Origin of the sequence: Alkalihalophilus lindianensis (assembly GCF_032843265.1) — a bacterium.
Classification (GTDB): domain Bacteria; phylum Bacillota; class Bacilli; order Bacillales; family Bacillaceae_D; genus Alkalihalophilus; species Alkalihalophilus lindianensis.
This window is the reverse complement of sequence record NZ_JAWJBA010000005.1, coordinates 1-57,671: the sequence shown is the minus strand read 5'-3', so window position 1 is coordinate 57,671 and position 57,671 is coordinate 1. Positions and strand designations below refer to the sequence as shown.

The window sequence follows — 57,671 nt, the reverse complement described above, 5'->3', positions numbered from 1 at the left end:
AATACCCTTAATCTGACCGATTCTCTCAAGTACGTCTTTCACTTGTTTTTGTTTGTACGTTAGCTGTGCCTCATAGCTCATATGCTGCAGCTGACAGCCTCCGCATTGGTTGTAGATTGGACAGGGTGGTTCAGCGCGATGTGCGCTTTCTTCAATCGTCTCCATGACACGTGCAAAGCCGTATCCTTTTTTCACTTTGACGACCTTCGCTTTAATCTTCTCACCAGGTAGAGCTTTTGGGATAAACAAAGCGTAGCCATCTACTTTCGCTACGCCTGCTCCGTCGTGGGTTAAATCTTCTATTTGTACTTCTATGATTTCATTTTTTTCAATTGGTGCGGGTTGTTTACTCATGTTATAGCCGTCCTTTTCACTTTTGTTTCTGTAGTGATTGTAGCATGGTTTGAAGGGATTACGAAACGGAACTTCACTGTGGAGCTGAATTTCCATATTCTTGATGCATTTGTACGAAATAATTTGATTTGTGTTCGAATTAATGGGAAGGTTGTAACGATTAATTCTTCACTCTGAGCGAAATCGTGCTGTTTGCATTCGAATTACATACATAACACCGCTCAACATCCTTCCCAAACATAAAAAAAGCTGCAGAAATAGCTGCAGCCTTCAAATTTACGCACGCTTCTTCCGATCTTTCGGTGTAAGCATTTGAAAATGTTGATAAAGGTTAACGAATTCAGCTGGTAATGCACCGCCGTGTTCCCCGTCTAAGTTAAGTTGCATATCACTTTCAACATGCACTTTAATCCGGTTCGCTTGGACATACATCACTTTTGGATGAGTGAGATGCTCCCCTCGCATGGCGAGGGTTGTTAAATGTAAGAACTCTGGGAATGAGATCTTTTTAACGACGATAAAATCAAACATTCCATCTTGTAGGGATGCTTTTGGTGCAAGGCGCTCGAAACCACCGACGGAATTTGTATTTGAGACTAAGAACATCATGATTTCACCTTCAAATAGCTTGCCGTCGTATTCGATCTTTACATGAGTTGGCGCGACTTGAGGTAATTTCTCTAGCCCTTTAATGTAATAAGCAAGCTGTCCAACCATTGTCTTCATCTTACTTGGCACTTCATACGTAAGCTCCGTTAACGTACCTCCTGCAGCGATGTTAATAAAGTATTTATCGTTCACTCGTCCAATATCGATCGGTTCAGTATGTCCGTTACATAAGATATCACATGCTTTTTCAATTTCTTTTGGAATGTGTAACGCACGAGCAAAATCATTCGTTGTCCCCGCAGGAATCAATCCAAGCATTGGACGCTTGTCAAGTTCTGCAAGACCGTTTACGACTTCAAATATCGTTCCGTCACCACCAGCCGCTATCACAAGGTCAGCTCCACGCTCTGCAGCGAGCTTGGCAGCTTTTTTGGCACACCCTTCACCTGTTGTAGCATGAGCAGATGTTTCATATCCTGCTTTTTCAAGCCGTTCTAGAACATAGGCAAGATTTTTACGAATCTGTTCACGTCCAGACGTTGGATTGTAGATAAGACGTGCTTTTTTCATTGCGATCCCCTACTTTAATTAAATTGAGTAAAAACCACTTATTGTCAGTTATTTATGAGTGTATTGTAACCTACTTAGAGAGAAAAGGACAATGAATATTGCTTATCTAAAGTGTATGTGAAAATAAGTCGTACATGCTTAGCTCTTTCACTTAATTCTCTCGCCATCATCTCTTCTTAAAAAAATACACCCATCCCACAATAATCAAAAGTCCAACTAAAAGATAACCGTAAATCACTTGATTCACTTCCTCTCATCATGAAAAAACGAGTGGTTAACCTACAAGGTTCTCCACTCGTTTTTGATCCCCTACGTAGGAGAGTACATATTAACGTTTTTTTATTTCTTCTAATAAAATCTTGTTTACCATTTGCGGGTTGGCTTTCCCTCTAGAAGCTTTCATAATTTGACCAACAAGGAAGCCAATCGCACGTTCTTTACCGCTTTTGAAATCATCAATTGATTGCTCGTTGTTATCAAGCACTTCTGAAACCATTTTAAGAAGTTCGCCTTCATCGGAAATTTGAACAAGCCCTTTATCTTTAACGATTTGCTCAGGATCTCCGCCTTTTTCGATCAGATCCTTAAATACTTTCTTGGCAATTTTAGATGAGATCGTCCCTTTTTCAATTAGTTGAATCATTTTGGCAAGGCCCTCTGGCGTTAGTGCTACATCATCAAGCTCTTTTTGCTCAGCATTTAGATACTCATTTACAGAACCCATCAGCCAGTTCGATGCAAGCTTCGCATCCCCACCTTGTTCAACCGTAGCTTCAAAGAAATCAGCCATTTCTTTTGTAATTGTGAGGACTGTTGCATCATATTCTGGTAGTCCTAACTCTTCCACGTAGCGTTTCTTTCTCGTATCAGGAAGCTCTGGGATTTCAGCACGGATTCTATCTTTCCACTCATCATCAATATAGAGTGGGATCAAGTCCGGCTCTGGGAAGTAACGATAATCATCCGACCCTTCTTTTACACGCATTAGAAGCGTCTTGCCGGTCGCTTCGTCAAAGCGACGAGTTTCTTGTTCGATTACTCCGCCTGCAAGCAGAACTTGCTCTTGGCGTTTCACTTCATATTCTAGACCTTTACGTACGAAGTTGAATGAGTTTAAGTTTTTAAGCTCAGCTTTAGTACCGAATTTCTCTTGTCCTACTGGGCGAAGAGAAATATTAGCATCACAACGTAGTGAGCCTTCTTCCATCTTACAATCAGATACATTTGTATATTGAATAATCGATTTAAGCTTCTCTAGATACGCATACGCTTCTTCCGGTGTGCGAATGTCGGGCTCAGATACGATCTCAATTAACGGTGTACCTTGGCGGTTGTAGTCACAAAGGGAATAGCTGCCTGAGTGAGTCAGTTTACCAGCGTCTTCTTCTAAGTGAAGACGAGTGATTCCGATTCGTTTTGTTTTTCCGCCTACTTCGATATCGATATAGCCGTGTTCACCAATCGGCTTATCAAATTGGGAAATTTGATAGGCTTTCGGATTATCTGGGTAGAAGTAGTTTTTACGATCAAATTTTGTATCAGTTGCAACTTCACAGTTAAGAGCCATCGCAGCTTTCATCGCATATTCTACTGCGCGTTTATTTAATACAGGTAACACGCCCGGATAACCTAGGTCAATAACACTTGTATTGGCATTTGGTTCTGAACCGAAGTGGTTCGGACTTGATGAGAATATTTTTGAATCTGTTTTTAACTCGACATGTACTTCAAGGCCAATAATCGTTTCAAAATTCATCTGTCTATTTCACCCCTTACAATGTTGGTTTTTTTGTATGATAGTCCGTTACTTGTTCAAACACATGCGCCACACGATAAATCGTACTCTCATCAAAATGCTTCCCAATAATTTGCAAACCTAATGGTAAGCCGTCTTGGAATCCACAAGGGAGAGAGATTCCTGGTACGCCAGCCAAGTTAACTGGGATCGTGAGAATATCATTTGCATACATCGTTAATGGATCATCTGTTTTCTCACCAATTTTAAAGGCAGGGGTTGGTGTTGTAGGCCCAATAATAACATCATAGTTTTCAAATATTTTCTCGAAGTCTTGTTTGATTAATGTACGAACTTGTTGTGCTTTTTTGTAGTAAGCATCATAATAACCCGAGCTTAAAGCAAATGTTCCAAGCATAATACGACGTTTCACCTCGTTACCGAAACCTTCCGCTCGAGTTTGCTTGTACATATCGATTAAGTTATCTGCATTATCCGAACGGAAACCGTAGCGCACCCCGTCAAAGCGAGAAAGGTTAGCAGATGCTTCTGATGATGACAGTAAGTAGTACGTGGCTAGGGCATATTTAGAGTGAGGCAGCGACACTTCCTCCCACATTGCACCTTGGGCTTCAAGTACTTTTAGAGAATCAAGAACAGACTGCTTAACGTTCTCATCAACGCCTTCTCCTAAATACTCCTTAGGCACAGCAATTTTAAGCCCTTTAATATCTCCTGTAAGAGCTGATAAAAAGTCAGGTACATCAACTGGTGCAGACGTACCATCCATCGGGTCAACACCAGAGATAGCTTGCAGTAAGTATGCATTATCTTCAACATTACGAGTAACAGGACCAATTTGATCAAGAGAAGAGGCAAAAGCAACTAATCCAAAACGTGATACTCGACCATATGTAGGCTTTAAACCAACTACTCCGCAATAAGCTGCTGGTTGGCGGATCGACCCACCCGTATCTGAACCAAGCGTAAATGGTACTTCGCCTGCTGCTACAGCTGCTGCAGAACCACCACTCGATCCACCAGGTACATAGTCAAGATTCCATGGGTTTTTCGTTTCTTTATATGCAGAGTTCTCAGTTGATGATCCCATCGCAAACTCGTCCATGTTCAGTTTACCGATTGTCACAGATTGCGCATCTCTCAACTTATGAACAACGGTAGCGTCATAGATTGGATCAAAGTTTTCTAATATACGGCTTGAGCAAGTTGTGCGTAAGTCCTTTGTAACGATATTATCTTTTACCCCAATTGGCATACCAAATAATAAACCGCGAGATGCATCTGTTCCTAGAGCTTCATCTAACTCAGCAGCATAAGAACGTGCTTTTTCCTCGTCTAAAGATAAAAAGGCCCCTACCTTGTCATCTACTTTGGCAATACGTTTGTAGGACTCATTAACAAGCTCTGAAACTTTCACTTCTTTATTGTGAAGCATCGTATGTAAATCTTTCATTTTGTGGTCAAATAACGACATGAAGCTTGTCCTCCCTGTTAATCCAAGATAGACGGCACTCGAATATGGCCATCTTCATGATCTGGTGCGTTTTTAAGTACTTCTTTGATTGGTAAACCTTCCGCTGGTTTATCTTCGCGCAGAACATTTTTCATATCAAGGACATGAGAAGTTGGCTCCACTCCTGTTGTATCTAGCTCATTTAACTGTTCAGCAAATGTGATGATTGCATCTAGCTGCCCTTGGAACATTTCGGCTTCTTCATCTGTAATAGCAAGTCTTGCTAAGTTAGCAACATGCTTAACTTCATCCGTTGAGATTCGTGACATCTCAATCACCTCCAGTAGTATTACGTGCATGTAGACAATATTCATTATGATACCAAATTACGCTCTTATAGGCAACAAAGCCCAATAGTATCAATACTTCTTTATCACTTTAAAGGAACCCACCAAATTATATTCACATAATAAATAAGAAGGCTGATCCCACGTTCAGATCAGCCTTCTATCATTTCTTTATTTTAATTCTTGATCAACTTGTTCAAATTGAGCTTTAATGTCTGCAGATGGTTCTTTATCGATGATACTAAATATCAACGCTGCAATCCACGCTAAAATGAAACCTGGAATGATTTCATATAAACCTAAGATTGGGAACTGATCAGCACTTAAACCAAACCAGCGATCAAGCTCAGCCCACACAATAACAGTGACACCACCGACAATCATACCAGCAAGCGCACCGTTACGTGTCATACGTTTCCAGAATAAGGATAGTAGTAAAACTGGACCAAATGCTGCACCAAATCCTGCCCATGCATAACCAACTAGCTCAAGTACTGAGCTCTCAGGGTTATATGCTAGTGCAATCGCAACTAAGGCGATCACAACTACCCCGATACGTCCTACCCATACCAACTCAGTTTGTGAAGCGTCTTTACGGATAAATCCTTTATACACATCCTCAGCCAGAGCACTTGATGATACAAGTAGCTGTGAGTCAATTGTAGACATAATTGCTGATAAAATAGCAGCAAGCAAGAATCCTGATACCCAAGGGTTAAAGAGCACTTGAGTAAATAAGATAAACACAGTCTCATGTGCGCCTTCTCCAATCGCAGCACCAGCTGGACCATTTACAGAGAAGTACGCAATCCCGATAAAACCAGTGAAGATGGCTCCAAATAACGCAAGGACCATCCAAGTCATCCCAACAAAACGAGCTTTAGGAATTTCGTCGACTGATTTTACAGCCATAAAACGAGTGATAATATGAGGCTGACCAAAGTAACCAAGACCCCAAGCAAGCAATGAAAGAATCGAGATGATTCCAACACCTGTGAATGCATCAAGATACGATGGATCAATCTCTCCAACAGCGTTCACGGTTTCACCCCAGCCACCCATTTCAGAAATGGCTACAATAGGGACAATGACTAAAGCTAAAAACATTAGAATCCCCTGAAAGAAGTCAGTCCAACTTACAGCTAGGAATCCTCCTAAGAAAGTATATGAAATAATGACAATAGCACCAATCCAAAGTGCTTGTGTATACGTCATTCCAAATGATGATTCAAAAAGCAATGCTCCACCTACAAGTCCTGAAGACGTGTAGAATGCAAAGAATACTAAAATTACAAGTGCAGAAATAATACGAAGCGACTTAGACTTATCATGGAAACGATGTTCTAAGAAGTCCGGTAGAGTAATGGAATCATTCGCAATTTTTGTGTACATACGAAGACGTGCCGCCATGAACTGCCAATTTAAATAAGCACCAATTGCTAAACCAACCGCGAGCCATATTTCACTCATTCCTCCGACATACATAGCGCCCGGTAGACCTAGTAATAGCCAACTACTCATATCTGACGCCCCTGCACTTAATGCGGCAACACTACCGCCAAGACGACGTCCACCTAATACATAATCTGATAAATTACTTGTCATTTTGTATGCTACAAGTCCGATGACGAGCATACCAACTAAATAAACGATAAATGTGACAATCGTAGCTAATTCCAACGTTATCCTCTCCTCCTATTCAGTAACGAAACTAATGAAAACAAAATTAATAATGGCATCGGGATGTACAAAAGCAACCAAGTAGCTGTTGTTAATCCATAGTCCATCCAATCACCTCCATTTCTAAAGATAGATTTATACAATGAATATGCATTACTTATTTTACACTCACGCCCCACTAAGACGGAACATGAAGGCCACATCAACTTTTCCGAAATTAATCATAACACAGTATCCTTATTAGAACATTCAGTTTTTTATTTTTAAAATTTAAATATGTATAAATATGCATAATTTCCGCTTCTGTAATCGCTTTCTCTTCTATATAGTGATATATATTCATGAAAATAAATGATCATTAATTTCTTTATCAGAATAAAGGAACCATAGATTTTCCCATATTCCTACAGAAGCTGTCAATTCTTATTCGTGATTCTTGAGTAGTTTTCCTTTTTTGTAAATGCTTTATGCTAAATAATTTCTTTATTAGGATAAGGTGTAATAGCTAATAAAAAGCATTACATCAAGTCAAAAAGACCATCTTCTTTTAAAGAAGATGGTCTTGCTTGATTATCTTGAACCTTTAATATAAGGCTTTCCGATTGCTTTTGGTCCTTCAGCACGCCCTACAAACCCTGCTAAAGCTAGGATCGTTAGAACATACGGAGCAATCAATAAGAATACTGGTGGCACATCGGATAGCAATGGAATTTGTTGCCCTGTAATACTTAGAGCTTGAGCAAGCCCAAAGAATAAAGCGGCTCCAAGCGCACCAAGCGGATTCCACTTTCCAAAGATTAAGGCAGCAAGTGCCATGAACCCTTGTCCGACAATGGTTGTACCAGAGAAGTTACCTGTTACCGTTAATGCGAAAACAGCCCCACCAAGTCCTGCAAATGCACCACTTAGCATAACGCCAATATAACGCATACGGTTAACATTGATCCCCATAGTATCAGCAGCCATTGGATGCTCACCTACTGAACGAAGGCGAAGTCCAAACGGCGTATAAAATACGATAAAGTAAACAACTACGGCTAATAGGATAGCTACATAAGATGTCACATAAGCACTTGAGAAAAACAATGGTCCAATGAACGGAATATCACTCAATACCGGTACATCCATTCTGTAAATACGGTTGGAAATGTAATCTGTTTGACCCTTGTTATATAGTAAACGCACTAAGAATACAGTTAACCCAACAGCAAGGAAGTTAAGAGCTACCCCACTTACGATTTGGTCGGCACGAAATGTAATCGAAGCAACCGCATGGAACAACGAGAAAACCGAACCAATTAAAATGGAGATAATGAGCGCAAGAATAATGACCATCATCCCGCTCATTCCCATTCCTTCTAATGTTAAGGTCGTAATAATTGCCGTAAAGGCTCCCATTACCATTAAGCCTTCCAGACCGATATTTACGACACCCGCACGTTCACTAAATAGTCCACCTAATGCTGTTAATATAAGTGGCGCCGCTGCAAAGATCGCAGCCGGAATCACTAGGCTAAGAATTTGCATAATATCCATTAGATGTCCTCCTTCTTCACACGGTTCATTACCCAACGAATGATATAACTTGAAGCTACAAAGAAGATGATTAAGGCAATGACAATTTCAACTAATTCTGTTGGTACACCCGCTTGTGATTGCATATTTAATGCACCAATTTTTAAGCCCCCAAATAAGAATGAAGCAAGAAGAACACCAACCGCTGTGTTTGCTCCAAGTAGGGCAACAGCGATACCATCAAATCCAAGCCCAGAGAACCCAGACAAAATACTCATATATCCGTAAGTTCCAAGTCCCTCCATAGCACCTGCAACACCGGCAAAACCACCACTTATTAACATCGATAATATAATGTTACGTTGGACATTCATGCCTGCATATTGGGATGCATGTTGGTTAAGACCAACTGCACGAAGCTCGTATCCTTTTGTCGTTCTCCATAAAATAAACCACATAATCACACACGCTAAGACCGCTACAACAAATCCCCAGTGTAATCGTGAATAATCCGTTAATGATTGCAAAAGAGGTGAAGAAAGTGAAGCCGACTGATTGATAGATCCTGTTCTTTCCCCAGGAACAAGTAAATAAGAACGAATGATAGCATTAGCTGTATATAGTGCGATATAGTTCATCATAATCGTTACAATAACTTCATGTACTTGGAATTTAGCTTTTAATAAGCCTGGTATGAATCCCCATAACGCACCAGCAAGAGCACCTGCTAAAATAGCCATTGGTAAATGCAGAACCGCTGGTAAATCAAACGTAATTCCCACATACACTGAAGCTAACCATCCTACGATTAATTGCCCTTCAACTCCGATGTTTAATAAGCCTGTACGAAAAGCAAATGCAACTGCTAACCCGGCTAGGATTAGCGGAGTCATCATACGAACCGTTTCACCGAGATAATAGGAGTCGCTAAATATCCCTCTAATAAGTGCTGAATAACCCGTAATTGGATTGTAGCCACTGACTAGCATGATAATCCCCCCGATAAAGATACCTAGAAAAACCGCAATTAGGGGGATTGACCAAGATAATAGTCTTCCTTTAGGAAGCAATTTCGCCATCACTTCGCTTCACCTGCTTTCTCTTTCTTTCCTCCAGCCATAAGTAACCCGAGCTCTTTCTCATTTGTTTTATCCGCATCGACGATGTCCACGATTTGACCTTCATACATAACAGCAATTCGATCACTAACATTTAAAATTTCATCTAATTCAAGCGACATTAATAAAACCGCACGGCCTTTATCACGTTCTGAGATCAAACGTTTATGAATCGATTCGATTGCCCCAACATCTAGCCCGCGTGTTGGTTGCGCAGCAATAAGAAAGTCCGGTGAACGATCAACTTCACGAGCAATGATTGCCTTTTGTTGATTACCACCAGAGAGAGCACGAGCTGGCGTGTGTTCTGAAGGTGTACGCACATCATAGTCTTCGATTAAATCTTTAGCCTTCTTAAAGATGTTAGGATAATTTAATACGGTATTCTTTGAATAAGGTTGTTGATAATAGGTCTGCAATACAATATTCTCACCAATTGAAAAGTCTAATACTAGACCATGCTTATGACGATCCTCTGGAATGTGACCGATTCCGGCCTCGGTGACCTTACGTGGCTTTAGACCCACTAATTCTTTGTTATTTAATTTAATCGATCCTTTGTCTGCTTTACGAAGGCCCGTAATTGCCTCAATAAACTCAGATTGTCCATTCCCATCTACTCCTGCAAGACCTAAAATTTCTCCTGCTTTAATGTCTAAGTTAAGGGCTTTAACTGCGTCTACGCCACGCGAATCTTTTACTGTTAAATCCGATACAGCCAGTACAGTTTCTTTTGGTATAGCTGGTGTTTTCTCCACTTTAAAGTTCACTTCGCGTCCAACCATCATCGCTGCAAGCTTGTCCTGGTCTGTTTCACTGACATCAACCGTTCCAATCCCCTTACCACGACGGATAACCGTACAACGGTCACAAACAGACATAATCTCCTTTAATTTGTGGGTAATAAGAATAATAGACTTCCCTTCAGCCACTAACGTTTTCATAATTCCAATTAGTTCTTGAATCTCTTGAGGGGTTAAAACTGCCGTCGGTTCATCAAAGATCAAAATATCTGCTCCACGGTAGAGCGTTTTTAGTATTTCTACACGCTGCTGCATCCCAACTGAAATGTTTTCGATCTTTGCATAAGGATCAACAGATAAACCATATCTTTTAGAAATGGCTTCTACTTCTTTTGCTGCTTTTTTAATGTTTACTACCCCAAATTTTGTAGGCTCATTTCCCATTACGATGTTTTCAGTAACCGTAAATTTGTCAACAAGCATAAAGTGTTGATGTACCATTCCGATACCTAAACGATTAGCAATATTCGGATCTGTAATTTCTACTTTTTCACCTCGGACTCGGATCTCGCCTCGTTCAGGTTGATACAATCCAAATAACACGTTCATTAATGTTGATTTCCCAGCTCCATTCTCACCTAGTAAAGCATGAATCTCACCTTTTTTAAGCTGGAGTGTAATATTGTCATTGGCTACAATGCCAGGGAATTCTTTACGGATGCTATTCATTTCAATCACATAACTCATCTAATTCACTCCTTACAATTTAAGAGAAGGTACGTTGACCGCTATTTCTTTGAGGACTGTTTTAGCCAAAAAAGAGGCAATGATGGATTGTGCAAACAGCAATCCGTCATTGTCCCTTCGTACTAAGAGATTGTCATTTCATACCAGTTACCTCTTTAAGGTAAAACAAAGGCTAGCGCGATACTAGCCTTTGCTTGTGTACTATTTTATTGGTTATTCTAAACCTTCAAGGTACTCATCGTACTCATCATCAGTTGAAGGTACGCTAATGTCACCGGATTGAATTTGAGCTTTGTAATCTTCAACAGCAGATAACGCTTCCTCAGATAGGTTATCTGTAGTAGGAGCAATACCTACAGCATCTTCTTCAAGACCATACTCAAGAATTTCTCCACCTGGAAATTCGCCATTCATTGTTTGCTCAGAAACGATTGCTACAGCAGTATCTACACGTTTTACCATTGAAGTAAGTGTAACTGACTCATCACCATATGCACCTTCATCATGTTGGTCACGGTCTACACCGATAGCCCATACAGCTTCACCGTTACGCGCACGGTTGATTGCTTCTGTGAATAATCCGTTACCAGTTCCACCAGCAGCATGATAAATGATATCAGCGCCTTGGCTGTACATTGTGTTAGCGATTTGAGAACCAATTGATGCATCATTGAAGCTCTCTGCATATTGTACTAGGATTTCAGCATCTGGGTTAACGGCTTTAACGCCAGCTTTAAATCCATTTTCAAATTTCTTAATTAGACCACTTTCTACCCCACCAATGAAACCAACTTTATCGCCTTCAGTGTGAAGACCAGCAGCTACACCAACTAGGAAAGAACCTTCGTGCTCTTTAAATGTAACGTTTGCAATATTATCATACGTGTTCTCGTCTGCATCTAATACAACAGTATCGACGATCGCAATTTGTGCCTCTTCAACTTGCTCAGCAATCGTACGTACAGCATCTTCCATTAAGAAACCAATACCCCAAACAAGGTCAGAATCTTCACGAACTAAACTACGTAGATTTGGTTCAAAGTCATCCATTGTAGCAGATTGAAGGTAACGATATCCTGTTCCCTCTTCTAGACCAGCCTCTTCACCAAATGTAGTTAATCCTTCCCAAGCTGATTGGTTAAACGATTTATCATCAATTCCCCCAACATCGGTAACCATTGCTACTTTAAAATCACCAGCTTCAACAGCATCCTCAGATGGAGCATCTTCACCTTCACCAGCAGGCGTTTCAGCAGCATCATCCCCCGAACCACAAGCAGTAAGAGCAACAGCGGCAGCAACAGACAGTGTTAACGTACGTAACCACTTTTTCATTTTATTTCCCCCTTATAAATGTTTGCATGAGAGCACTTCAAATTAGTATGACACATTAGTAGGCTCATCAAGCTATGACCTTAGACACAATCATAACCAATTCACTATCACTTGTCTAACTTTTTGTAAGCGCTATCTTACAGGCTTGGCGTTGGTAAGACATCAGACTTCTTATCTCTGTGTACAACCTCCACCAAACGAGATAAATATATCATGATATCAGACATTAATAAACACTTTTTTTCATTGTTCACATATTTTTGCCACACTTTATTGAAGAAAGCGAAGTCAATATGATATTGAACAGATAAAATATGGATATAGCGTTCATATATAGAAAAAAAGACCCCTATTAGGAGTCTTATTCAAACACATGTATGAATGGTTCTTCGCCCGGATTACGTACGACCATACTTTCTTGTTTTCCAGCAACAGACGTTATATACAAATTAACTTTTACATTTTGATCATTAATTCGTTGGCTGATAACATCTGCTGCATATTGAGTTAAAGCGACAATCTCCGCTTTACCTTGATAACGCAGTGGTACTTCGATCGTTAACTCTTGTAGTTGGTTATCAATATAATAGCCACGACCCACCACACCGACAAACGTATCAAAGAAGCTTTGAATATCATCTTTTACGTGTTGGAATTGAGCCGCATCATTGCTTACGTCCTCATTCGCAGAACTCGATGGAAATAAATAATATCGTTCATTCATTCGTTGCCAACGCTCAAGTCCTTCACCAGGAGGAGCTGTTGATTGCATGATGTAATTGCCGGGAACCGTTGACTGCCTTGGCTGTTCTTTAAACATAGCCACTGTTATTGGGATATTATTAAAAACCCCTTCTTCTCTTGATTGATCACGTAGCCTCTGGACAATAATATCAGCTATTCGTTGGCCTTCACGCTCCATGTCCTCTTGATTAATCGGTGTTTCATAAAGATAATAGCGTCCTTGATCATCTTCCACTCTGAAATTATAGACACTATTCATCGATAAGCCAATGACGATCCCACCAAGCTCATAATTGCCACTTTCATTTTCGACTAAATAGTTATGTTCAAGAATATGCGATAAGTAGCGTGGTTGATTTTCTTCTTGCTCACGTAGAGTTTCTCCCTCGCCTAGTTCCGGGTTTAACCCTGCAGGATTTCCCTCTTCGTCATAACGCATCAACCAATTATTAAGCTCGTTCCTGGCAATAAACTGCCCTTCCCTAAAAAAGTATTCCTCAGGGTCAAATTGTTCTTTAGCAATTTGAGTTAAGCCTAATTCAAGCTGATCTAGGTCTAGACGGTTGTAAACAACAGAATTCCCGAACCCTCTTGATTGTCCATGTAAATAGGAACGATCATAGAGTACACTTTGGTAATAATTTTCTGGAGTAGATACTCGTGGGACAATGTCCACGACCTGTTCTTCTTGCTGCGGCTCTTCTACAATAGGGTCTTCCTCGTCTTGTTGAAACATCGGAAAACACCCAGTAAGAAACAATAGCCCAGTTAAGGAGAGTAATCCCCACCGTTTTAACATTAAATCTTTCCTCCTCTCCATCCATAGAAAAGAGCTACTTAAGCCCTTCTACCAATGCAGCCTCATCCCAAATTTCAATTCCGAGTTGCTCAGCTTTCTTTTTCTTTGAGCCAGCATCCTCACCTGCAATTACTATATCAGTCTTCTTACTCACACTACCAGTGACTTTTCCACCAAGTGCTTCAATTTGTTCCTTCGCTTCTTCTCTTGTTAGTTCATGCAACTTACCAGTTAATACAATGGTCTTATCTGCAAACGGACTACTTGCAACTTCGGTCGCCGCTACAGGTTTCGGTCCCTTATACGCTGTGTTTACACCAAGTGATTGAAGTCTGCTAACAAGCTCTTGTGCCCCGTCTGTTTCAAAAAAACGCACAATAGAGGAAGCCATTTTCTCTCCGATTTCATTAACTGCTACTAATTCCGCTTCTTTTGCCTCAATAAGAGCATCAATTGTTTCAAACTCTATCGCAAGAGTTTTAGCCGCTTTTGAACCTACAAACCGAATACCTAGTCCAAAAAGAAGCTTCTCCAAAGAATTCCCTTTTGACTTTTCAATCGCTTGAAGGAGATTATCAACAGATTTCTCTCCCATTCTTTCAAGACGTAATAGCTCTTCTTTCTCTAATTGGTAGAGATCGGCTACGGTTTGAACTAGCTTGTGATCAAATAATTGAGCAATCACCTTTTCACCTAATCCATCGATGTTCATTGCTTGTCTTGAGACAAAATGAATCAACCCTTCACGTATTTGTGCAGGACATTCTGGATTGATGCAACGAAGGGCTACTTCTCCTTCTAACCGAACAAGCTCACTATCACATTCCGGGCAATGGGTCGGCATACTAAACTCTCGCTCTGAACCGTCACGGCGATCAGTTAACACATTAACCACTTCTGGAATGATGTCGCCTGCTTTTTTAACGATCACTGTATCGCCAAGCTTTACATCCTTCTCCCGAATTAAATCTTCATTATGCAAAGAAGCACGCTTAACTGTCGTTCCAGCTACGACTACAGGCTCCAGAATAGCTGTAGGTGTCACCACGCCAGTGCGCCCTACGCTAAGCTCGATATCCCGGAGGATCGTTACGACCTCTTCAGCTGGAAACTTAAAAGCGGTTGCCCATCTAGGACTTTTAGCGGTAAAACCAAGACTTTTTTGCTGTTCAATCGAATCAACTTTAATGACAATCCCATCAATTTCATAAGGAAGTTCTGCTCGTTTTTCTAACCATTCATTTGTATAGTCGATTACTTCTTCAATAGTCGGACAATGTTTACTTTCATTATTTACTTTAAAGCCAAGCTCACTTAGAAACGCTAATCCTTCATGGTGCGAAGCGAGGTCTTGCCCTTCTGCGTTTCCAATCGCATAAATAAAGATTGATAAATGACGCTTTGCTGCAATTTTAGGATCAAGTTGACGAAGAGAGCCGGCTGCTGCATTACGCGGGTTAGCGAACTTCTCTTCACCTGCTTCCACCTTGGCCACGTTCAAGGCTTCGAATGAGTTCTTAGGCATATACGCTTCCCCGCGAACCTCTACGCTTACAGGCTGTTTTAGACGTAGTGGAATGGCTTGAATGGTTTTCAAATTATTCGTGATATCCTCACCAATCGTTCCATCGCCACGTGTCGCTCCACGCACAAATTTTCCATCCTCATAGGTTAACGAAACAGCTAAACCATCAATCTTCAACTCACAACTATACGTCACCTCATCACCGACACGCTCACGAACACGTCGATCAAAATCACGTAACTCTTGATCATTAAAAGCATTGCCAAGACTTAGCATTGGAATTTGATGTTCAACCTTTTCAAAGAAAGGAAGAGGCTCTCCACCCACACGTACAGACGGAGAATCTTCACTTACTAATTCAGGATGCTCTCCTTCAAGAGCAATGAGCTCTTGCATAAGTTGATCATATTCAGCATCTGTAACAAGGGGGTTATCTAATACATAATAATGGTAGCCATACTCTTCTAATTTCTCACGCAAGGTTTGAACTCGTATTTCTGCCTCTTGTCGCTCCATTCTGTTCTTCCTTTCTTACTGCTTAGTGATCGGGGCAAACTTAGCAAAAAGTCGTTTAACACCAGTTGGTTGTGGAAATGCAATATCAAGCTCCACAGATTCACCCGTACCTTTTATGCTAACAACCGTCCCGACTCCCCATTTTTTATGCTCAGCTTTATCTCCAACCGCCCACGAAAATTGATCGCCACCAGTAGATGTCGTTACCGAAGCTCTCACTTGTGGCCTTGCTTTAGGAGCAAGAGAAGCCCCACGAGATGTTTTCATCCACGCTGGTGTCGCTTTTTGTTCATTCATTTCATCTAAACACTCTTCCGGGATTTCTTTAATGAAACGAGATGGTGGGTTCGTATTCGTCTTACCGTACAATGTACGCATTCTAGCATTTGTTAAGTAAAGCTGCTTTTCAGCCCGAGTAATTCCTACGTATGCTAAGCGACGTTCCTCTTCCATTTCTTCTTCCTCAAAAAGGGATCGACTATGCGGAAAAATTCCTTCTTCCATTCCAATAAGGAAAACAAGCGGAAATTCAAGTCCCTTTGCTGAGTGCAGTGTCATCAAGGTGATCGCATCTTTAGGCTTTCCACCTTCGTCGTCTTCTAACTTATCAATGTCTGCAACAAGTGCTAAATCAGTTAAGAAAGCGACTAAAGATTTATCTTCATTACCTTTTTCAAACTCATTGGTAACCGTAATAAACTCATCAATGTTCTCAAGTCGACTTTGCGCTTCAATCGATTGCTCGTTTCGTAGCATCTCACGATAGCCTGTCCGATCAAGTAATTCCTCAACTAGCTCTGTTACCGAAAGATATTCTTGCATTTGAATCCAATGTGCCAATTGATCTCTAAATTCTTTTAACTTTGTGACTGCACGCGCAGTAATACCTACTTGCTCAATTTCTTGTAGGGCAGCAAACAGAGAGATCCCTTGCTCCACCGCGTACGCTCCAATTTTATCAACGGTTGTTGCACCAATTCCGCGCTTTGGCACGTTGACAATACGCTGCAAACTGATATCATCATCAGGATTTGCAATCAAACGTAAATAAGCGAGGACATCTTTAATTTCTTTACGATCATAGAACTTTGTCCCGCCAACGATATTGTATTCAATATTAGACTTAACGAAAAATTCCTCAATTACACGAGATTGAGCATTTGTACGATACAAAATCGCGATATCAGAATAGGAATGTGAGCCATCTCTTGTTGCTTCACGAATTTTCTCAACCACAAACTGTGCCTCTGATTGCTCTGTGTCAGCGCCGTAATAACCAATCTTTGGACCAGGGTCATTTTCAGTCCATAAATTTTTAGGCTTACGATTGAAGTTGTTTTCGATCACTTTATTTGCCGCTTGTAAGATCATTTTTGTTGAGCGGTAATTTTGTTCTAGTAAAATAACCGTCGCATTAGGATAATCTTCTTCAAACGATAGAATATTAGCAATATCTGCTCCGCGCCAACGATAAATCGACTGATCAGAATCCCCAACTACACAAATATTTTCATACTTATCACTGAGCATTCGTACAAGCATATACTGAGCTTTATTTGTATCTTGATACTCATCCACTAAAATGTATTGAAACTTGCGTTGATAGAATTCTAACACTTCTGGAACAAGCTTAAATACCTCAATCGTTTTCATAATCAGATCATCAAAATCAAGGGCATGGTTTTTCTTTAATTGCTTCTGATAATCGACGTACACTTCAGCGGCAGTCTGATCATAAAGACCAGTTGCTTGGTTCATACAAGCATCCGGTTTTTTCAATTCATTTTTCCATCCACTAATCGTACCAAGCATGCTTCTTGGATCGAATTTCTTCGGATCCATGTTTTTCTTTTTTAAGATCTGTTTAATCACAGATAGTTGATCTGATGAATCGAGAATCGTAAAGTTGCGATTATAGCCAATTCGGTCGATATCACGTCTTAGGATCCGAACACACATCGAGTGGAATGTCGAGATCCAAATATCTTCAGCTACCGGCCCTACTAGTTTTGCGACACGGTCCTTCATCTCTCGTGCTGCTTTATTCGTAAATGTAATAGCTAACACATTCCAAGGTGCAATCGCTTTTTCACGTAACAAATAAGCAATACGGTGAGTAAGCACTCGTGTCTTCCCACTTCCCGCACCAGCCATAAGTAATAAGGGTCCTTCTGTATGAGTTGTTGCTTGCCTTTGTTCAGGATTTAACCCTGAAAGCATCTTCTCTATTATTTTCTCTTGCATACCTTCACCACCAAACGAATGTTCTTGTTATTAGTTTACAGCTCTACAACCTTTGATGCAATCTAATCTCAAATTTATGATTGAACAGCTTTTACCGTTTTTAAGGCAGCTTCTAAATTATCATAAATGATATTCCCTACGACAATTACATCCGCTACCTCTGCCATTTCTTGTGCTTGTTCAAGAGTTTCAATTCCGCCCCCGTAGACAAGCTTCGTCTCCTTTAGGACATGTTTCACTTTTCTTACCAAGTTTGAATCCCCGTATGTTCCACTGTATTCCAAATAGAAGATCGGGAACCGGTAAAGACGCTCTGCCATTCTTGCATAGGCAATGACATCTTCATCACTTAGATTTGTTTTTGCTTCGGTTACAACCGCTGCTTTAGCTTCAGGATTTAGGATGCAATAGCCTTCCACCACAATTTCATCCCAGTTCATAATGGCGCCATACTCCTTAATAGCCTGATGATGCAAGCCAGAGATCCAATCGATCTTTTGACTATTCAAAACCGAAGGAATGAAATAATAATCAAATCCTGGTGTAATTGATTCAAGATTGGAGACTTCTAATGCCACTGAAACCGAAAACCGCCTTACACGAGCAAGCAACTGTAACGTATTATCTAGTGTCACTCCGTCAGTCCCACCAATAATTAAGCCATCTGTCCCTGACTCACAAATGGCTTCTAAATCTTCGTCTGATAACTCTTTATTTGGGTCTAATTTAAACACATGCTTCCATTCTGTAAATTCAAGCATGAATCTTCAACTCCTATGTCATTCCCTTCAACAAATTAAAAAGGGATTAGCTATATTAAATCACATGATTCTGAACGTCATTATATCAAAGAACAGGTTGCTTGTCGCCCAACAGAAGGAATGGGAGATCTACATCATTTATCTCACATTCAACAAAAAAGCTTCTCCCTATTAGTATTTACTAGTAGGAAGAAGCTTTCGTTCATTAACTAATTTTCTTTTCAGCTTGTAAAGGTTCAAGATCTTTATTTTTTCTAGACCAAATGGATACTAGGGCAGGTCCTGATACATTATGCCAAACAGAGAAAATGGCGCTTGGAAGTGCAGCTAATGGAGAAAAATGAGCTGCAGCTAGTGATGCTCCTAATCCCGAGTTCTGCATTCCTACTTCAATTGAAATGGCTCTTCTCTTCGCTTCATCGAGCCCACAAGCCCTCGCTGCTACGTACCCCAAGAGTAACCCAAATCCATTATGTAGCATGACAGCTAGAAATACGAGCAATCCAGTTTGAGCGATATTTGCTTGGTTTACACCGACTACAGCTAATACAATCGCTAAGATCGCCACAATCGAGATAATTGGCAATGTCTTTACTCCGCTTTCCACAGCACGTGGGAAGAATTTTCTAACTAGTAAACCAAGTATAATTGGAATAATGATAACTTGAATAATCGATTGGAACATCGACCCTGCATTAACAGGTAACCATTGACCAGCCAATAATAGAAGAATAGCTGGTGTTAATAAGGGTGCTAAAAGTGTAGAAATCGAGGTCATTGCCACCGAAACGGGCAAGTCCCCTTTCGCTAAATAAACCATTACATTTGACGCAGTACCTCCAGGGCAAGCTCCAACAAGGATTAAACCTACTGCAAGTTCAGGTGGAAGTTGCAGTAATATAGCTATTGCATAGGCAACAAGCGGCATGATTAAAAATTGCGCCACAACTCCAATCACGACTGGAATTGGCTTTTTCGCTATCACACTAAAGTCGACCGCCCTCATCGTCAGACCCATTCCAAACATAATCACACCAAGTAGCAGCGTGATATGAGGGGCAATCCACGTAAATAACTGTGGTACAGAGAACGCAACAAAACTACATAAAATGATAATAAGAGCAAAATACTTACTCATCCACAAACCAACTTTTTCAAGTGTTTGCATCCAACCCCTCCTTTTTAAATATTTCAATAATTCTAACTTCAATAGGGTTAGATTGCAACCTTAGTTTGATAACTCATCTTAATAAATTTGTAGTCGGACCTCCAGCCAACTCAAAAAAGCGTAGATATTCTTCACTTGTAATCTCACTCCCAAACCTCGCCATCATAAAATTATCTTGATAGGCCATCACGTCTGGTTCGTTGGTTAATACCTCTTCAAAGCCCCCTTTCATTAGGAGCTTTTGAAGAAGTTGCTTGTAGAGGCTACTATCCCCCTCTACTGATGATAAATCCCAATGCCAGCGGTACTCAAGCGAGATTAGGATGTCTTTTTCATAAGATCTCGCGCCAAGTATTTTTGTAAGTAATGCACTGGCTAGTCCTTGATTTCTTAAAGGAATAGCCACTTCAATTACGCCTAGAACTTTAATTTGAGCCATTTGCGACCAGCGCTCATCTGCCTCTGGTGGCAAAATCATTGTATACCCTAGGATTGTTTCCCCATCGAAAGCTAGTGCAAGATCAACATCTAAAGTTCGAAGTGCCCGAAGCATCGCTTGCTGCTGTTCGTTAGGCAATCTAAATTGTTTGAGACTCTTGTGAAAAGCCCCTTCCTGCAACACCTTTTCGACGAGGAAACGATCAGCCGTTATAGTGATTGTTCCCTTCTTAAAGTTCATCAAAGCCATTATCACTTGACACCTTGGCGTATTGACGAGATTTTTGTTCAAAGAAATCACTTTTAGCTGCATTTACATCCTCGTATGCTTTAATCCACTTCAAATTGTTCGTACGGTGCTGCGGAAAGATATGGTCATAGCCAAGCTGTTTTGCCCTTTTATTTGCAATGAACTTTAAATATGCTTCCATATCTGCAGGAGTCACCCCTTCAACCTGATCGCCAATAATGTATTTGAACCACTTTAACTCAAGCTCTGTTGCCTCTATCAAAGCCTCCTTAACAAAACACTCCATCTCTTCTGTTTTCAATTCAGGGTGTTCATGTTGTAGCTCCTTAAATAAGTTCGTAAACAAATAGACATGAAGCTGCTCATCACGGTTAATGTAGTTAATCATTGTAGAAGTAGAGACCATCTTTTGATGACGAGCTAAATTATAGAAGAAGGCAAAGCCAGAGTAGAAATTTACTCCTTCTAAAATGACATCATAGACGATAGATTTGGCTAACGTTTCAGGAGTGGGATTGTGAATAAATTCTTCGTAGCCATTTACGATAAATTCGTTTCGTTCCCTCAAGATCGGATCAGATTTCCAGTAATCAAAAATTTCATCTTGAGTTGATTTTGGAACAAGACTGGAGAGCACATACGAATAGCTCTGATTATGAACAACCTCTTGAAAAGACAACACACTCATTAAGGCAACAAGAGACGAGTCCGTTAAGTAATCAGCAACTTTTATTGAATAATCAGTTTGTACGCTATCTAAGAAAGCTAATAGACCAATAATTTTCTTGAATGATTCTTGTTCAGGCTCGGTCAGGTTTTTAAATTGCTTTGCATCATGAGTCATATTGATTTCAAATGGCGTCCAAAAATTTGCTAGCATATTTTTATAAAGGGGATATGCCCAACTAAAACGGACATCATCCCAATTTAGGACATTTGAGCTTTTTCCATTTACGATCGCCGTTGATGCATTAGGAGCTGTGGGATCATAGAGCTTTCTCTTTTCTAGATTCATTGATTCTCCTCCTCATAATTAGCTTGAACAACTTTCACATTCATCAACTGAGACTGATGTCGAACGTACATAGTAGGTTGTCTTCAACCCTTCTTTCCAAGCAAGCAAGTGAAGAGTAAGCAACTCTTTTGCTTTCACTGTACTTGGTACGTAGAGATTAAACGAGATGCCTTGATCAACGTGGCGTTGTCTCGCACCATTCTGTCTTATGCTCCACTTCTGGTCTAAGGCATGTGCAGGCTTGTAATACCATGTCGTTGTAGGATCAAGATCAGGTGCTACAACTGGAATACGATAATTTTTCTTTTCTTCGATGTAGTATTTTGAAAAGATCGGGTCGATGGAAGCTGTTGAGCCCGCGATCAGTGAAGTAGTCGCATTTGGTGCTACCGCCATCACATAACCATTTCTCATCCCATACCTAGATACTTTTGAGCGAACCTCTTTCCAATCCTCATTTTCATACCCACGCATTCTAAAATACTCTCCACTTTGCCAATCTGAGCCATCGTAATGAGGATACGCGCCTTTTTCTTGTGCTAACTGTGCACTCGCTTTTATGGCTGCTCTATTAATTCGCTCATACACACGATCTACTTCCTCAATAGCCTCATCACTTTCCCAGATAATGCCCTTTTTTGCTAGATGATGATGCCATCCATACGTACCTAATCCAATTGCTCGATACTTTTTATTTGTCTGCTCTGCTTGTTTAACTCCTATTTGGTTTAAATCAATCACATTATCTAGCATACGTACTTGAATTGTGACCACTCGCTCTACGACCTCATCCGCTAACACTGTCCCAAGTGAAAGTGAGCTTAAATTACATACGACATAGTCACCAGGCTTCTTTTTAATCGAAATCATATCTTCTTCTAGCTCTTCTTCAATGACCGTAGTTGCACTCATATTTTGCATGATCTCTGTGCATAGATTAGACCCGTAAATCATCCCTTTATGGCGATTAGGATTTAATCGGTTTGCCGTATCACGATAGAACATAAACGGGCTCCCTGTTTCTAATTGAGAAAGCATGATACGTTTCATAATCTCTATAGCAGGAACCTCTATCCGCGAGAGCTCAGAATTCGCTAAGCATTCAGCATACTTTTGTCGAAACTCCCCTTCGCCTCTTGCTTCATCATAGAAATCTTCCAAAGAATATCCCATCTTAATTCGAACCTCATGAGGGTCAAACAAAGACCAATTCTCTCGCTTCTCAACTGCTTCCATAAATACATCAGGAATCGTAACAGCTGTAAATAAGTCATGTGTTCGTTGACGTTCATCACCGTTATTTAACTTGGCATCTAAAAAAGCAAATATGTCCTTGTGCCAAACATCTAAGTACACAGCAATTGCCCCTTGACGTTGCCCTAACTGATCGACACTCACCGCAACATTGTTAAGCTGCTTCATCCAAGGAATGACTCCAGACGAGACATTCTTAAATCCTCTAATCGACGAGCCTTTTGCCCGGATCTTACCGAGATATATTCCAAGTCCACCACCATTTTTACTTACGGTTGCGGCATCTGTACAACTATCAAAAATAGAGCGAAGGTCATCATCGACTGTATCAATAAAACAACTCGAGAGCTGACCACCTACTTTACCAGCATTACAAAGTGTCGGTGTGGCAACTGTCATATATAAGTTAGACAACGCCCAATAGGCTTCTTTTACTAAATCAAGCCGCTTATCTTGCGGTTCTTCTACCATCAACATCATCGCAATGACCAACATACGCTCCTGTGGCAATTCGATAATTTGATCTTCAAAGTTCTTAGCTAAATAACGATCGGCTAATGTTTTAATCCCAATATATGTGAATTTTTCATCACGAGTTGGTTCTATCACAAGAGCTAGTAGATTTAGTTCCTCACTAGTATAGGAGTCCAGACGTTTGTCATAGATACCATTTTCTATTTGCTGTTTGAAATAGGCAGGGAAGCTTAATGGAAGAGAATCAACTTCCTCTCCTCGCCCTTTGGCAATATGCTCTTTCAAATCATTGATATAGCAAAATGACGCTACAAACGTCCAATCCGGTTGATCAACGGAGAGTTCATTTAATGCTGATAATGCGCGTTGCTGCCATGTTAATGTAGATGTTTCCTCTAACCACTCCTCTGTTACTAGATTCGGAAAACGTTGCTGTAATTGTGTATCTTGCTTGTTCATCATCTTTAATTCTTTCATTTCTCTCACTCCTCATCTCGATAACAAATAAAAAAACGCCCTACCCCTCAATTTGAGAGATAGGACGTAAAACGGCTTCGTTGGTCGTTGCAAACTAAACGAGCAGTAGACAGTCACTTAAAATAGCGCTTGTCTAGTCGCTGCCGTCTCACTTCTCATCCCCCGAAGATAGCTGACTAAGAAATGGTGGCAGGTCTCCTGACTTGTGCTTCACCTTACTTTGAGCCTTCCCGTATAAGCACCTATTAAGCACTCTTATACAGTGGTTGCCTCATTTCATCCACACTTACAGTTGCGGGGACAGTTCTGGATTCTCACCAGATTCCCTATTAAGCTGCTAAGCAGCACCAACATTTCGTAATACAATATATAGTTGAATAAAACTTCCAATGCTACGATATATTGAAATCGTACCGGAAATATAGCTGAGATGCAAGACTTTTCTTTCAATCAAATTTTTAAAAGCCCTGTTGCATATTAGCATCAAGGCTTTCATTCTTATTCCTTAATTTTAACGGCCGTACCATAAGCAATGATCTCTGCTGCAGACCCCATAACCGTCGATGATTGGAGACGCATTCCGACAATTGCATTTGCTCCTTTTTTCGTCGCCTCCTCTACCATGCGATGGATCGCAAGCTTTCTGGCTTCATCCATCATCTCGTTGTACCCTTTAATTTCACCACCGACAATTCCTTTAAGCCCCGCTGTAATATCACGGCCTATATGCTTCGTCTGAATCGTTCCCCCTTTTACGTAGCCAATCACTTCGATAATCTCAGATCCCGCAATTGAATCAGTAGTCACTATTTTCATAATCAATTTCCTCCTCTTTCTCCTTTTTTCGTTCCAGCATAAAAACGATTAACACTGCTAGAAAACTAGCTACATTTCCTCCAACCGCTAGTAGAGCCCATGTGATATTAATAAAAACAAAAAGAATGGTCAGCAGTTGAAAAAGGACAGCTAGACTGATAAGAACGAATTTCAAGCGCCTATACATAGTTCTTTAACCAATCTCTCATCGTCTTTGTTAGCTCTTTTGAGAGGGGCTTTGTTCCAGTCTTTTTATATGCCTTTTTAAGTTGAAGAATGGAATAATCCTCCTCTTGATCTCTAAGCATATGATTCATCCCTTGGATAATCTTCGCCTCTACCTGTCCCTCTACTAGCTTCTCTACTTCAAACACTCGCTCCGGTATCACTTGGAGATCTTTTGATCCTGTAATGGCAAGGATGGGACACTCGACTTTCTTCAATGACTCTCGCACATTAAATTGATAGTGCTCGCGAAACCATTTTGCATTTACTTTAACCCCTTGAAAACGAGCCGTTACAGCATCTGCCCTCATCATCTTTTCATCAAATTTCGGTCCCTGCTTTTCCACTCTTTCTACTACTTTAAATAGGTTCAGAAGTTTGCCCCTTATCCCCTCGATATCTTGTAAGCCTCTTACCATTTGATGGCGTTGATAGGAAAGGGCCTCAGCCATTGATTCAGATGCACCAGCGAGTAAGATTAACCCTGCTACCTTTTCATCTTCTATAACTGCTGGCGCAAGCATGGCTCCCTCACTGTGACCAACGATGAACACACGCTTTGGATCCACCTGTGGGTGTTTTTTCAAAAAAAGAAGCGCAGCCTTCGCATCCTCAACTAAATCCCACATCCCTGCTTCCATATAGCTTCCGGTCGACTTCCCCACTCCCCTTTTATCATAGCGAAGAGTGAGACATCCATTTCCCACAAAAAAAGTGGAAAGAGAATTATACAAATTAAAAACTTGCTTTCCTTTGCCATTCCCATTTCGATCAGCTGAACCTGATCCTGATAAGATCAGAACAGCCGGATAATGCGGTTGCCCTTTACTAGGTATGTCGATTGTTCCACTGATCGTGATCTCACCTTGTTCAATTGAAACTTCTTTTGAACTCATGACTCCGCCTCCGGTATCAAAATGGTTGCCAATGTTCTGGCACGTCTATTTTCATTCGGCTTCTTATCAACTGCTTCTTGAATCAACTGACCTACCTTTTCTCCAAACTCTAAAAGTTCCTCATCGCTTAAATGAAGCGTTGCTTGCCAAAAACCTAGCCCATCTTCTTTATATGATCGGGGTTCCGCACTCATGACATAACGTTCAAACTCTTTCAGTAAGTTCGCTTGGTACGTCATAAAATACTTTAAATACTCTTCAGGTGCAGTCTCTTTTATTTCTTCATCAGAGATAGTCAAATTATCGGTCACTACCGCATAGACCTTCTCGACCGTACCTCTAACTTTGTTCGTTTCCACTACATGAATAAGTCCAGCATCTAAAAGAAGCTTCAGGTGACGATACATCGTTGCTTGCGGCACATCCTCAAGATGATCGATCAGGTGTTGCACCGTTTGATTTGGTGTTTTAAGAAGCTCTTGAATAATTCTCATGCGGATTGGATGGAGCATGATATCAGCCTTTTTTCGGGACACGTCGTACCCTCCACTTTATTATTATCATTATATATAATGATAATAATATATTTGTATGTCCTTGTCTAGCTTACCCACCACTACCTCCAACAAAAAAGGCCCTGTCTACTCGACAGAGCCTCCCAATAAAAGTATTAGCTTGCTTTTTTCACTGAACCTGCTTTAGCAGCTTCGTAGAAATTATTGAAGTAATCATTCGTTTCAGCTACAATGACTTTCCACAGTAATAACAAAGCAATTAAGTTTGGAATCATCATTAAGGCATTCGCCATATCCGCAAAAGCCCATACAGTTGCAAGGTTTGCCACTGTACCAACACCACAAGCTGCGATATAAACAAGACGGTATCCTGCAATTCCTCTTGATCCAGCAAGATACTCAAAACATTTTTCCCCGTATACATACCAACCAACAATCGTCGAGAAACCGAAGAAAATAACAGAGAACGCGACAATGTATTCTCCTACAGCACCAAGTACTGAACCAAATGCTGCACTTGTTAATGCCCCACCTTCAAGAGACGGATCATGAGTGACACCTGAAAGTACGCCACCAGAAGGATCCCAGAAGCCTGTAATAAGAAGGGTCAGACCAGTCATCGTACAAACAATGATCGTTACAATAAATGTACCAGTCATGGCTACAAGTGCTTGTTTAACTGGGTGATCAGCACGTGCATTACCTGCAATTAATGCTGCTGTACCAAGACCTGCTTCATTAGAGAAGATCCCACGAGCAACCCCATTACGAATTGCTTCAGATACGACTACTCCAAGGAAACCACCAGCTGCAGCAACAGGATTAAAGGCATAATAGAAAATTAGTTCAAAAGCAGGAATGATCATATCGTAATTTAAAATAAGAATTAAGGTTGCACCGCCCATATAAAGGAAAGCCATAATCGGCACAAAGAAACTAGCAACTGTACTAATACGTTGAATTCCACCAAAAATAATGACACTTACGAGTACAATTAAAATTAAACCAGTTACCCAATTAGCCATACCGAAACTGCTGCTCGTTACATCAGCAATGGTATTAGATTGTACACTGTTTCCGATTCCTAAAGCGGCAAATGCACCGAATACCGCAAACGCAATGGCTAGCCATTTGAACTTCCGACCGAGCCCTCGCTCGATGTAATACATAGGTCCACTAGAATACTCACCATTATCATTCTTGACACGGTATTTAACCGCAAGTAATGCCTCGCCGTACTTCGTCGCCATACCTAGTAAACCAACAATCCACATCCAAAAGATTGCTCCCGGTCCACCTAATGTAATAGCTGTAGCTACCCCGGCAATATTACCATTCCCGATTGTAGCCGCAAGCGCAGTCATCAAGGCTTTAAAATGACTTACATCCCCTTCAGCAGCTGCATCTTTACTATCTTCTTTACCAAAGCCAATCTTAAATGCATAAATGAGACGACGGAATTGTAACCCTTTTAAAGCGATGGTTAAAAATAAGCCTGTCCCAAATAATAAGATTAAACTAGGAGGCCCCCATAATACGTTATTAATCTTTCCTAGTATGTCTAAGATGTCCATAACTTTCACTCCCCACAGATAACGCTTTCATATATTATAATAAGAATGTATATGTTATTCTAACATGGCAATGCAAGCTTTTGTTTGTGAGAGCACACAAACTGAAAACGCTTCACTTGTGATTTTCGACAAAATACTGACGACTATTTTCCTAACTATAGATAAGGAGTTTTCCTATGACCGATAAAAATCACCAATCATTTAATCGACAATTTGACTCGTTAGAAGAATTTGTTGACGCGATTAGTGAACGCCTGCAATGTCCGGTAACGATTGAGGATTCTAATCATCATTTACTCGCATACAGTTCACATGATGATGGTACAGATGCTGCTAGGATTTCGACGATTATTGGCAGACGCGTACCCGAGAAAGTGATTAATCGTTTTTGGAAAGAAGGCGTAATCCCTACCCTTAACCAAAGCGATGAACCACTTGTCATTCCACAAATTCACGATATTGGCCTTGGTAATCGTGTCGCGGTCTCTATCCGAAAAAACAATGAAGTGCTCGGATATATTTGGGTACTTGAAGTGGGGCGCACCCTTACAAAAGAAGATCTTGCTGACTTAAAGCTTGCTGCTAGTAAAGCTAAAAACCAACTTCTACAATTAAATATGCAAAAGAAAAAGAAAGAAAAGAATCATCAAGAATTGCTGTGGCAAATGATCACAGGTGATGCAAGAAATCATCAAGTGATCGCAGAACAACTCTCTAAAATTGGGATAAATCCTCAAAAACCACTTGCTGTCATTTTGTTCAGCTTTGATGTTATGAGCGATGAACTTTATAAAAAGCTAGTATATGTAGCCAAAACAACTCAAAAGATCAATATTCTCATTCAAACACTAGATGAAAATCAAGTCGTATTCCTGATCTCCTCACACATTCAAAATGACTTTGTGAAAGAGACCAAAGACTTCATTGAAACATTTAAAACGCAAATAAGGGAACGTTTTGGCATTTCTCAGATTTGGTCAGGATGTGGGTATGCGTATGAAAATTATGAATGGATTAAAAGAAGTTATGATGAAGCGACAAAGGTGATTTCTCTAAAGCAAAGCTTTGATCAGGAGTTACAATCAGCTACCTTTTATCATGAACTTGGCATCTTTCGCTATATAGATATTTTGCAACAAGATGAACAAGTCAAAGATATTTCTATCAACCCTGCTATAAGAAAGCTCGAAACTTATGATCTTGAGCATCGCACTAACTTATTAGAGACGTTAGATGTGATTCTTAATAAAGACGGGAACATGAATGAAGCAGCCAAGGAGCTTCATTGCCATGTAAACACGTTAAATTACCGACTAAAACGCATTCAAGAGATTGCCAATATACAATTAAAGGACCCGGTGCAAAAGCTAGGCTTATATTTAGATATGAAGCTTTTTCGCGGACGCTAACAAACGATTAAGACGATTTGTTAAATCGAACAAAAAAACGTTTACATTTTCAACTTTACACACAATGCGTTCCTCCTTTTGTGGATTTATACTAACGATATAACAAACATCCGTTTTAGGAGGACGACAAACATGATTATTGGTATTCCAAAGGAAATTAAAAATAACGAAAACCGCGTTGCAATTACGCCAGCTGGTGTTGTTGCATTAACTAAAAGTGGCCATGAGATCTTAATTGAGCAAGGTGCTGGGATTGGTAGTGGATTTGAAGATACTGATTACACAGCAGCAGGAGCTACAATTATCCCAGAAGCGAAAGATGTATGGGCAAAAGCTGAAATGGTCATGAAAGTTAAAGAACCACTTAGCTCTGAATATGGCTACTTCCGTAAAGGGTTAATTCTATTCACATACCTACACTTAGCAGCAGAGCCTGAACTTGCTAAAGCACTAGTAGATAGCGGTGTGATTGCAATTGCATATGAAACAGTTGAAGTAAACCGTACACTTCCACTACTTACTCCTATGAGTGAAGTTGCTGGTCGTATGGCTTCTCAGATTGGTGCACAATTCCTTGAGAAATCTAAAGGTGGAAAAGGAATTCTTCTATCAGGCGTACCTGGTGTGAAACGCGGAAAAGTAACAATCATCGGTGGTGGTGTTGTTGGTACAAACGCTGCGAAGATTGCAGTTGGTCTTGGAGCTGATGTAACTCTTATCGACTTAAGTGCAGATCGTCTTCGTCAACTTGATGATCAATTCGGTAACGACATCCAAACTCTTATGTCAAACCCACTTAACATCGCTGAAGCTGTAAAGGAATCGGACCTAGTAATTGGGGCTGTATTAATTCCTGGAGCAAAAGCACCTAAGCTTGTTACAGAAGAAATGATCAAATCTATGTCACCTGGTTCTGTTGTTGTGGATGTGGCAATTGACCAAGGTGGTATTATCGAAACAGTTGACCAAATCACAACTCACGATAACCCAACTTACACGAAACATGGTGTCGTACACTATGCAGTAGCGAACATGCCTGGAGCAGTTTCTCGTACTTCCACAATCGGCTTAACAAATGTAACAATGCCTTATGCAATGCAAATTGCTAACAAAGGCGTTGAAAAAGCTGTAGCTGAGAACCCTGCATTAGCACTTGGTGTAAACGTTGCAAACGGAGATGTTACTTACAACGCTGTGGCACGTGACCTTGGCTATGAGTTAGTATCTGTTATGGATGCACTTAGTAAAACACCTGTTCAAGCATAAGAAAGTACTATAATATAGATATAAACCTACCCCCTCGGTCTCCTTTGACTGAGGGGGTCTATTAAAAGAAAAGTAGAATTTAAAGGAGTTTGTCAGATGAAGACGAGCAGTTTCAGACATACATATGCAGATATCTCATTACGTGCCATAGAAGAAAATGCAACGTCGTTTAAAGCCTCCTTACAAACACCTGAGTGCAGATTGATGGCCGTTGTTAAAGGTGATGGGTATGGCCATGGTGCAGTCGTTGCTGCAAAAGCTGCCTTGCGTGGTGGGGCGACTTATTTAGGTGTTGCGATCTTAGATGAAGCCATCGAGCTACGTGAAGCAGGGATTGATGTTCCTATCCTTGTTTTAGGATACACAGGCCCCCATGCGTTACAAGAAGCGATTCAATGTAATATCACAATAACGGTATTCTCTACAGATGTGCGTGATGCCTTACTTCAACTCGCACCCACTTTAAGCAATCCTATTAAAGTTCATATCAAAACAGATACTGGTATGGGACGAGTCGGCCTGCAAACAGAAGAAGAACTGCTTGAAGTCATCTCACCCTTAGCTCAACATGAAATGATCGAGATTGAGGGATTGTTCACTCACTTTGCAGAAGCAGATGCCCCTACTTCTACTTACACAGATGAACAATTCGAAAAATTTCTTTCTTTTATCAATGCTTTAGAAAAAGAAGGAATAATGATCCCCATTAAACATTGCTGTAATAGTGCCGGGACACTCTTTCACCGTGATAAACATCTTGATATGGTACGAGTAGGTATTAGTCTGTATGGATTAAAGCCAGATCCTGACCTTAGATTTCCTATTAAGCTAACTCAAGCTATGCGTCTTTATTCCAGTATTGTTTCATTGCGCACCTTGCCAGAGGGGTCGTCCATTAGCTATGGTAGAACACATAAGCTATCCGAGCAAAGAATCGTGGCGACAATGCCAATAGGCTATGCGGATGGGTTATCCCGAGCCTTATCAAATAAAGGTCATGTACTTTTTGGTGATCAACACGCCCCTATTATCGGAAGAGTATGTATGGACCAAACAATGATTGATGCAACCGACCTAACTGATATTCAGGTTGGAGATGTAGTAGAATTCCCAATTGATGAAATGGCACAGCTTACGAATACGATCAATTATGAGATTGTTTGTGCCATCAGCAAGCGTGTACCAAGATATTATGATAAGCTCTGACCCTCTTCGGTCAGAGCTTTTTTTAAAAGTACTCGATGATAAGGATTATATTTCATGGGTAAGGGTAAAGGGTAAGATGGGTAAAGAACTATCTTCGATAAAGAGAGAGGGGAGGCTTATGTACCTTACGAAAGAAGAGATTTACATGATGTTGCTTCATTTAAATGATGAGCAACTCGTAAAGGTCTATCATTATATTAATACATTACAAAAGGAACAAAAGATCACTTCTTCCCCAGACGTGAACCCAGATAGTAAAACTCCCAAGTAGTAAACAGGTTACGAGTATGAATGCTCGTAACCTCCTTTTTTATAGGGAAACACTTTCACCTTCAGGGCTAATATGAGAGAAAGTAGTAACATCAAATAAACCTGTATCTGTTAACTTCAGGGATGGGATGACTGGCAGGGCTAGAAAAGAGAGAGTTAAAAAAGGATTCGATTCGCCTGAATAGCCCAACTCAACTAAACCACGATCAATTTGCTTTAACTGTTTCATTACTACCTCATGCGGTGCAATCGACATTAGTCCACCAAGCTCTAACGGAAGAGCTGCAAGAACCTTTCCTTTTGAAACAACAACTAACCCTCCTTGGATGCGTTCAAGCTCTTTAATAGCTTGTGCGAGGCTTTCATCATCTACTCCACATGCAATAATATTGTGGGAATCATGCGAAATCGATGTTGCGATCGCCCCCTGTTTAAGACTAATCCCTTTTACAATGCCCACTCCAAAATGTCCAAGCTCATGATGTCTCTCTGCAACAACTAACTTTAGTTGATTTTTTTCGATCGAGGGTTTAAAAAGTCCACCTTCAACCGTCACTTCTTCACACAGAGATTTCGTAACAATTGATCCAAGTTCGACTCCAATTATTTTTGCTTTCGTCGAACCTAATCTGAGCTTTAGCGCATCTGACCCCCATTTCTTCATGCGTACACTACTTAGTAAAACTTCTGGTGGTTGCAAGGAATCTCTTACTTCGCTTATTAACTGACCTTCCTCAACTACCTTTTCACCTTTCACATACACTGCTTCAATCGTGATATTTTTTAAATCAGATAATACAATAAAGCTCGCTTCGTATCCTGGAGCAATGGCGCCTTTCGTTTTCAAGCCAAAGCACTCAGCCGCATTTAAACTAGCCATTTGAAGAGCTTGAATGGGATCCATTCCAAGCTTAATTGCTTTTCTTACACTCGCATCAATGCTCCCATCTTCCACTAATTCATCGAGATGTTTGTCATCTGTGGCGAACACAAACCGTCTTGCGTTATAAGGAGTTACCGATCCAATTAAAGCTTCCATATCTTTTGCAGCTGTTCCTTCTCTCATCAAGACATACATTCCACGTTTAATTCGTTGCTTTGCTTCCTCCGAACTTACTGCTTCATGATCATTTCGTATTCCTGCTGTTAAATAGGTGTTCAACGCCGTCTCATCCAGTCCAGCCGCATGTCCATCAATCACACATTCATTTTCGTGTGCAGCCAGAAGTTTTTTGACCATCTCCTCTTCTCCTTTAAGTACAGCTGGATAATCCATCACCTCTGCTAATCCATGTACTTCACCATTTCTTATAAGCTGAGATACTTCTTTAGCTGAAAGGTCTGCCCCGTTATGTTCAAAAGGGGTTGCTGGAACTGAAGATGGCGCCATCATTTTCACATCGAGTGGTAAGCCTTTAGATGCTTCAACCATATACTGAACAGCAGGAAGACCACCAACATTTGCAATCTCATGAGGATCGGCGATCACCGTGGTCACACCGTGTGGAAGAACAACCTTAGAAAATTCTTCCGGCGGCACCATGGCTGATTCGATATGAACATGGCCATCAATAAATGAAGGAGCTATATATTTCCCATTCAGCTCTATCTCTTTTTCACCCTCGTAATCACCAACTCCAATGATCATCCCATCACAAATTGCTACGTCTGCTTGAAACGTTGTGATGTTAAATACATCGACGACCATCCCACCTTTTAGAACAAGATCTGCTTTCTTACGCTTTGATGCCGCTGCAATTTGATTTTGTAAACTTTCTTTCTGCATCGCGCCCCACTCCTTTAGACATTTTTACTATTGTAGGATAAATGAATGATTTATGCACTATTTTTGAGAGGGAATGTAACGTAAAATCATTACTAAGCAAAAAAACTCCCCTAATTATGATAATTAGAAGAGAAATTATTTCACTTAAATATGCTCTTTTCGGTCTGATGTTCGACCTGAGCCATTACCTTTGATATCTGCTACTTTCATCGAATCAATTTCTTCTAGCGGTTCTTCATCTCTAGGTTCAGGATTGTACCCATCTTCGGGATTTGTTAAGTCTGATGGAGAATCTGAAGTCCCATGTTGACTTATATCTCTCCACGTATCTTCACGGTCATAAATGACTTTGTCTTCTCCTTCGCTTGATTCGATAGTTGGATTTACTACTTCTTCCTCAACCGGACGCCGATTAGGGTCAAGTTGCACATCAGCATGCTCTACTCGACGCCTTGCCGTTGGTAGCGCCTCTAGCCTTTCATACGGTATTGGCTCTCCGCACACTTCACAAATTCCGTACGTATCATTCTCGATTGCAGCAAGTGCTTGATTAATCTCTTCCAGTTCATCTTTAGAATGTTGATCGAGAGCAGCTTCTAGTTCCCTATCATGAAGTTCAGTAGCAAGATCACCCGGGTGATTGTCATAGTTTGATAATTCTCCAGTATCCTCTCCACGATTTTCTAAGTCTGCTTCACTCACATCATCTGATACTCGGTCTTCGATTTCCTTTTTCATATGAAGCAGTTTATTTTCTAATGTTTTAATTTGCTCACTTGTTAACATCGTATATACCTCCAAATTGGTTTCCTGACATTACTAATCTAATAAATCATTTGTTAATTAGGTAATACACGTAATTGAGGAAATGTAAACATTTCGAGTACACAAAAAGGCATGAGGTCTTAAAGTAGACCTCATGCCTTAACTGCTTATTTTTCTTCTACTGGCTCTTCTTCTTTAATACGATCTAAAGTCATTTTATAGCCGTCGTTGCCGTAATTCAAACAACGCTTCACTCGTGAAATTGTTGCTGTACTAGCACCAGTTTCCGTCTCAATTTTATGGTACGTATAGCCGTTTTGTAACATACGTGCCACTTCAAGACGCTGTGCTAGTGACTGAATCTCATTAATCGTACAAAGATCATCAAAAAATTCATAGCACTCTTCTAGGTTATTTAAAGACAAGATCGCGTTAAATAATTGATCAAGCTCTTTCCCTCTTAATTTATCAATTTGCATATAGCCACACATCCCTTTATTAAAATTAATTGTATGACACACTTTTATCCATACTCGGCGAAGTAGGAACTACATTAATCCATGTCATACCTGGTTTTAGCGGCATTTCATTCCCATTCTCATCAACGGGTAAGATTCTACCATCAATATTCTTCCAATTTACTTCATTGGCAATCCCACTCTGAACAAGATGACCTCTCCCGCCTGAGGTAAGGTTAATATCACGACGCCCAGCTTCATCAAGGACGTTATGTTCTGTTTCTACAATGAACAGATTAGCGACCAACAGAGGTTCATTTGTATGATAATCAACTGTTTGCGAGTCCCCATTGAACCTGTAGTACTTCCCTGTTTGTTCATCGAATTGGTAGGACACTTCATTTCGATTCAAGTAGTTAATAACAATAGTAGAGGCAGCATGTCCAACTACTTGAATATCCTCACTTGTATAAAAAGAAAGTGGGGATACTTCTTTTTTCCAGTCATACCCTTGCTCCTCTATCCCTTTTTGGATATTTTCAAAAGTGATATAGGAGTTATGGGGTGCACGTCTGTCAGTTGAGCGTTGAAATAACGTGCCATCATAGTGAAGCCCACTCAAATAATCTGCCTCCCCGGCCTTTAATCTAGCCTCAGCACCTGGGCTCCAACCATGAGTAATAAACACCGCATCATACCCATTCGCTAGGTCAATATAATAATCTCGGGCACTTCTAACCGGACCTACAACTTTTGGAAAAGTACTATGGAAAAGAGCGAGAAAGCGAGTCATTTCCCCTTCCGCTAATACCTCATATACAACATCAGCATCGACTAATCCAGATTGCGGTCTAGCAGCTGGATGATTATTAATCATCACCCCAACCGGCCGGTGATCAAGTTCTACGTCGCTTTTATCACCCGTTAAAGGATAAGTAAACGGTTGTTCTTCTTCAGTGTTTTCATCATCTAGTGTATTTGGAGTTGATTCAATTGCTTCGCTTATCTCGTCTGCCTCGTTGTTACACCCTACAAGAAGGATTGAGGCAATAAAAGCTACTGTTATCCACCGTTTCATGTGACGTCTACACGTCCTTTTCTTCGTAAAATAAATGTCATTCTAAGGCAGAACTCTTTTATAGTTTAACGCATAATCGAGGGAAAGAGTACCGTTTTCTTATGAACGTCATAAATTCCATTTTGTGTAACACGAATATAAGGTAAGTGCGTAGAAGAGAAAAATAACAAGCTGTAAATAGGGTCTTCATGCTTATAACCACGTTCACGCAGCAGCTTAACAAATACTTTCTCGTCTTGCATCACATCTTTCATTGATTTAGAAGAAAGGATCCCAAAAAGGTTCAATGGAATAGAACCGATGACTTCACCTTCTTCAACCAGTGTCATTCCGCCACCTTGTGCTTTCAATGCATTGAATGCTTTTACCATATCGGAGATACTCTTACCAATTAAGACAATATCACCTGTATTTGAGAAGGAACTGGCAAAGCCAGAGATCTGGTTAGCAAATCCTTTCAGCATCGATGTAATCAACCATTTTCCATTCTTATCTAACATCACGAAGAAACTTTCATCATGCTCATGACTTAGCGTTCGATCAGTGCATTCGATGGGAATCTGATAAGGTTTTAAAATAACGGCATTGACCATCTCAATTCCCATCGGCATCGAGAAGTGTAAGTCATCTTCAGACAGCTCCCAATCTAATTCAAGAGAGCCGATCCCATAATCTTCCCACGGGAATGATTCATACCCTTCACATTGCCGTCCATCTCTTACAACCCATTGTCCTTTTGCTATAACAGAGGTCGGTTTCGGATCATTAATATCTGTTAAGAAATTAAGATGAGCAACACGGCCTGGTGCAATCATTCCTAGTTTGTGATCAAGATTATAATATCTCGCCACATTGTAAGTAGCCATTCCGTAAGCATCAATCGGGGCAATGCCTGCATCAAGCGCAATTTTTATCAACTGATCCATTACACCATCTTCATAAAAAGTAGGAGTGGAACCATCAGTCGTCATTATGCAACGATCAAATACATCCACACCGAGTTCTTGCATTTCTTTTAGCAATTTAGGTAAGTCTGGGCGAATGGAAGAATGTCGTAGGGAAGTTGTATACCCTAGATTTAACCTTTTTACTACTTCTTCACCTGTCATCGCTTCATGATCACATGTTACTCCAAGAAGAGCCATTTGTGAGAGCGTCTTTTCTGATGCCCCTGGTAGATGTCCTTCAATTGGTTTTCGAAGACGTGTTGTCTCTTGCATCCAATGCAAGGTCGAGTCATCTCCATTTAAAACTTTTGGCCATGAGGTAAGTTCCCCACCTTGAATGACTAAGTGATGTTCTAGCCATGCTTTCATTTTCGAATTCGAGAAAGCCTCATCACTCTTTAATTCTGTCTGAGCATCATAGCGACACCACCAATACATCGAGGTTGGTAGCTCATCAAGAGCTTCAATTAAAGAAAGCGCTTTCTTTTTTTCGAGATTCAAAAAGAACATTAAGTTATCATTGATCAAGGTTGTTGTTCCACGTGATGCTGCATATTTTGCAAAGCTGTGGGGATTATAAAGTTGAAATGGGTGAGCATGATGCTCGATATATCCAGGGACTATATATTGATTTGAACAGTCCACCACTTCCGTTTCAGTTAATACGTTAGGCATTTCGTCACCAACGTAGACAATACGATCTTGTGCCATCCATATATTTGCCTGTAACCATTTTCTTCTTGCATGGTTTAAGTAGGTTGCATTTTTTAGGACGAGCGAAGGCGCCTGCTCTCCTCTAACAACTTCAAGTTGTTGGCGTAAACGTTTTTTTGTCCAGCGATAAATTCGCTCCGTCATCTCAATTCACCCGTTTCTATCGTTCCTTTTTTTTGTAAATTATCTATTGTTTCTATCGTACCATACAATCACTCATTAACTCACTAAAGTTGTCAAATCTTTTTACATGTTTTTTTGACAACTCGGTGAACAAACATCCAGAAAGGCAGTTGTTTTTAAATGAAACCTAATATTGGTCGAATCGATGCATTAATTCGGATTACAGCAGGCTTTACCGTTCTTTCTTATTCTATTGCAAAAATGGTACGTAAACCACACAGAAACCGTTCTCTACTAGCAGCAATGCTTGGGGGCATGAAAGTGGCAGAAGGTATTACACGTTTTTGCCCTCTTGTCTACTTAGCCAAAAGTGAAATGATACACCCTGGCCATGACCGGCATGAAGAAGACCATCACCCAGACGGAAGAGTCATGAACCCATCTTAGAAAGAAAAGCGGTGGCGACTGGTCTGGCATGCTGAAAAATAAGGGGGAGCAATATGAAGTCGCTCTTTGACTTCATTTGATTCACCGTTTTTTCTCGCAGGACAAGGAGCCATAGCTAGACAAGAAAAGCGGTGTTGGCTCGTTTAGGTATGAGGGCGGTGGAGCTTTGGCAATGAGAAGCGCTTTTTGCTTCGTTTGACAAAGTGAAGCGACCGATGACCTGAGCCACAAAGCTAGACATGAAAAGCGTTTGCGGACTGGTCTGGCATGCTAAAAAATAATGGAGAGCAATATGAAGTCGCTCTTTGACTTTATTTGATCTACCGTTTTTCTCGCAGGAGAAGGAGCCAAACAAATCAAAAACCGTATAAGTTCAAAACTTATACGGTTCAATATCATCACTGGAGGTGACGACATGTTCAGTATTCAAGAGTATGCAACAGACTCGTTATTTATTTATATTTTACTAATTGGAAGTGTTATCGCTTTTCTTTATGTGTTCATAAAGAAGAAACGCGTGAAATAGCTTTATTTCCTATATCTTGACGATAAAAAAGACCATCACTTTGAATGCGCTCGATTTCTTTATAAACAGACTCTTTAGCCAGACTAAGTGTAGGTTGTTTTGAAGCCGCTAAGAGGACACGTCCACCGTTGGTCAGCCATTTTCCCTCTTGTTTCTTTGTTCCTGCATGAAAGAGCAATGATTGCTCACTTAATGAATCGAACCCTTCAATGACTGCCCCTTTTTGGTAAGAGCCCGGATAGCCTTTACTTGCCATCACTACGCCTACTACAGCATCATCAGACCACTTAAGTTCTGGCTTCTGCCCCTTTAATAGTGTTAAGATCACTTGCTCAAGATTTGACTCTAATCGAGGTAGAACGACTTGTGTTTCTGGATCACCAAAGCGTGCATTAAATTCAATAACTTTAGGACCAGCTTGCGTCATCATTAAACCAGCATATAAAATCCCTGTAAATGAATTACCCTCTTCGATCATCGCATTTGCAGTAGGTTTAAGGATTGTATCTACTGCCTCATTAATCTGTTCACTGCCAAACTGCGGGACAGGAGAATAGGCACCCATTCCCCCGGTGTTTGGACCCTCATCGTTATCAAAAGCTCTCTTATGATCTTGAGCTGCTACCATTGGGATTACGATATTCCCATGAACGAATGCCATTAGTGAAAGTTCTTCGCCCTCTAAATACTCTTCAATGACAACAGAAGCACTCGCCTCACCAAATGCTTGTTTATTTAACATCGAATCCAATGCTTCAATAGCTTCTATTTCGGTCATAGCGACGACAACGCCTTTACCAGCTGCTAGACCGTCTGCTTTAATCACAATCGGCGCACCCTTTGCTTTTACATACTGAACAGCTAACTCGTACTCAGTAAATGTTTCATACGCCCCTGTTGGAATGTTATATTTTTGCATGATCTCTTTTGCAAATGACTTACTACCTTCAAGACGCGCGGCTTCTTTTGATGGTCCAAAAGCAATTAATCCTTCTGCTTTAAAGCGATCAACCAATCCTGCTAAAAGTGGAACTTCAGGACCTACTATTGTCAGTTCGACTTGGTTATCCTTTGCAAACTCCACAAGCGCATCTTGATCGTCTTCACTTATCGGAACCGTCGTTGCTACGTCTCTCATTCCATCATTACCTGGTGCTACAAAAACAGTCGCTACCTGCTCACTTTGTTTTAATTTCCAAGCAATTGTATGTTCACGACCACCGCTCCCAATTACAAGCACATTCATGATACACACCTCCTCTTAATGTTTGAAATGACGCACTCCTGTAAATACCATTGCAATGTCATAACGATCAGCCATATCAATTGATTCCTGATCACGAATCGAGCCACCTGGCTGAATAATTGCACGTACACCTGCTTTAGCTGCTGCTTCAACTGTATCACCCATTGGGAAGAAGGCATCTGATCCCATAACGGCACCTTCCATGCGATCACCTGCTTGCTCTAGTGCAATAGCAGCTGCCCCAACACGATTCATTTGCCCTGCACCGACACCTACCGTCATTTGATCGTTAGCAAGAACAATCGCATTTGATTTCACATGTTTGACGACTTTCCATGCTAGCTTTAATGCTTTCCACTCATCTTCTGTTGGTTCACGCTTTGTAGGAACAGAAATCTCTGCTTCATCAAAGCTATGCGTATCTTCATCTTGTACAAGTAAACCACCATGAATCGATGTAAGAGTGGCTTCGGTTGACTTAGCTTTACTTGTGTCTACTGTTAATAAACGAAGGTTTTTCTTTTCTTTCAATACTGATAGAGCTTCCTCTGTAAACGCTGGCGCAATAATAATTTCCAAGAAAATTTCTTTCATCTTAAGAGCTGCCGTTTGGTCAACCTCTTGATTTAAGGCTATGATTCCGCCAAATATAGAAACAGGATCAGCTTCATATGCTTTATCATAGGCTTCCTCGATCGTTTGACCTGTCCCAACCCCACAAGGGTTCATATGCTTAATAGCTACAGCAGCTGGCTCAGTGAATTCTTTTACAATAGCAAGCGCTGCATTAGCATCATTAATATTGTTATAGGAAAGTTCTTTACCGTGCAATTGAGTGGCAGTAGCTATTGAGCCATCTTTAGCAAGAGGCTTTTTATAGAACGTTGCCTTTTGATGGGGGTTTTCTCCATAGCGCAAGCTTTGTTTTTTCTCATATGTAACCGTATACGTCTCTGGGCTCTCTTCCCCTACTGCTTCTGTTAAGTATTCAGCAATCACAGCATCATAGGCTGCTGTATGGCGATATACTTTAGCGGCAAGACGACGTCGTGTTTCAGTTGTAACACCATCTTTTAATTCAGTTAATACAGTGTCATAATCTGCAGGGTCAACAACTACTGTTACATGTTTATGATTTTTCGCGGCAGCACGGAGCATACTCGGTCCACCGATATCAATATTCTCAATGGCATCTTCAAACGTTGAATCTTCTTTTGCAATGGTTTGTTGGAATGGGTAGAGGTTTACAACAACCACATCAATCGGTGTAATATGATGTTCTTGTAGTTGCTCTTGATGCTCTTGCTTTTCACGCATGGCAAGAAGACCCCCATGAATATTAGGGTGGAGGGTTTTCACACGTCCTTCAAGAATCTCTGGAAAGCCGGTTACTTCTTGAATGCCTGTTACGGCAATCCCTGCCTCTTGGATCGCTTTTTTCGTCCCACCTGTGGAAACCACTTCAAACCCTGCATCGACAAGGCCACTTACAAATGGAATGATCCCTTCTTTGTTCGATACACTGACTAATGCTCTTCTCTTCATTTGCTCTTAACTCCTTCCAGCTTTATCGTGTTCCCCCACGCTGCAATGGTTTGTGGATAGAGACGATGTTCGACCGCTTGTATCTTTTTTGTTAATGTTTCAATTGTATCATCTTGTTCAATAGTGATCGCTTCTTGGGCGATGATTGGTCCTGTGTCCATCCCGGCATCCACTTCATGAATCGTTACCCCAGTTTCACTAACACCAGCCCTTAATGCCTGGCCGATTGCATCTAGCCCTGGAAAGTTCGGCAAAAGCGATGGATGAATGTTTACGATTTTACCTTCATAAGCAGATAGAAGTGTCGGTCCAATCAAACGCATATAGCCCGCTAGCACAACAAGGTCAATCTTGCGTGCCTGCAGCTCGACTACTATGTCTGATTCGAATTCTTCTTTATACGTATAATTTGACGGATTGAAACCGAATGTAGCTATACTAGAGGAGCTAGCACGAATGAGAGCTTTGGAGTTTGGCTTGTCACTTACAACTAATGCCACTTCTACATCAATGTCTCCACTTTGAGCTTGATCAATAATCGCTTGTGCATTCGTCCCAGTTCCTGAGGCAAAAATGGCGATCTTCATCAATCAATGCCTCCAATAGAAACCCCAGTCCCTTCTGAAACTCTGCCAATAATGAATGCTTTCTCCCCTTGCTCCTCAAGCAATCGAATAACTTTTGTATGGACCTCTTCAGGAACCACTGCAATCATCCCAATCCCCATATTAAATGCACTAAACATATCTTTTTTAGAAAGTTTTCCGTATTCCTCAAGTAAGTAGAAAATCGTTGGAATCGGCCAAGAACCAAAATCGACTTCTACCTTACAGCCAGCAGGAAGCATACGCGGGATATTCTCATAGAACCCACCACCTGTGACATGAGCAAGGCCATGAACAGGATACGTGCGAAGTGCTTCAAGTAATGGCTTCACATAAATTCTTGTCGGTGTTAAGAGCTCCTCACCAAGCGTACCCTGAAGACCAGGAAGACTTTCATTTAAAGATAATTGGTGTTCATCAAGGAATACCTTGCGGACCAAGGAGAAACCATTACTATGAAGTCCATTTGAAGAAAGACCAATCACAATATCACCAGGTGCTATCTTTTCACCAGTGAGTAGATCTTTCTTTTCAACAGCTCCTACAGAAAATCCAGCTACATCATACTCGTCTTCCTCATACATTCCAGGCATTTCAGCTGTTTCCCCACCAATTAATGCACAACCAGCTTGCTCACAACCATCAGCTACTCCCTTAACGATTGCTTCAATCCGGTTCGGTTCTGCTTTTCCTACTGCTAAATAATCAAGAAAATAGAGAGGTTCTGCGCCTTGCACCACGATATCATTTACGCACATCGCTACAGCATCTACACCGATCGTATCGTGTTTTTCTGCCATAAAGGCAAGCATTAGCTTTGTCCCTACCCCGTCTGTTCCTGATACGAGTACCGGCTCTTTCATGTTGAGGCTTGAAAGATCAAACATGCCTCCAAAACCACCTAATCCTCCCATAACTCCTGGACGATTCGTTCGATTCACATGTTGCCCCATGCGGCGTACAGCTTCATAACCAGCCTCAATGTCAACACCGGCTTGCTTATATGCATCTGACATCATCAGTTCCCCCTCTAAATTCTTTTAAGTCTTTATACTTTTGCATGTGGATGTAGGGTATCTGCATAGATCTCTGTTGGATAAGTTCCTGTAAAGCATGCCAAACATTGTCCACAGTTTGGTGATTGATCATCACGTCCGATACCAGTCATTAACCCTTCTGTTGATAAGAATGCAAGCGTGTCAGCACCCATCATATCGCGCATTTCTTCAATCGAATGGTTTGAAGCAATCAGCTCTGAGGTAGTTGATGTATCAATTCCGTAAAAACAAGGATGCTTGATAGGAGGTGAACTTATGCGTACATGCACTTCTTTTGCTCCTGCTTCACGTAGCATCCGTACAATTCGTCTACTTGTCGTTCCACGGACAATCGAATCATCAATCATCACGACACGCTTTCCTTCAACGACACCACGCACAGCCGAGAGCTTCATTTTCACCCCTTGTTCTCTTAACTCTTGAGAAGGTTGAATAAATGTACGACCTACATAACGGTTTTTGATCAGACCAAGTTCGTATGGAATACCAGTCTGCTCCGCATACCCAATTGCCGCTGAAATACTTGAATCAGGAACACCAGTGACGACATCTGCTTCAACCGGAAATTCTAGAGCTAATTGCTTTCCTAGATTCTTCCTAGCTGTATGAACATTCACTTCATCAACATTACTATCTGGTCTTGCAAAATACACATACTCCATACTACAAATTGCTCTTGAAGTTGCACTAACAAAACGCTCTGAACGTAATCCGTTATCATCAATAATGACTAGTTCACCTGGCTGCACATCACGTTCATAAGTTGCTCCAATAATATCAAACGCACATGTCTCACTCGCCACCACATATGCGTCGCCTAGACGACCAATGGAAAGTGGACGAAGCCCCTTCGGATCAAGAGCTACCATTAATTGATCTTCATTCATTACAGCAAAAGCATAAGCCCCTTTTAACATCGCTAATGCATTCTTTAATTGGTCCTCAAGAGTGTAATAACCGCTGCGCTTAATTAGATGAGCTAACACTTCTGTATCTGAAGTAGATTGAAAAATACTACCTTGACTTTCTAATTGATGCTTCAAGTTGTTTGCATTCACTAAGTTACCGTTATGTGCGAGCGCTAACCCTCCACGTTGAGAGCGAAATAATAGCGGTTGAACATTGGCAAATCCGCCTCCGCCTGCTGTTGCATAACGAACATGACCGATTGCAGCTTTTCCGTGTAAAAGTGTTAGGTCTTCAGGACGGAACACATCATTAACTAGACCCATCCCTTTATGAACCGAGAGCTGCTCACCGTCTGTTACGACGATGCCAGCTCCTTCTTGTCCTCGATGTTGTAAACTATGGAGACCGTAATACGTAATTTGAGCAGCATCCTTATGGCCCCAAACAGCAAATACACCGCACTCTTCATTTAAACCTTTGATTTCAGCAAACATGGAATGGCTCCCTTCCAAGCCTTAGACATTTCATCCTTTTTCGCATTAATGACGGACTGTTCTGATGATGTACGAATAACAAGTGCATCATCGTTCGTCACTTCACCAATCAGTGTTGCCTCTACTACTTGTTCAAACTGAGCTTGATTTTCAGGTTTGACCGATACGATGAAACGCGATTGAGACTCTGCGAATAATTGTGAGATAATCTCACCATCTAACGTCACATGTGCCCCTACCTCTGTATCGATTACACTCTCTGCCAATGCAACAGCTACTCCGCCCTCTGCTACATCATGAGCAGATTCTACTAAGCCTGACTTGATTGCTTGTAAGAGCATTGCTTGGAGTGCTTTCTCCACGTTTAGATCAAGCGTCGGTGCCTTTCCAGAAATAGATCCATTGATCATCTTCTGAAGTTCACTGCCTCCAAACTCAGGCTTTGTTTGTCCAATAAGATAGATTAAATCGCCTGCTTCTTTAAAAGATTGGGTGGTAATATGATCCACATCTTCAATGAGGCCAACCATACCAATAACCGGTGTCGGGTAAACAGCTACTCCATTTGTCTCATTATAAAGCGACACATTTCCTCCGATAACCGGTGTTTCGAGCACTCGGCATGCCTCGCTCATTCCATCTGTTGATTTTTCTAGCTGCCAGAAAATCTCTGGTTTATCAGGACTACCATAGTTTAATCCATCTGTAAGACCTAGTGGTGTAGCTCCTGAACATACGATATTACGAGCTGCTTCAGCTACTGCAATTTGACCGCCCGCTTCAGGATCTAGATAGAGATAACGTGAATTACAATCGGTTGTCATTGCCAGTGCTTTACGTGTGCCACGAATACGTACAACCGCTGCATCAGATCCAGGTGTTACGACTGTATTCGTTTGAACCATATGATCGTATTGATCGTAAACCCATTCCTTACTTGCAATCGTCGGTTGAGCAAGTAATTGAAGCAACGTTTCTTTTGCATCCTCAATGTTCGGTGCCCAATCAGCCTGTTGTTGGAACTTTTCATAATAAGCTGGAACACTTGATGGCTTGTGATAAACTGGAGCTTCTTCAGCAAGTGCATCTACTGGTACATCTGCTACAACTTCACCGTTATGAAGAAGACGAAGGCGTTTGTCGTCTGTTACGACCCCAACTTCAGCAGATAATAAACCCCAACGATCAACGATATCTTTTATTTCTTGCTCACGACCTTTTTTAACGACGATCAGCATACGTTCTTGAGATTCTGAAAGCATCATTTCATAAGGCGTCATCCCTTCTTCTCGCTGTGGGATTAAATCAAGATTCATTTCAACTCCAGACCCTGCTTTACTAGCCATTTCTGCTGATGAAGATGTCAATCCCGCTGCTCCCATATCCTGAATACCAACTAATGCATCGGATTGGATCAATTCAAGACATGCTTCAAGTAATAACTTCTCCATAAACGGATCACCAACCTGTACAGCAGGTCGTTTTTCATCCGAATCCTCACTTAGCTCCTCTGATGCAAATGTTGCCCCGTGAATCCCATCACGACCTGTGCTTGCACCAACATACATCACCGTGTTGCCAACACCTTTTGCCTGACCTTTTTGAATGTCTTTATGATCAATTAAGCCAACACACATGGCATTAACTAATGGATTTCCTTCATAACAAGGATCAAACTGTACTTCTCCTCCTACAGTCGGTACACCGATACAGTTACCGTAACCTGCAATACCTGCTACAACTTCTTCAAATAAGTAGCGGACTTTTGGTGATGTTAATTCACCAAAGCGAAGAGAATTTAGTAACGAAATTGGACGAGCTCCCATTGAAAAAACATCACGTAAGATTCCACCAACACCTGTTGCAGCCCCTTGATATGGCTCAATTGCTGATGGGTGGTTGTGACTTTCAATCTTGAAGACAACAGCCTGTGAATCACCAATATCGATGATCCCTGCGCCTTCTCCTGGACCTTGGAGAACTTTCTCTCCTTCGGTAGGGAATTTTCGTAAAAGAACCTTTGAGTTTTTATAGCTACAATGCTCAGACCACATGACAGAGAATAATCCTGTTTCCGTATAATTTGGTGTGCGTCCTAAAATAGATTCAGCTAGAACAAACTCTTCATCTGTTAAACCCATTTCCAAGTAGAGTTTCTCTTCTTTTACACGTTCTGCTGTAGGTTCAAGTAGTAGCGACATGAGTTTCCCTCCAATTTCGTACAATTGATTGAAATAAAGCTAAGCCATCTTCACTTCCAAGCAATGCTTCTACTGCACGCTCAGGGTGTGGCATCATACCTAATACATTTCCTTGCTCATTCATAATCCCTGCAATCTGGTGACGAGATCCATTGATATTATCTCTATAACGGAAGACAATTTGTCCGTTTTTCTCAAGTTCATTAAATGTAGCGTCATCACACTCGTAGTTACCTTCACCATGAGCAACAGGTATCATGATTTCTTGACCGTTCTCATACCCTGAAGTGAACATCGTTTTTTCATTTTCAACGGTTAGAGCGGTTGGTCTACAAATGAATTTCAACCCAGCGTTTCGCTTCATGGCACCTGGAAGCAGTCCAGCCTCTAGTAAAATTTGAAATCCATTACATACTCCAAGAACAGGCTTTCCTTCATTAGCAGCATCAATTACAGCTTTCATAATAGGTGCAAAGCGAGCAATAGCTCCTGAGCGTAAGTAGTCACCATGAGAGAACCCACCTGGTAACAAAATGCCGTCAAAGCCTTCAAGAGATGTCGCGTGATGCCACACATACTCAACGTCCGCGCCTAGTGCATCACTTGCTGCATGATACATATCCGAGTCACAGTTTGAGCCAGGAAAGACGATTACAGCAAATTTCATGATGGGACAACCTCCTCAACTTCATATCGATAATCTTCAATCACAGTGTTGGCTAGTAACTTCTCACACATTTCTTTTACTCTCGTTTCTACTTGCTCTGTTTCGGCTACGACTAACTCTAAGTATTTACCAATGCGGACATCTTCTACTTCTTTATAATCCATTGTGTGTAAGGCACTCTTGACCGCTACTCCTTGTGGATCTAGTACACTCTCTCTTAACGTTACATACACCTTTACTTTGTACATGATGGACCTCCTAGACGAGTTAAAATTTCTTGATAACCAGCTTGCAAGTTTCCTAGATTGCGACGGAACAAATCTTTATCAAAGCGCTCATTCGTCTTGCTATCCCACAGTCGACAAGTATCTGGGGAAATTTCATCAGCTAAAAGTAGCTCTCCATCGGCCGCACGACCAAATTCTAATTTAAAATCAACTAAGCGAACACCGATATTATTAAATAACTCAATAAGAAGCTTATTTACTTTCTGAGCCATTTCTCTTAACTGTTCAACTTCATCGGCTGTAGCTGCTTCAAGGAGCGCAATATGGTCTTCCGTAATAAGCGGATCACCTAGCGCATCATCTTTATAATAAAATTCAACGATAGGCTGTTTGAGCTCTACCCCTTCTTCTAATCCAAGACGTTTTGCCATACTACCGGCCACCAGGTTTCTTACAACGACTTCGATTGGCACAATCTCAACTTTCTTCACTAGCTGATCTGTCTCAGATAAACGTTCAACAAAATGACTTTCTAGCCCTTGCTCATTCAGCTTCGTAAAGATCAGAGCTGAGATTTCATTGTTGAGTCTCGCTTTTCCTTCAAGTCGATCCTTCTTCTCTCCATTAAAAGCAGTCGCATCATCTTTATAAGAAATCCATAGAATATTCTCATCATCTGTTCGATAAATCTTTTTGGCTTTTCCTTCGTAAAGCTGCTCTCTTTTCTGCATTGTCCACCCTCACAATCGGAATATTGGCAATCTTATTGCTAGAGAAGGAGCTGCGCTCACTTCTCTTTTTCATTTAATTGTCTTTTAGACCTAAGCGATTAAAGATTGTGTCGACATGCTGCAAGTGGTAATTGTAATCAAAGCAATTATCAATTTCCTCTTTTGAAAGAACAGCTGTAATCGCTTCTTCTGCTTCCACTAACTCACGGAACTGAATGCCCTTCTCCCATGCTTCCATTGTTTTTGGCTGCACAAGATCATATGCTTCCTCACGAGCCATCCCTTTATCAATTAAAGATAATAGAACGCGCTGTGAGTAGATCAGACCATACGTGCGAGTCATATTGCGCTTCATATTTTCAGGGAACACAGTTAAATTCTTAACGATGTTTCCAAAACGATTTAGCATGTAATTCAATGCAATCGTAGCATCCGGCAAAATAATACGCTCGGCTGATGAGTGAGAAATATCACGTTCATGCCATAATGGAACATTTTCATAAGCTGTCAACATATGACCACGAATAACGCGGGCAAGTCCAGTCATATTCTCAGACCCGATTGGGTTACGTTTATGTGGCATAGCGGATGACCCTTTTTGACCTTTTGCAAAAAACTCTTCAACTTCACGTGTCTCACTTTTTTGAAGTCCACGAATCTCTACAGCGAACTTTTCAATTGATGTTGCAACCAGGGCCATAGATGCCATGTATTCAGCGTGACGGTCACGTTGCAATGTTTGTGTAGAGATCGGTGCTGCCTCAAGCCCAAGCTTTTCACAAACAAGTTCTTCAACACGAGGGTCAATATTGGCATAAGTACCAACTGCACCAGATAGCTTACCAAAGCGAACTCCTTCAGCCGCATGTTTGAAGCGTTCGATATTACGTTTCATTTCCTCATACCAAAGTGCAAGCTTCAAACCAAATGTTGTTGGTTCAGCATGTACTCCATGAGTACGACCCATCATGACCGTGTACTTATGCTCAATTGCCTTATCTTTAATAATTGACAAGAAACGCTCAAGGTCTGCTAACAAAATTTCATTTGCTTGCTTTAGTAAATACGATAAGGCTGTGTCTACAACATCTGTTGACGTTAGACCGTAATGCACCCATTTGCGCTCTTCTCCAAGTGTTTCTGAAACGGCACGCGTGAAAGCAACCACATCATGTCTTGTTTCTGCTTCAATCTCATGAATACGAGCCACATCAAATCCAGCATTTTCACGAATTTTCACTACGTCTTCTTTAGGAATGTCTCCAAGTTCCGCCCATGCTTCACAAGCTACAATCTCAACTTCTAACCATGCTTTATAACGATTTTCCTCTGTCCAAATGGCACCCATTTCAGGACGTGTGTAACGTTCAATCATCTAACCATCCTCCACTATTGAAGTAAAATACCTTACTCATTCTAGCACATTCACTTTGTTCTTCGCTTGAGCTTTTCGAGCGCTTCATCAACCGTCGCACCTAAAGCCGTTATATGCCCCATTTTCCGGTTGTACTTTGCTTCTTTCTTTCCATATAAATGGAGTTTTATTTCTTTTAAGTAATCAAGTTCTGAGATTGCTTCCTCTAAATGTTGGCCTAAAATATTCTCCATCACTGTTGCTTGATGTAAGTCTGTTGCTCCAAGAGGTAAACCACATATTGCTCTAATATGTTGTTCAAATTGTGATGTGTGACAACCTTCAATCGTGTAATGACCAGAGTTGTGAGGTCTTGGTGCGAGCTCATTCACGATCACTTCTCCATCACTCGTCACAAACATCTCTATGGCTAGTATGCCCACTAACCCAACGCCATCAGCTACCTTTTTAGCAATAGCTTCAGCATGACGGACCCACTCATCAGGTACCCTCGCTGGCACAATCGACTGATGCAAAATGTTGTTGACGTGAATATTTTCACTAGCAGGAAAGGTCTTCACTTCTCCATTTGTTGAACGGGTAACGATGACGGAGATCTCGCTATCAAAAGGCACCCAACCTTCAAAGACAAGTTCACCCACCTCAAGGAGTCGTCTTGCTTCTTTAAGAAATGTTGCTTCATCATCGACGACTGCTTGCCCTTTACCATCATAGCCACCTTGACATGTCTTCAATACGGCTGGAAACCCTATTTCTTTAGCGGCTTGTTGGCAATCATTTAACGTCTTAATGACTCTATAAGGAGCGACTTTAATGCCAAGTGAGGCGATCGCTTCTTTTTCACGCGCTCTATGTTGAGAGGTTCTTAATAATTCAAAGCCTTGAGGAAAATATGCTTTCTCAGTCAAGAGAGCTGCCGTATGGGCATCAATATTCTCGAACTCATACGTAATCACGTCTGAAATTTCCGCAAGCTTCTCAGCTGCATCTTGGTCGTCATAACGTGCTTCGATTACCACGTCAGCCACACCTTGGCAAGGTGACTCTAGTGTCGGTTCAAGAACGGCCGTCTTATAACCCATTTGTTTTGATGCGATACATAGCATTCTTCCTAATTGCCCGCCACCTATAACTCCAATGGTTGAACCTGGTCGAATGACTTGTTTCATAGAGTGTCACTACTTTCTAAGACTGCTTGTTTTGTCTCCTGACGTTTACTAATCAATCTATCTTGAATCTCTTTATTGGTCGAACCTAGGATTTGTACTGCTAGTAGTCCTGCATTTTTCGCTCCAGCACTCCCTATCGCTACAGTTGCAACCGGAACTCCGCCTGGCATTTGAACGATCGAAAGTAATGAATCTAATCCTTGTAAAGCCTTAGATTGAACAGGCACACCGATTACTGGTAATACCGTTTTAGCAGCTACCATTCCTGGTAAATGAGCTGCTCCTCCGGCTCCTGCAATAATCACTTGTAACCCTCGATCGATGGCAACTTCTGCATATTCAAACATCAATTCTGGTGTCCTGTGTGCCGATACCACTTTCTTCTCATATGGAATTTCAAGTTCTTCAAGCATCTCACAAGCATGCTTCATTGTGTCCCAATCGGACGTACTCCCCATAATGACTCCGACTACTGGCTTCATTCTATCCTACTCCTTTAGCTACATATCTAATCAATAAAAAAAGCGCAGAATTAGCTATCTTTGTCTACTCTAGGTGAGAGAAAGGAAGCTAATTCCACGCTTTCATGACACTTCCAGAATGAATGATCTTGAAGTGACACTTTCCCTCATAGTCCAACGATTTACGGTCATTGGGTAGAAACTTTCGGGCCTTATTCCCGTGAGATTATATGAGGTGATATTCTGTTTTCTCGCTTATTCATCTTCATCTTACAAGCACAAACGACATATGTCAACAAAAAGTCGAACGTTCGAAAAAAGTCAGACTATTATTGTTCGCTTTCTACTAACTTTCCTTCAAAGATGATTTTTTGTCTAATCGGTACATACTCGACTTGCTTCCCTTTCTTTTTTTCCTCAAAAACAGGCTCTTCCATACGTCGCACTGGTTGATAGCCCTCTTTTTGCATCCGATCTAAACAATCAGTGATCGTTTCATTTTCTCCAACTTCAAACTTCAATTTTTTCTTCTTTTTCATCTTTCCTACCTCCGAATTCCTTTTACCCAGAATCCACCGAAGAATGCTTTAGGCTCATGTGAGATAATAAAAGCTTTCGGGTCTAACTCTTTAACTGTTTGATAAAGGTTATGCTCTGATTTTCGTGATGTTAAAATTTCCATCATCAAACGCTCTCCTTCACGCCCATACGCAACCCAATTTGTTACCCCGTATCCTTTATCCCGCAGTGTATTTGGAATATCTGGTTCGTATTCTTTTGTAATTACATTAACGGTAATATACCCAAGAGCAAGTTTCTCTTCTACCTTCATCCCAATTATAACACCGATGCCATATCCAATTGCATAAGCAATCAGATTTTGTGGCTGATCTAGATTGTCTAGTACTAAGCTCAAACCTATAACATAGACAAGAATTTCAATCACACTTACCCCCGCAGCCAAATACCGTTGTCCTTTCAACGTAAAAATCATTCGAACCGTAAACAACGTAACATAAACCACATTAATTACTAAAATAATGACTACCATTGTTAACGCGTTTTCCATTAGCAGTGTAAGCATCCATTGGACCCCCTATTTCTACAACTCATTCCCGGCAAGCTTAACATGTAAAATTCGATTTAGAACATAGGAAGTTTTGTTGAAAAAAGAGAGTTTTTGTCTCTTGATAGACAAGAAAAATAGACTAGCTAGGCTAGCCTATTCATCGTAACTCGGGACAAATCGCCCTCTATCTTTGAAGACTTCTTCATAATTCGTAGCTTCTTTAAGTGCACTCTCTTCTTCTCTAATTCTTACGCGCAATACGATTACATTTAAAATCGAAAAGATGAAGGCCGTCCAATAGGCTTGAAAGATAAAAGGAAGAGCGAGGATTTCCATTGCTACAATCACATAATTAGGATGACGCATAAAACGATAAGGTCCCTTAGCGACTACCTTTGCTCCTGGTAAGATCATAATTCTCGTATTCCAAAAACGTCCAAGTGATGATAGAGCCCATACCCGGCCTACTTGAGCAATCAAAAATACGATTAATGGGATCAAAGACCACCGAAGCACTTCTGGACCAAAAAAAGAAATTTCTATAAGGAGTGCTACAAAAAAGAAAGCATGCAAGGCAACAATGTATTTATAATGCTCCCCTCCAGCTTCATATCCTCCTTGCTTCTTGATCCACCTAGCATTTTGATTTGCAATGATAACTTCGATTACCCTTTGGATCATAACGAAGCCAACAAATAGATAGACAAAGCCCATTAATGAACCCCCTCCCACTGAAGTAAAACTAACTCAGAGCAAAAGCCTGGTCCTAATGCAGCCATTAACCCGTATGAACCTGGCTCCATCTCTTGATTCATAAATTGTTCAAGTACATATAAAACGGTTGGGGAAGACATATTACCATGCTTATTTAAGACCTTTCTTGAAACCTCAGTCATTGTTTCTGGAATTGATAGGGTTTCCTCATAAGCTTCTAACACCTTCTTTCCACCGGGATGTGCAACAAAAGCATCGATCTGACCAGCTTCAAGATTGTTACGCGCTAAAAATTCATCGACGTTTGGCTTCAACCAATTCTTAATTATAGATGGAATGTTACGAGAAAATACCACATGCAACCCTGTATCCTTTACATCCCACCCCATTACTTCCTCTGTATCAGGCATAAGTGTGCTCATCGTTTGACGAATTACAGGACGTACAGATCTGTTGCTGTTATGTACCATTGAAGAATGATCACCAGATACTAAAGCACACGCAATCCCATCAGCAAATAATGATGTCCCTACTAAGTTACTCTTTGAACGATCATTTCGTTGAAACGTAAGACTACATAATTCAATACAAACAACTAATACATTGGACTCTGGATAGGCTCTACAGTATTCATACGCCCGACTCATTCCAGCTGCTCCCCCTGCGCACCCTAGCCCCCATATCGGAATTCGTTTCGTATGAGGAGAAAAAGGTAAGACATTCATGATACGAGCATCAATACTAGGTGTAGACATTCCAGAACTTGATACGAGAATAATCGCCTCAATTTCTTTCAAGTCAACTTCTTCTTTTAAAAACAAACGATTGTTTAAACATTTCTTTATACCTTCCGCACCATACTTCGTGGCTAACTGAATATAGAGATCGTTCTTTTCTTTTAACGTATGGTCCTCTTTAAACCAATTCATAGGTACTGCAAATTGTCTCTCGCTGATTTGGGCATTTGAAAATACAGTCAATAGTCTTTCGATATCTTGAAAGCTTTCACTAAATAGCTCACGCGCAAACTCTGTCGTCGTATCTTGGGTTAACGTATTGGGTGGTGCATAGGTACTTATTGAAATAATTGAAGGCATTTTATCAACCACCTACCTTATTGTTGTGGTTTTATTTTGCCCGAAAGCTTTTTTTCCATTCATTTACTCTGATGTAAACAAAAAAAGAACCCTTTCATTAGAAAGAGTTCTTACATGGTTGTGAGCTTTTTACGAAATGCATCCTGCCATTCTAAAGCTAGTTCCTTTATTTCGACCATCGCTTCTAGTTGTCCTTTAGTAGCGTGAGGATTATGCCTACACTCGTTAACTTCCATAATAGTTGGGTGCTCACTCCGTTTTTCAATTCGTATGAGCTCATTAGCCAAGGAGGCTTCTCCTTCTTTTACTACTCGAAAATAATAGCCACTAAACCCAGTTTCTTTCACCCATAGCGGAATCTTTGGTTGTTTATGCTTAAGCCCTAATTTGAAGCATGGGTGTCTTGGCTGGCTTACTTGAATGATTGCACTTCCAAGTTCAAAGACATCTCCAATATGTACGTCTTTTTCCAACCAGCCAATTAATGTTAGGTTCTCTCCAAAAGCAGAAGAGCCCACATCTTGACTTAACTTATTTTCCCAAAACGAATAATGCTCATATGGATAAGCACATATCGCTTTATCCACACCGCCGTGATGAATGAGATCAGCTTGTGTATCCCCATTTATTCCAGTGGAGTGTATTGAAACTACGTTTTCAGTGGGTTCTTTAAAGATACTTGTCTTTATTATTTTACTTCCATGCTCTATTTCACGTGGTATCCCCAGGTGAATGGCTTGAATTGACTTTGACATACCTACACTCCAATCTAGAATTATAAAGAATTAATTGTTTTTAATGCCTGAGTTATTTGCTGACTAGTAACGTCATAATGAGTGGTGAATCTAACAACAGATGGGCCAAATGAAACAGCCTTAATTCCATTTTCAGAGAGTTTATCAATATACTCAGTTGAGCTCATTCTTTTACCAGATACATCGACCAACACGATGTTTGTGTCGACATTATTTATTACCTCTAGACCAACGACTGCACCTATTCCCTCTGCAAGAACCTTAGCATGATGGTGATCTTCACTTAAACGATCCACCATCTCCGTTAAAGCAATAATCCCAGGAGCCGCTATCGTTCCTACTTGTCGTAAACCACCACCGAGTCGTTTTCTCCACTTGCGAGCTCTTGTAATGATTTCTGAAGAACCTGCGATAAGTGAGCCTATTGGTGCTCCTAACCCTTTAGATAAACAAATTTGAACCGTGTCAGCGTTTTGAGTAAATTCTTTAATTGAGCATTGCTTAGCAACAGCTGCATTAAACAACCTTGCCCCGTCTAAATGAACAGGTATTGCATGCTTTTTTGCTACGTTATATACGGCTTTCATGTTCTCCACTGAAACAATTGCACCACCTGCACGGTTATGAGTATTCTCCATGCAGATTAAACCAGTCTCTGGCTCATGAATATCATTGCCACGGATAGCTAACTCAAGTTCATCCGGATTCATCTCCCCTCTTACTCCAGAAATTGTCCTTGTCTGAACCCCTGCAAAAGCAGAAATAGCCCCACCTTCATAATAGAAAATATGCGAATCTTGCTCAAGTAATACTTCATTTCCACTTCTACAATGCGTTAGCACTGCAATTTGATTACCTTGGGTACCACTTGTCACAAAAAGAGCATCTTCTTTTCCTAATTTACTTGCTGCTAATTCTTCTAGCCTACAAACGGTTGGATCTTCTTTGTATACATCATCCCCCACCTCTGCATGATACATAGCATCTCTCATAGCCTGAGTCGGTTTTGTAACGGTATCACTTCTTAGATCAATCACTCTCTCACTCCTCATTCATATAAAAAACCTCTAGCATTAGAGGTTTCGTTTACTATTTATTATTATAGAGGACTTATTGAAACAATGTCTTCAATCTAGATCAATAAATTTTGAAAGGTAAGTTATGACTCCTTTTCTTCCTAGAGATTTAATTGCTTCAATCGTTTCAATGACTTGATCCAACTTCCCTTTTTCTTCTAATAAGATAATGACTTTTTGAATGCTGATCTTTTTGTTGGTTTTAGGTGAAATTAATTCATCTTCTTTTAAAATACCAAATTGATCTTCTAGATATTCTGTGAACAACCTCATCATCCCTTTCCGTGTTGTGTACCTATCTATTTAAAACTCAATTCTTTTCATTGGTGATGTTGATCTGATCTTAACTTATTAAAGCTTGTCTTCACCACCCCTGCGATAGTTTATCTCTCAAAGAAAAAGAAGATTCTTTCTGCTGCAAATTCCTCTTTTAAAAGTGGGACACATTACATCTTACAAACATAGGATAACTAAAGCCTCAGAGTCGATTTACTAACATTATTATAGTCGGACGGGCAATCAACTTTTAAGGCACAAAAATATATCAAAAGAAAGGAGGACCACAGTGTTAAAAGAACTCCAACCACTCATTTTATTTTTCACTCTTTTCTTATTGATAGGTTTCAGCATAATGAGCTATTTAGGTTATCACATGATTGAGACTAAAACGGAGAGAGTGGTTTTGCTTAAAGAAGAGATCATAGAAAAACACGAAGCAGGAGACTCTGTTACAAGTGAATTGAGGCAATACACACACGAAATGCAAACGTTAGAGAAGCAGCATCGTTTATTATATACATGGTACTTTAAATACCTTTTTGAATACCCTGAGCTTACACCAATGTATTGGGACAGGCATAATTCAGAGTTATTAATAGGAGAAAGATAGCTAGTTGAGGTAAGAGATGTTTTCTAAGAAGCTCACCAACGACAATGAAGCCGACTTAGTTAAGACTAATAAGCTCTATTGCTCCCCTCTACCTTTTATGCATCAAAAAAAGCATTCCATAAATGGAATGCTTTATCTCCTAGCAACGTCCTGGCTCATTCTTTCTCTTCTACGGGGATGAATTTTCATGCCGCTTTGCTCCGCAGCTTTTCACGTTTTTTGACGAAGAGAAAGCACTCGTCTCACAGGGGGAAAGCACGGTGGTTACTCATAGAAGCTTCTTCAGGAAGTAGTCGAAGAAGCTTCTGCCCCGTCGGACCAGTAAGCTCTATTGCGCCCCTCTACTCTCTCTTATATATCAAAAAAACCATTCCTTATCGGAATGGTTTCAGGTGCCTGGCAACGTCCTACTCTCACAGGGGGAAGCCCCCAACTACCATCGGCGCAAAAGAGCTTAACGACCGTGTTCG

At 40.8% G+C, this 57,671-nt stretch carries 54 protein-coding genes, 1 rRNA gene and 2 riboswitches (1 of these 57 running past the window's edge); of the genes, 7 read left to right on the top strand and 48 right to left on the bottom strand.

Translation table 11 applies throughout. The features are described from left to right. The 23 genes from rlmD to RYX56_RS15100 form a co-directional block, all read right to left on the bottom strand. A protein-coding gene (rlmD, locus tag RYX56_RS15210; RefSeq protein WP_317122904.1) for a 23S rRNA (uracil(1939)-C(5))-methyltransferase RlmD crosses the window boundary here: on the bottom strand, positions 1 to 354 show its beginning. It extends 1,023 nt beyond the left edge of the window; only the first 354 of its 1,377 coding nucleotides appear in the window; its start codon is at positions 352 to 354; its stop codon lies off the left edge, out of view. Positions 355 to 630: 276 nt separating this feature from the next. Further along, positions 631 to 1,533 carry a diacylglycerol kinase gene (locus tag RYX56_RS15205; RefSeq protein ID WP_317122903.1) on the bottom strand — a complete coding sequence of 301 codons (903 nt, stop codon included), beginning with the start codon at positions 1,531 to 1,533 and terminating at the stop codon, positions 631 to 633. A gap of 328 nt (positions 1,534 to 1,861) precedes the next feature. After that, entirely contained in the window at positions 1,862 to 3,289 is a 1,428-nt protein-coding gene (gatB, locus tag RYX56_RS15200; protein ID WP_317122902.1) for an Asp-tRNA(Asn)/Glu-tRNA(Gln) amidotransferase subunit GatB, read from the bottom strand. Between the two features lie 16 nt (positions 3,290 to 3,305). Continuing rightward, positions 3,306 to 4,763: an Asp-tRNA(Asn)/Glu-tRNA(Gln) amidotransferase subunit GatA gene (gene gatA, locus RYX56_RS15195; RefSeq protein WP_317122901.1), complete on the bottom strand. Its 1,458-nt coding sequence runs from the start codon at positions 4,761 to 4,763 to the stop codon at positions 3,306 to 3,308. A gap of 17 nt (positions 4,764 to 4,780) precedes the next feature. Then, positions 4,781 to 5,071 (bottom strand): Asp-tRNA(Asn)/Glu-tRNA(Gln) amidotransferase subunit GatC, encoded by a 291-nt coding sequence (gene gatC / locus RYX56_RS15190; protein ID WP_047972970.1) that lies wholly within the window; start codon positions 5,069 to 5,071, stop codon positions 4,781 to 4,783. Between the two features lie 189 nt (positions 5,072 to 5,260). Beyond that, positions 5,261 to 6,769 carry a sodium/proline symporter PutP gene (putP, locus tag RYX56_RS15185; RefSeq protein WP_317122900.1) on the bottom strand — a complete coding sequence of 503 codons (1,509 nt, stop codon included), beginning with the start codon at positions 6,767 to 6,769 and terminating at the stop codon, positions 5,261 to 5,263. A 570-nt stretch (positions 6,770 to 7,339) separates the two neighbouring features. Next, complete coding sequence (locus tag RYX56_RS15180; protein ID WP_317122899.1) at positions 7,340 to 8,305, bottom strand: ABC transporter permease; 966 nt, start codon at positions 8,303 to 8,305, stop codon at positions 7,340 to 7,342. Continuing rightward, entirely contained in the window at positions 8,305 to 9,363 is a 1,059-nt protein-coding gene (locus RYX56_RS15175; RefSeq protein WP_317122898.1) for an ABC transporter permease, read from the bottom strand. The genes RYX56_RS15180 and RYX56_RS15175 overlap by 1 nt, the downstream gene beginning before the upstream one ends. Beyond that, the gene (locus RYX56_RS15170) at positions 9,363 to 10,892 is read right to left on the bottom strand and encodes an ABC transporter ATP-binding protein (RefSeq protein WP_317122897.1); all 1,530 of its coding nucleotides are present in this window, start codon (positions 10,890 to 10,892) and stop codon (positions 9,363 to 9,365) included. The genes RYX56_RS15175 and RYX56_RS15170 overlap by 1 nt, the downstream gene beginning before the upstream one ends. Before the next feature lie 213 nt (positions 10,893 to 11,105). After that, the gene (locus RYX56_RS15165; RefSeq protein WP_317122896.1) at positions 11,106 to 12,227 is read right to left on the bottom strand and encodes a BMP family lipoprotein; all 1,122 of its coding nucleotides are present in this window, start codon (positions 12,225 to 12,227) and stop codon (positions 11,106 to 11,108) included. 361 nt (positions 12,228 to 12,588) lie between these two features. Next, on the bottom strand, positions 12,589 to 13,770 hold the full coding sequence (locus tag RYX56_RS15160) for a CamS family sex pheromone protein (protein WP_317122895.1): 1,182 nt from the start codon (positions 13,768 to 13,770) through the stop codon (positions 12,589 to 12,591). A gap of 34 nt (positions 13,771 to 13,804) precedes the next feature. Next, a complete protein-coding gene (gene ligA / locus RYX56_RS15155; protein ID WP_317122894.1) occupies positions 13,805 to 15,811 on the bottom strand; it encodes an NAD-dependent DNA ligase LigA in 2,007 nt (668 codons plus the stop codon). 15 nt (positions 15,812 to 15,826) lie between these two features. Next, the gene (gene pcrA, locus RYX56_RS15150) at positions 15,827 to 18,055 is read right to left on the bottom strand and encodes a DNA helicase PcrA (protein WP_317122893.1); all 2,229 of its coding nucleotides are present in this window, start codon (positions 18,053 to 18,055) and stop codon (positions 15,827 to 15,829) included. Between the two features lie 74 nt (positions 18,056 to 18,129). Continuing rightward, positions 18,130 to 18,816 (bottom strand): heptaprenylglyceryl phosphate synthase, encoded by a 687-nt coding sequence (gene pcrB / locus RYX56_RS15145; RefSeq protein WP_317122892.1) that lies wholly within the window; start codon positions 18,814 to 18,816, stop codon positions 18,130 to 18,132. Between the two features lie 205 nt (positions 18,817 to 19,021). Further along, positions 19,022 to 19,984, bottom strand: a complete 963-nt coding sequence (locus RYX56_RS15140) for a bile acid:sodium symporter family protein (protein WP_317122891.1) — start codon at positions 19,982 to 19,984, stop codon at positions 19,022 to 19,024. Between the two features lie 73 nt (positions 19,985 to 20,057). Then, positions 20,058 to 20,672, bottom strand: a complete 615-nt coding sequence (locus RYX56_RS15135; RefSeq protein ID WP_317122890.1) for a hypothetical protein — start codon at positions 20,670 to 20,672, stop codon at positions 20,058 to 20,060. Further along, positions 20,653 to 21,687 (bottom strand): ribonucleotide-diphosphate reductase subunit beta, encoded by a 1,035-nt coding sequence (locus RYX56_RS15130; protein WP_317122889.1) that lies wholly within the window; start codon positions 21,685 to 21,687, stop codon positions 20,653 to 20,655. Before RYX56_RS15130 ends, RYX56_RS15135 begins: the two co-directional genes overlap by 20 nt. 18 nt (positions 21,688 to 21,705) lie before the next feature. After that, a complete protein-coding gene (locus tag RYX56_RS15125) occupies positions 21,706 to 23,877 on the bottom strand; it encodes a ribonucleoside-diphosphate reductase subunit alpha (RefSeq protein WP_439108503.1) in 2,172 nt (723 codons plus the stop codon). A gap of 186 nt (positions 23,878 to 24,063) precedes the next feature. Then, a riboswitch (cobalamin riboswitch) is annotated at positions 24,064 to 24,259 on the bottom strand. 131 nt (positions 24,260 to 24,390) lie between these two features. Next, positions 24,391 to 24,708, bottom strand: coding sequence for a YbjQ family protein (locus tag RYX56_RS15120; RefSeq protein ID WP_317122887.1), 318 nt, complete (start codon positions 24,706 to 24,708; stop codon positions 24,391 to 24,393). Next, a complete protein-coding gene (locus RYX56_RS15115; protein WP_317122886.1) occupies positions 24,689 to 24,883 on the bottom strand; it encodes a hypothetical protein in 195 nt (64 codons plus the stop codon). Before RYX56_RS15115 ends, RYX56_RS15120 begins: the two co-directional genes overlap by 20 nt. A gap of 4 nt (positions 24,884 to 24,887) precedes the next feature. Continuing rightward, complete coding sequence (locus RYX56_RS15110; RefSeq protein ID WP_317122885.1) at positions 24,888 to 25,829, bottom strand: alpha/beta hydrolase family protein; 942 nt, start codon at positions 25,827 to 25,829, stop codon at positions 24,888 to 24,890. Next, positions 25,826 to 26,365 (bottom strand): helix-turn-helix domain-containing protein, encoded by a 540-nt coding sequence (locus RYX56_RS15105; protein ID WP_317122884.1) that lies wholly within the window; start codon positions 26,363 to 26,365, stop codon positions 25,826 to 25,828. The genes RYX56_RS15110 and RYX56_RS15105 overlap by 4 nt, the downstream gene beginning before the upstream one ends. A gap of 134 nt (positions 26,366 to 26,499) precedes the next feature. Then, positions 26,500 to 27,918, bottom strand: coding sequence for an alanine/glycine:cation symporter family protein (locus RYX56_RS15100; RefSeq protein ID WP_047973599.1), 1,419 nt, complete (start codon positions 27,916 to 27,918; stop codon positions 26,500 to 26,502). A gap of 176 nt (positions 27,919 to 28,094) precedes the next feature. Between RYX56_RS15100 and RYX56_RS15095 the strand changes: the two genes are divergently transcribed. The 4 genes from RYX56_RS15095 (at position 28,095) to RYX56_RS15080 (ending at position 32,070) form a co-directional block, all read left to right on the top strand. Beyond that, positions 28,095 to 29,327, top strand: coding sequence for a PucR family transcriptional regulator (locus RYX56_RS15095; RefSeq protein ID WP_317122883.1), 1,233 nt, complete (start codon positions 28,095 to 28,097; stop codon positions 29,325 to 29,327). 132 nt (positions 29,328 to 29,459) lie between these two features. After that, complete coding sequence (ald, locus tag RYX56_RS15090; RefSeq protein WP_317122882.1) at positions 29,460 to 30,593, top strand: alanine dehydrogenase; 1,134 nt, start codon at positions 29,460 to 29,462, stop codon at positions 30,591 to 30,593. A 96-nt stretch (positions 30,594 to 30,689) separates the two neighbouring features. Continuing rightward, entirely contained in the window at positions 30,690 to 31,799 is a 1,110-nt protein-coding gene (alr, locus tag RYX56_RS15085) for an alanine racemase (protein ID WP_317122881.1), read from the top strand. A gap of 118 nt (positions 31,800 to 31,917) precedes the next feature. Continuing rightward, entirely contained in the window at positions 31,918 to 32,070 is a 153-nt protein-coding gene (locus RYX56_RS15080; RefSeq protein WP_317122880.1) for a hypothetical protein, read from the top strand. Positions 32,071 to 32,109: 39 nt separating this feature from the next. Here the strand turns inward: RYX56_RS15080 and ade are convergent, their stop codons facing one another. From ade to RYX56_RS15055, 5 genes are all read right to left on the bottom strand, one after another. Continuing rightward, positions 32,110 to 33,855 (bottom strand): adenine deaminase, encoded by a 1,746-nt coding sequence (gene ade / locus RYX56_RS15075; protein WP_317122879.1) that lies wholly within the window; start codon positions 33,853 to 33,855, stop codon positions 32,110 to 32,112. A 144-nt stretch (positions 33,856 to 33,999) separates the two neighbouring features. Continuing rightward, the gene (locus RYX56_RS15070) at positions 34,000 to 34,641 is read right to left on the bottom strand and encodes a TraR/DksA C4-type zinc finger protein (RefSeq protein WP_317122878.1); all 642 of its coding nucleotides are present in this window, start codon (positions 34,639 to 34,641) and stop codon (positions 34,000 to 34,002) included. 146 nt (positions 34,642 to 34,787) lie between these two features. Then, the gene (locus tag RYX56_RS15065) at positions 34,788 to 35,099 is read right to left on the bottom strand and encodes a YerC/YecD family TrpR-related protein (protein WP_317122877.1); all 312 of its coding nucleotides are present in this window, start codon (positions 35,097 to 35,099) and stop codon (positions 34,788 to 34,790) included. 25 nt (positions 35,100 to 35,124) lie between these two features. Continuing rightward, on the bottom strand, positions 35,125 to 36,156 hold the full coding sequence (locus tag RYX56_RS15060; protein ID WP_317122876.1) for a DUF3048 domain-containing protein: 1,032 nt from the start codon (positions 36,154 to 36,156) through the stop codon (positions 35,125 to 35,127). 65 nt (positions 36,157 to 36,221) lie between these two features. Then, positions 36,222 to 37,961 (bottom strand): adenine deaminase C-terminal domain-containing protein, encoded by a 1,740-nt coding sequence (locus RYX56_RS15055; protein WP_317122875.1) that lies wholly within the window; start codon positions 37,959 to 37,961, stop codon positions 36,222 to 36,224. A 159-nt stretch (positions 37,962 to 38,120) separates the two neighbouring features. On the opposite strand from RYX56_RS15055, the gene RYX56_RS15050 reads away from it, so the two are divergent. Together RYX56_RS15050 and RYX56_RS25760 are read left to right on the top strand one after the other, a co-directional pair. Beyond that, complete coding sequence (locus tag RYX56_RS15050; protein WP_317122874.1) at positions 38,121 to 38,387, top strand: YgaP family membrane protein; 267 nt, start codon at positions 38,121 to 38,123, stop codon at positions 38,385 to 38,387. Positions 38,388 to 38,802: 415 nt separating this feature from the next. Beyond that, positions 38,803 to 38,913, top strand: a complete 111-nt coding sequence (locus RYX56_RS25760; protein ID WP_336623168.1) for an EYxxD motif small membrane protein — start codon at positions 38,803 to 38,805, stop codon at positions 38,911 to 38,913. On the opposite strand, the gene purD is transcribed toward RYX56_RS25760, so the two are convergent. From purD to RYX56_RS14955, 19 genes are all read right to left on the bottom strand, one after another. After that, on the bottom strand, positions 38,888 to 40,159 hold the full coding sequence (gene purD / locus RYX56_RS15045; protein ID WP_317122873.1) for a phosphoribosylamine--glycine ligase: 1,272 nt from the start codon (positions 40,157 to 40,159) through the stop codon (positions 38,888 to 38,890). The two genes, RYX56_RS25760 and purD, sit on opposite strands and share 26 nt — an antisense overlap. Before the next feature lie 15 nt (positions 40,160 to 40,174). Further along, on the bottom strand, positions 40,175 to 41,704 hold the full coding sequence (gene purH / locus RYX56_RS15040; protein WP_317122872.1) for a bifunctional phosphoribosylaminoimidazolecarboxamide formyltransferase/IMP cyclohydrolase: 1,530 nt from the start codon (positions 41,702 to 41,704) through the stop codon (positions 40,175 to 40,177). After that, on the bottom strand, positions 41,701 to 42,294 hold the full coding sequence (gene purN, locus RYX56_RS15035) for a phosphoribosylglycinamide formyltransferase (RefSeq protein ID WP_317122871.1): 594 nt from the start codon (positions 42,292 to 42,294) through the stop codon (positions 41,701 to 41,703). The genes purH and purN overlap by 4 nt, the downstream gene beginning before the upstream one ends. Then, entirely contained in the window at positions 42,291 to 43,325 is a 1,035-nt protein-coding gene (gene purM / locus RYX56_RS15030) for a phosphoribosylformylglycinamidine cyclo-ligase (RefSeq protein WP_317123073.1), read from the bottom strand. The genes purN and purM overlap by 4 nt, the downstream gene beginning before the upstream one ends. 32 nt (positions 43,326 to 43,357) lie before the next feature. Beyond that, on the bottom strand, positions 43,358 to 44,770 hold the full coding sequence (gene purF, locus RYX56_RS15025) for an amidophosphoribosyltransferase (RefSeq protein ID WP_317122870.1): 1,413 nt from the start codon (positions 44,768 to 44,770) through the stop codon (positions 43,358 to 43,360). Then, positions 44,746 to 46,971, bottom strand: a complete 2,226-nt coding sequence (gene purL / locus RYX56_RS15020; RefSeq protein WP_317122869.1) for a phosphoribosylformylglycinamidine synthase subunit PurL — start codon at positions 46,969 to 46,971, stop codon at positions 44,746 to 44,748. The genes purF and purL overlap by 25 nt, the downstream gene beginning before the upstream one ends. Next, entirely contained in the window at positions 46,955 to 47,638 is a 684-nt protein-coding gene (gene purQ / locus RYX56_RS15015; protein ID WP_317122868.1) for a phosphoribosylformylglycinamidine synthase subunit PurQ, read from the bottom strand. The genes purL and purQ overlap by 17 nt, the downstream gene beginning before the upstream one ends. Beyond that, complete coding sequence (gene purS, locus RYX56_RS15010) at positions 47,635 to 47,886, bottom strand: phosphoribosylformylglycinamidine synthase subunit PurS (protein ID WP_317122867.1); 252 nt, start codon at positions 47,884 to 47,886, stop codon at positions 47,635 to 47,637. The genes purQ and purS overlap by 4 nt, the downstream gene beginning before the upstream one ends. Then, entirely contained in the window at positions 47,874 to 48,596 is a 723-nt protein-coding gene (gene purC / locus RYX56_RS15005; RefSeq protein ID WP_317122866.1) for a phosphoribosylaminoimidazolesuccinocarboxamide synthase, read from the bottom strand. The genes purS and purC overlap by 13 nt, the downstream gene beginning before the upstream one ends. Before the next feature lie 73 nt (positions 48,597 to 48,669). Continuing rightward, positions 48,670 to 49,971 (bottom strand): adenylosuccinate lyase, encoded by a 1,302-nt coding sequence (gene purB, locus RYX56_RS15000; protein ID WP_317122865.1) that lies wholly within the window; start codon positions 49,969 to 49,971, stop codon positions 48,670 to 48,672. A gap of 50 nt (positions 49,972 to 50,021) precedes the next feature. Beyond that, positions 50,022 to 51,140 (bottom strand): 5-(carboxyamino)imidazole ribonucleotide synthase, encoded by a 1,119-nt coding sequence (purK, locus tag RYX56_RS14995; protein ID WP_317122864.1) that lies wholly within the window; start codon positions 51,138 to 51,140, stop codon positions 50,022 to 50,024. Next, positions 51,137 to 51,622, bottom strand: a complete 486-nt coding sequence (gene purE, locus RYX56_RS14990) for a 5-(carboxyamino)imidazole ribonucleotide mutase (RefSeq protein WP_317122863.1) — start codon at positions 51,620 to 51,622, stop codon at positions 51,137 to 51,139. The genes purK and purE overlap by 4 nt, the downstream gene beginning before the upstream one ends. 129 nt (positions 51,623 to 51,751) lie before the next feature. Continuing rightward, positions 51,752 to 51,855: riboswitch (purine riboswitch) on the bottom strand. A gap of 75 nt (positions 51,856 to 51,930) precedes the next feature. Then, positions 51,931 to 52,140, bottom strand: coding sequence for an NETI motif-containing protein (locus RYX56_RS14985; RefSeq protein ID WP_317122862.1), 210 nt, complete (start codon positions 52,138 to 52,140; stop codon positions 51,931 to 51,933). A gap of 5 nt (positions 52,141 to 52,145) precedes the next feature. Continuing rightward, positions 52,146 to 52,685, bottom strand: coding sequence for a DUF2179 domain-containing protein (locus tag RYX56_RS14980; protein WP_317122861.1), 540 nt, complete (start codon positions 52,683 to 52,685; stop codon positions 52,146 to 52,148). 138 nt (positions 52,686 to 52,823) lie between these two features. Next, entirely contained in the window at positions 52,824 to 53,384 is a 561-nt protein-coding gene (locus RYX56_RS14975; RefSeq protein ID WP_317122860.1) for an isoprenylcysteine carboxyl methyltransferase family protein, read from the bottom strand. Then, positions 53,384 to 54,481, bottom strand: a complete 1,098-nt coding sequence (locus tag RYX56_RS14970) for a type III polyketide synthase (RefSeq protein WP_317122859.1) — start codon at positions 54,479 to 54,481, stop codon at positions 53,384 to 53,386. The genes RYX56_RS14975 and RYX56_RS14970 overlap by 1 nt, the downstream gene beginning before the upstream one ends. A gap of 110 nt (positions 54,482 to 54,591) precedes the next feature. Beyond that, positions 54,592 to 55,236, bottom strand: coding sequence for an MOSC domain-containing protein (locus RYX56_RS14965; RefSeq protein WP_317122858.1), 645 nt, complete (start codon positions 55,234 to 55,236; stop codon positions 54,592 to 54,594). A 20-nt stretch (positions 55,237 to 55,256) separates the two neighbouring features. Continuing rightward, positions 55,257 to 56,273 carry a threonine aldolase family protein gene (locus RYX56_RS14960; RefSeq protein WP_317122857.1) on the bottom strand — a complete coding sequence of 339 codons (1,017 nt, stop codon included), beginning with the start codon at positions 56,271 to 56,273 and terminating at the stop codon, positions 55,257 to 55,259. A 90-nt stretch (positions 56,274 to 56,363) separates the two neighbouring features. After that, on the bottom strand, positions 56,364 to 56,579 hold the full coding sequence (locus RYX56_RS14955) for a hypothetical protein (protein WP_047973063.1): 216 nt from the start codon (positions 56,577 to 56,579) through the stop codon (positions 56,364 to 56,366). Between the two features lie 298 nt (positions 56,580 to 56,877). Between RYX56_RS14955 and RYX56_RS14950 the strand changes: the two genes are divergently transcribed. Continuing rightward, on the top strand, positions 56,878 to 57,201 hold the full coding sequence (locus RYX56_RS14950) for a hypothetical protein (protein ID WP_317122856.1): 324 nt from the start codon (positions 56,878 to 56,880) through the stop codon (positions 57,199 to 57,201). Positions 57,202 to 57,595: 394 nt separating this feature from the next. Here RYX56_RS14950 and rrf read toward each other — a convergent pair. Continuing rightward, positions 57,596 to 57,671, bottom strand: a 5S ribosomal RNA gene (rrf, locus tag RYX56_RS26235); the annotation flags it as partial.

Bases quoted from the DNA above. Each gene is read 5' to 3' on its own strand.
- purB (WP_317122865.1), bottom strand. From the start codon at position 49,971: ATGATTGAACGTTACACACGTCCTGAAATGGGTGCCATTTGGACAGAG.
- RYX56_RS15180 (WP_317122899.1), bottom strand. From the start codon at position 8,305: ATGGATATTATGCAAATTCTTAGCCTAGTGATTCCGGCTGCGATCTTT.
- purD (WP_317122873.1), bottom strand. From the start codon at position 40,159: ATGAATGTGCTTGTAATTGGGAGCGGTGGTCGTGAACATACAATTGCT.
- RYX56_RS14975 (WP_317122860.1), bottom strand. From the start codon at position 53,384: ATGGGCTTTGTCTATCTATTTGTTGGCTTCGTTATGATCCAAAGGGTA.
- RYX56_RS15140 (WP_317122891.1), bottom strand. From the start codon at position 19,984: ATGCAAACACTTGAAAAAGTTGGTTTGTGGATGAGTAAGTATTTTGCT.
- RYX56_RS15050 (WP_317122874.1), top strand. From the start codon at position 38,121: ATGAAACCTAATATTGGTCGAATCGATGCATTAATTCGGATTACAGCA.
- RYX56_RS15080 (WP_317122880.1), top strand. From the start codon at position 31,918: ATGTACCTTACGAAAGAAGAGATTTACATGATGTTGCTTCATTTAAAT.
- RYX56_RS15170 (WP_317122897.1), bottom strand. From the start codon at position 10,892: ATGAGTTATGTGATTGAAATGAATAGCATCCGTAAAGAATTCCCTGGC.
- pcrA (WP_317122893.1), bottom strand. From the start codon at position 18,055: ATGCAAGAGAAAATAATAGAGAAGATGCTTTCAGGGTTAAATCCTGAA.
- purS (WP_317122867.1), bottom strand. From the start codon at position 47,886: ATGTACAAAGTAAAGGTGTATGTAACGTTAAGAGAGAGTGTACTAGAT.
- RYX56_RS15110 (WP_317122885.1), bottom strand. From the start codon at position 25,829: ATGAGTTCAAAAGAAGTTTCAATTGAACAAGGTGAGATCACGATCAGT.
- RYX56_RS14980 (WP_317122861.1), bottom strand. From the start codon at position 52,685: ATGCTTACACTGCTAATGGAAAACGCGTTAACAATGGTAGTCATTATT.
- gatB (WP_317122902.1), bottom strand. From the start codon at position 3,289: ATGAATTTTGAAACGATTATTGGCCTTGAAGTACATGTCGAGTTAAAA.
- ald (WP_317122882.1), top strand. From the start codon at position 29,460: ATGATTATTGGTATTCCAAAGGAAATTAAAAATAACGAAAACCGCGTT.
- RYX56_RS15065 (WP_317122877.1), bottom strand. From the start codon at position 35,099: ATGCAAATTGATAAATTAAGAGGGAAAGAGCTTGATCAATTATTTAAC.
- RYX56_RS14985 (WP_317122862.1), bottom strand. From the start codon at position 52,140: ATGAAAAAGAAGAAAAAATTGAAGTTTGAAGTTGGAGAAAATGAAACG.
- RYX56_RS15135 (WP_317122890.1), bottom strand. From the start codon at position 20,672: ATGGCTTTGATGAACTTTAAGAAGGGAACAATCACTATAACGGCTGAT.
- pcrB (WP_317122892.1), bottom strand. From the start codon at position 18,816: ATGCTTGAATTTACAGAATGGAAGCATGTGTTTAAATTAGACCCAAAT.
- RYX56_RS15205 (WP_317122903.1), bottom strand. From the start codon at position 1,533: ATGAAAAAAGCACGTCTTATCTACAATCCAACGTCTGGACGTGAACAG.
- gatA (WP_317122901.1), bottom strand. From the start codon at position 4,763: ATGTCGTTATTTGACCACAAAATGAAAGATTTACATACGATGCTTCAC.
- RYX56_RS15175 (WP_317122898.1), bottom strand. From the start codon at position 9,363: ATGGCGAAATTGCTTCCTAAAGGAAGACTATTATCTTGGTCAATCCCC.
- RYX56_RS15165 (WP_317122896.1), bottom strand. From the start codon at position 12,227: ATGAAAAAGTGGTTACGTACGTTAACACTGTCTGTTGCTGCCGCTGTT.
- alr (WP_317122881.1), top strand. From the start codon at position 30,690: ATGAAGACGAGCAGTTTCAGACATACATATGCAGATATCTCATTACGT.
- RYX56_RS15095 (WP_317122883.1), top strand. From the start codon at position 28,095: ATGACCGATAAAAATCACCAATCATTTAATCGACAATTTGACTCGTTA.
- RYX56_RS15130 (WP_317122889.1), bottom strand. From the start codon at position 21,687: ATGAATCTAGAAAAGAGAAAGCTCTATGATCCCACAGCTCCTAATGCA.
- RYX56_RS14965 (WP_317122858.1), bottom strand. From the start codon at position 55,236: ATGTCAAAGTCAATTCAAGCCATTCACCTGGGGATACCACGTGAAATA.
- ade (WP_317122879.1), bottom strand. From the start codon at position 33,855: ATGCAGAAAGAAAGTTTACAAAATCAAATTGCAGCGGCATCAAAGCGT.
- RYX56_RS15160 (WP_317122895.1), bottom strand. From the start codon at position 13,770: ATGTTAAAACGGTGGGGATTACTCTCCTTAACTGGGCTATTGTTTCTT.
- purL (WP_317122869.1), bottom strand. From the start codon at position 46,971: ATGTCGCTACTACTTGAACCTACAGCAGAACGTGTAAAAGAAGAGAAA.
- purH (WP_317122872.1), bottom strand. From the start codon at position 41,704: ATGAAGAGAAGAGCATTAGTCAGTGTATCGAACAAAGAAGGGATCATT.
- RYX56_RS15070 (WP_317122878.1), bottom strand. From the start codon at position 34,641: ATGTTAACAAGTGAGCAAATTAAAACATTAGAAAATAAACTGCTTCAT.
- purM (WP_317123073.1), bottom strand. From the start codon at position 43,325: ATGTCAGATGCATATAAGCAAGCCGGTGTTGACATTGAGGCTGGTTAT.
- purC (WP_317122866.1), bottom strand. From the start codon at position 48,596: ATGCAGAAAAGAGAGCAGCTTTACGAAGGAAAAGCCAAAAAGATTTAT.
- purK (WP_317122864.1), bottom strand. From the start codon at position 51,140: ATGAAACAAGTCATTCGACCAGGTTCAACCATTGGAGTTATAGGTGGC.
- purQ (WP_317122868.1), bottom strand. From the start codon at position 47,638: ATGAAATTTGCTGTAATCGTCTTTCCTGGCTCAAACTGTGACTCGGAT.
- purE (WP_317122863.1), bottom strand. From the start codon at position 51,622: ATGAAGCCAGTAGTCGGAGTCATTATGGGGAGTACGTCCGATTGGGAC.
- RYX56_RS15060 (WP_317122876.1), bottom strand. From the start codon at position 36,156: ATGAAACGGTGGATAACAGTAGCTTTTATTGCCTCAATCCTTCTTGTA.
- gatC (WP_047972970.1), bottom strand. From the start codon at position 5,071: ATGTCACGAATCTCAACGGATGAAGTTAAGCATGTTGCTAACTTAGCA.
- purF (WP_317122870.1), bottom strand. From the start codon at position 44,770: ATGTTTGCTGAAATCAAAGGTTTAAATGAAGAGTGCGGTGTATTTGCT.
- ligA (WP_317122894.1), bottom strand. From the start codon at position 15,811: ATGGAGCGACAAGAGGCAGAAATACGAGTTCAAACCTTGCGTGAGAAA.
- RYX56_RS15055 (WP_317122875.1), bottom strand. From the start codon at position 37,961: ATGACGGAGCGAATTTATCGCTGGACAAAAAAACGTTTACGCCAACAA.
- RYX56_RS15120 (WP_317122887.1), bottom strand. From the start codon at position 24,708: ATGAAAATAGTGACTACTGATTCAATTGCGGGATCTGAGATTATCGAA.
- RYX56_RS15100 (WP_047973599.1), bottom strand. From the start codon at position 27,918: ATGGACATCTTAGACATACTAGGAAAGATTAATAACGTATTATGGGGG.
- RYX56_RS25760 (WP_336623168.1), top strand. From the start codon at position 38,803: ATGTTCAGTATTCAAGAGTATGCAACAGACTCGTTATTTATTTATATT.
- RYX56_RS14970 (WP_317122859.1), bottom strand. From the start codon at position 54,481: ATGCCTTCAATTATTTCAATAAGTACCTATGCACCACCCAATACGTTA.
- RYX56_RS15125 (WP_439108503.1), bottom strand. From the start codon at position 23,877: ATGATGAACAAGCAAGATACACAATTACAGCAACGTTTTCCGAATCTA.